This is a genomic window from Mesorhizobium sp. M1403, assembly GCF_040317695.1.
In the GTDB taxonomy this organism is placed as follows: domain Bacteria; phylum Pseudomonadota; class Alphaproteobacteria; order Rhizobiales; family Rhizobiaceae; genus Mesorhizobium.
The window spans coordinates 279,815-335,450 of sequence record NZ_JAMYKY010000004.1 but is presented as its reverse complement, the minus strand read 5'-3'; the positions used below and the strand labels follow the sequence as shown (position 1 = coordinate 335,450).

Annotated in this window: 55 protein-coding genes, 1 pseudogene and 1 riboswitch (1 of these 57 only partly in view); of the genes and pseudogenes, 24 read left to right on the top strand and 32 right to left on the bottom strand. The window is 63.1% G+C overall.

The window, feature by feature from the left end:
• Nucleotides 1-41 precede the first annotated feature (41 nt).
• The 3 genes from thiQ to thiB all read right to left on the bottom strand — a co-directional run bounded on the left by thiQ (nt 42) and on the right by thiB (nt 3,693).
• A complete protein-coding gene (gene thiQ / locus NKH01_RS11185) occupies nt 42-833 on the bottom strand; it encodes a thiamine ABC transporter ATP-binding protein (RefSeq protein WP_023721024.1) in 792 nt (263 codons plus the stop codon).
• A complete protein-coding gene (thiP, locus tag NKH01_RS11180; protein ID WP_353020196.1) occupies nt 830-2,446 on the bottom strand; it encodes a thiamine/thiamine pyrophosphate ABC transporter permease in 1,617 nt (538 codons plus the stop codon). Before thiP ends, thiQ begins: the two co-directional genes overlap by 4 nt.
• Before the next feature lie 233 nt (nt 2,447-2,679).
• Entirely contained in the window at nt 2,680-3,693 is a 1,014-nt protein-coding gene (thiB, locus tag NKH01_RS11175; protein ID WP_352847126.1) for a thiamine ABC transporter substrate binding subunit, read from the bottom strand.
• A 43-nt stretch (nt 3,694-3,736) separates the two neighbouring features.
• Nucleotides 3,737-3,851: riboswitch (TPP riboswitch) on the bottom strand.
• A gap of 127 nt (nt 3,852-3,978) precedes the next feature.
• On the opposite strand from thiB, the gene NKH01_RS11170 reads away from it, so the two are divergent.
• The 4 genes from NKH01_RS11170 to NKH01_RS11155 are packed head-to-tail and all read left to right on the top strand — an operon-like array spanning nt 3,979 to nt 7,044.
• Nucleotides 3,979-4,623, top strand: a complete 645-nt coding sequence (locus tag NKH01_RS11170; protein WP_353020194.1) for a thiamine diphosphokinase — start codon at nt 3,979-3,981, stop codon at nt 4,621-4,623.
• Nucleotide 4,624: 1 nt separating this feature from the next.
• The gene (locus NKH01_RS11165; RefSeq protein ID WP_353020193.1) at nt 4,625-6,445 is read left to right on the top strand and encodes an ABC-F family ATP-binding cassette domain-containing protein; all 1,821 of its coding nucleotides are present in this window, start codon (nt 4,625-4,627) and stop codon (nt 6,443-6,445) included.
• A gap of 57 nt (nt 6,446-6,502) precedes the next feature.
• Complete coding sequence (locus tag NKH01_RS11160; RefSeq protein WP_352861264.1) at nt 6,503-6,745, top strand: type II toxin-antitoxin system CcdA family antitoxin; 243 nt, start codon at nt 6,503-6,505, stop codon at nt 6,743-6,745.
• A complete protein-coding gene (locus tag NKH01_RS11155) occupies nt 6,745-7,044 on the top strand; it encodes a CcdB family protein (protein ID WP_353020191.1) in 300 nt (99 codons plus the stop codon). The genes NKH01_RS11160 and NKH01_RS11155 overlap by 1 nt, the downstream gene beginning before the upstream one ends.
• A gap of 31 nt (nt 7,045-7,075) precedes the next feature.
• On the opposite strand, the gene NKH01_RS11150 is transcribed toward NKH01_RS11155, so the two are convergent.
• Together NKH01_RS11150 and NKH01_RS11145 are read right to left on the bottom strand one after the other, a co-directional pair.
• Nucleotides 7,076-8,782 (bottom strand): hypothetical protein, encoded by a 1,707-nt coding sequence (locus NKH01_RS11150; RefSeq protein WP_353020189.1) that lies wholly within the window; start codon nt 8,780-8,782, stop codon nt 7,076-7,078.
• Between the two features lie 74 nt (nt 8,783-8,856).
• Nucleotides 8,857-10,155 carry an adenylosuccinate synthase gene (locus tag NKH01_RS11145; protein WP_023680654.1) on the bottom strand — a complete coding sequence of 433 codons (1,299 nt, stop codon included), beginning with the start codon at nt 10,153-10,155 and terminating at the stop codon, nt 8,857-8,859.
• A gap of 216 nt (nt 10,156-10,371) precedes the next feature.
• Between NKH01_RS11145 and NKH01_RS11140 the strand changes: the two genes are divergently transcribed.
• Nucleotides 10,372-11,274 carry a DMT family transporter gene (locus tag NKH01_RS11140; RefSeq protein WP_352547151.1) on the top strand — a complete coding sequence of 301 codons (903 nt, stop codon included), beginning with the start codon at nt 10,372-10,374 and terminating at the stop codon, nt 11,272-11,274.
• Between the two features lie 84 nt (nt 11,275-11,358).
• Here NKH01_RS11140 and serA read toward each other — a convergent pair whose 3' ends face one another.
• The 5 genes from serA to glmM all read right to left on the bottom strand — a co-directional run bounded on the left by serA (nt 11,359) and on the right by glmM (nt 17,888).
• Nucleotides 11,359-12,957 carry a phosphoglycerate dehydrogenase gene (gene serA / locus NKH01_RS11135; RefSeq protein WP_023719597.1) on the bottom strand — a complete coding sequence of 533 codons (1,599 nt, stop codon included), beginning with the start codon at nt 12,955-12,957 and terminating at the stop codon, nt 11,359-11,361.
• A 177-nt stretch (nt 12,958-13,134) separates the two neighbouring features.
• Nucleotides 13,135-14,310, bottom strand: coding sequence for a phosphoserine transaminase (locus NKH01_RS11130; protein WP_023719598.1), 1,176 nt, complete (start codon nt 14,308-14,310; stop codon nt 13,135-13,137).
• Nucleotides 14,311-14,499: 189 nt separating this feature from the next.
• A complete protein-coding gene (locus tag NKH01_RS11125; RefSeq protein WP_352494165.1) occupies nt 14,500-15,249 on the bottom strand; it encodes an outer membrane beta-barrel protein in 750 nt (249 codons plus the stop codon).
• 234 nt (nt 15,250-15,483) lie between these two features.
• Nucleotides 15,484-16,311: an outer membrane protein gene (locus tag NKH01_RS11120; protein WP_353020186.1), complete on the bottom strand. Its 828-nt coding sequence runs from the start codon at nt 16,309-16,311 to the stop codon at nt 15,484-15,486.
• Between the two features lie 224 nt (nt 16,312-16,535).
• Nucleotides 16,536-17,888, bottom strand: a complete 1,353-nt coding sequence (gene glmM / locus NKH01_RS11115; protein ID WP_352494163.1) for a phosphoglucosamine mutase — start codon at nt 17,886-17,888, stop codon at nt 16,536-16,538.
• An 874-nt stretch (nt 17,889-18,762) separates the two neighbouring features.
• On the opposite strand from glmM, the gene NKH01_RS11110 reads away from it, so the two are divergent.
• Complete coding sequence (locus NKH01_RS11110; protein ID WP_502896311.1) at nt 18,763-19,428, top strand: hypothetical protein; 666 nt, start codon at nt 18,763-18,765, stop codon at nt 19,426-19,428.
• A 597-nt stretch (nt 19,429-20,025) separates the two neighbouring features.
• Here the strand turns inward: NKH01_RS11110 and ftsH are convergent.
• From ftsH to ruvB, 10 genes are all read right to left on the bottom strand, one after another.
• Nucleotides 20,026-21,951 (bottom strand): ATP-dependent zinc metalloprotease FtsH, encoded by a 1,926-nt coding sequence (ftsH, locus tag NKH01_RS11105; RefSeq protein WP_023677989.1) that lies wholly within the window; start codon nt 21,949-21,951, stop codon nt 20,026-20,028.
• 106 nt (nt 21,952-22,057) lie between these two features.
• The gene (tilS, locus tag NKH01_RS11100; protein WP_352480914.1) at nt 22,058-23,479 is read right to left on the bottom strand and encodes a tRNA lysidine(34) synthetase TilS; all 1,422 of its coding nucleotides are present in this window, start codon (nt 23,477-23,479) and stop codon (nt 22,058-22,060) included.
• A 54-nt stretch (nt 23,480-23,533) separates the two neighbouring features.
• Nucleotides 23,534-24,643 carry a tol-pal system protein YbgF gene (ybgF, locus tag NKH01_RS11095; protein ID WP_353020183.1) on the bottom strand — a complete coding sequence of 370 codons (1,110 nt, stop codon included), beginning with the start codon at nt 24,641-24,643 and terminating at the stop codon, nt 23,534-23,536.
• A gap of 187 nt (nt 24,644-24,830) precedes the next feature.
• The gene (gene pal, locus NKH01_RS11090) at nt 24,831-25,337 is read right to left on the bottom strand and encodes a peptidoglycan-associated lipoprotein Pal (RefSeq protein WP_353020181.1); all 507 of its coding nucleotides are present in this window, start codon (nt 25,335-25,337) and stop codon (nt 24,831-24,833) included.
• Nucleotides 25,338-25,632: 295 nt separating this feature from the next.
• Nucleotides 25,633-26,916, bottom strand: coding sequence for a Tol-Pal system beta propeller repeat protein TolB (gene tolB / locus NKH01_RS11085; protein WP_502895839.1), 1,284 nt, complete (start codon nt 26,914-26,916; stop codon nt 25,633-25,635).
• A gap of 67 nt (nt 26,917-26,983) precedes the next feature.
• Nucleotides 26,984-28,141: a cell envelope integrity protein TolA gene (gene tolA, locus NKH01_RS11080; protein ID WP_353020179.1), complete on the bottom strand. Its 1,158-nt coding sequence runs from the start codon at nt 28,139-28,141 to the stop codon at nt 26,984-26,986.
• 8 nt (nt 28,142-28,149) lie between these two features.
• Entirely contained in the window at nt 28,150-28,608 is a 459-nt protein-coding gene (locus NKH01_RS11075) for an ExbD/TolR family protein (RefSeq protein WP_352494160.1), read from the bottom strand.
• A 9-nt stretch (nt 28,609-28,617) separates the two neighbouring features.
• Nucleotides 28,618-29,328, bottom strand: coding sequence for a protein TolQ (tolQ, locus tag NKH01_RS11070; protein WP_023719609.1), 711 nt, complete (start codon nt 29,326-29,328; stop codon nt 28,618-28,620).
• 295 nt (nt 29,329-29,623) lie between these two features.
• Complete coding sequence (gene ybgC / locus NKH01_RS11065) at nt 29,624-30,094, bottom strand: tol-pal system-associated acyl-CoA thioesterase (RefSeq protein ID WP_023719610.1); 471 nt, start codon at nt 30,092-30,094, stop codon at nt 29,624-29,626.
• Nucleotides 30,095-30,219: 125 nt separating this feature from the next.
• The gene (ruvB, locus tag NKH01_RS11060) at nt 30,220-31,260 is read right to left on the bottom strand and encodes a Holliday junction branch migration DNA helicase RuvB (RefSeq protein ID WP_023719611.1); all 1,041 of its coding nucleotides are present in this window, start codon (nt 31,258-31,260) and stop codon (nt 30,220-30,222) included.
• Between ruvB and NKH01_RS35300 the strand changes: the two genes are divergently transcribed.
• The gene (locus tag NKH01_RS35300; RefSeq protein WP_348633225.1) at nt 31,259-31,513 is read left to right on the top strand and encodes a hypothetical protein; all 255 of its coding nucleotides are present in this window, start codon (nt 31,259-31,261) and stop codon (nt 31,511-31,513) included. The two genes, ruvB and NKH01_RS35300, sit on opposite strands and share 2 nt — an antisense overlap.
• 3 nt (nt 31,514-31,516) lie before the next feature.
• Here NKH01_RS35300 and NKH01_RS35295 read toward each other — a convergent pair.
• The 6 genes and pseudogenes from NKH01_RS35295 to rcdA all read right to left on the bottom strand — a co-directional run.
• Nucleotides 31,517-31,591: pseudogene (locus tag NKH01_RS35295) on the bottom strand (AbrB/MazE/SpoVT family DNA-binding domain-containing protein); the annotation flags it as partial.
• Between the two features lie 40 nt (nt 31,592-31,631).
• The gene (gene ruvA, locus NKH01_RS11050; RefSeq protein WP_353020177.1) at nt 31,632-32,252 is read right to left on the bottom strand and encodes a Holliday junction branch migration protein RuvA; all 621 of its coding nucleotides are present in this window, start codon (nt 32,250-32,252) and stop codon (nt 31,632-31,634) included.
• A 13-nt stretch (nt 32,253-32,265) separates the two neighbouring features.
• Nucleotides 32,266-32,688 (bottom strand): type II toxin-antitoxin system VapC family toxin, encoded by a 423-nt coding sequence (locus NKH01_RS11045; protein WP_353020175.1) that lies wholly within the window; start codon nt 32,686-32,688, stop codon nt 32,266-32,268.
• Nucleotides 32,666-32,935, bottom strand: coding sequence for an AbrB/MazE/SpoVT family DNA-binding domain-containing protein (locus tag NKH01_RS11040; protein WP_023719615.1), 270 nt, complete (start codon nt 32,933-32,935; stop codon nt 32,666-32,668). Before NKH01_RS11040 ends, NKH01_RS11045 begins: the two co-directional genes overlap by 23 nt.
• A gap of 56 nt (nt 32,936-32,991) precedes the next feature.
• Nucleotides 32,992-33,504, bottom strand: a complete 513-nt coding sequence (gene ruvC / locus NKH01_RS11035; RefSeq protein WP_352480921.1) for a crossover junction endodeoxyribonuclease RuvC — start codon at nt 33,502-33,504, stop codon at nt 32,992-32,994.
• A 305-nt stretch (nt 33,505-33,809) separates the two neighbouring features.
• Nucleotides 33,810-34,337, bottom strand: a complete 528-nt coding sequence (gene rcdA / locus NKH01_RS11030) for a protease adaptor protein RcdA (protein ID WP_023719617.1) — start codon at nt 34,335-34,337, stop codon at nt 33,810-33,812.
• Nucleotides 34,338-34,915: 578 nt separating this feature from the next.
• On the opposite strand from rcdA, the gene NKH01_RS11025 reads away from it, so the two are divergent.
• Complete coding sequence (locus tag NKH01_RS11025) at nt 34,916-35,467, top strand: DUF2269 family protein (protein WP_023719618.1); 552 nt, start codon at nt 34,916-34,918, stop codon at nt 35,465-35,467.
• Nucleotides 35,468-35,507: 40 nt separating this feature from the next.
• On the opposite strand, the gene NKH01_RS11020 is transcribed toward NKH01_RS11025, so the two are convergent.
• Together NKH01_RS11020 and NKH01_RS11015 are read right to left on the bottom strand one after the other, a co-directional pair.
• Nucleotides 35,508-36,278 carry a sulfite exporter TauE/SafE family protein gene (locus NKH01_RS11020; RefSeq protein WP_023719619.1) on the bottom strand — a complete coding sequence of 257 codons (771 nt, stop codon included), beginning with the start codon at nt 36,276-36,278 and terminating at the stop codon, nt 35,508-35,510.
• A 95-nt stretch (nt 36,279-36,373) separates the two neighbouring features.
• Nucleotides 36,374-36,823, bottom strand: a complete 450-nt coding sequence (locus NKH01_RS11015) for an Lrp/AsnC family transcriptional regulator (protein WP_023719620.1) — start codon at nt 36,821-36,823, stop codon at nt 36,374-36,376.
• A gap of 132 nt (nt 36,824-36,955) precedes the next feature.
• Here NKH01_RS11015 and NKH01_RS11010 point away from each other — a divergent pair, with 132 nt between their 5' ends.
• The 3 genes from NKH01_RS11010 (at nt 36,956) to NKH01_RS11000 (ending at nt 39,697) form a co-directional block, all read left to right on the top strand.
• Entirely contained in the window at nt 36,956-37,840 is an 885-nt protein-coding gene (locus tag NKH01_RS11010) for a DMT family transporter (protein WP_352588241.1), read from the top strand.
• 176 nt (nt 37,841-38,016) lie between these two features.
• Nucleotides 38,017-38,664 carry a thiamine phosphate synthase gene (locus NKH01_RS11005; protein WP_353020171.1) on the top strand — a complete coding sequence of 216 codons (648 nt, stop codon included), beginning with the start codon at nt 38,017-38,019 and terminating at the stop codon, nt 38,662-38,664.
• Nucleotide 38,665: 1 nt separating this feature from the next.
• Nucleotides 38,666-39,697 carry a tetratricopeptide repeat protein gene (locus NKH01_RS11000; RefSeq protein ID WP_353020169.1) on the top strand — a complete coding sequence of 344 codons (1,032 nt, stop codon included), beginning with the start codon at nt 38,666-38,668 and terminating at the stop codon, nt 39,695-39,697.
• A 45-nt stretch (nt 39,698-39,742) separates the two neighbouring features.
• Here NKH01_RS11000 and NKH01_RS10995 read toward each other — a convergent pair whose 3' ends face one another.
• Nucleotides 39,743-40,759 (bottom strand): zinc-dependent alcohol dehydrogenase family protein, encoded by a 1,017-nt coding sequence (locus tag NKH01_RS10995; protein ID WP_352494151.1) that lies wholly within the window; start codon nt 40,757-40,759, stop codon nt 39,743-39,745.
• 95 nt (nt 40,760-40,854) lie between these two features.
• Here NKH01_RS10995 and NKH01_RS10990 point away from each other — a divergent pair, with 95 nt between their 5' ends.
• The 8 genes from NKH01_RS10990 (at nt 40,855) to NKH01_RS10955 (ending at nt 46,956) form a co-directional block, all read left to right on the top strand.
• Nucleotides 40,855-41,727 carry a LysR family transcriptional regulator gene (locus NKH01_RS10990; protein ID WP_352480922.1) on the top strand — a complete coding sequence of 291 codons (873 nt, stop codon included), beginning with the start codon at nt 40,855-40,857 and terminating at the stop codon, nt 41,725-41,727.
• A gap of 138 nt (nt 41,728-41,865) precedes the next feature.
• Nucleotides 41,866-42,432 (top strand): elongation factor P, encoded by a 567-nt coding sequence (gene efp, locus NKH01_RS10985; RefSeq protein ID WP_023678016.1) that lies wholly within the window; start codon nt 41,866-41,868, stop codon nt 42,430-42,432.
• A gap of 81 nt (nt 42,433-42,513) precedes the next feature.
• The gene (locus NKH01_RS10980) at nt 42,514-43,314 is read left to right on the top strand and encodes an inositol monophosphatase family protein (protein ID WP_023719626.1); all 801 of its coding nucleotides are present in this window, start codon (nt 42,514-42,516) and stop codon (nt 43,312-43,314) included.
• A 99-nt stretch (nt 43,315-43,413) separates the two neighbouring features.
• Nucleotides 43,414-44,121, top strand: coding sequence for a PAQR family membrane homeostasis protein TrhA (gene trhA / locus NKH01_RS10975; protein WP_023719627.1), 708 nt, complete (start codon nt 43,414-43,416; stop codon nt 44,119-44,121).
• 115 nt (nt 44,122-44,236) lie between these two features.
• Entirely contained in the window at nt 44,237-45,262 is a 1,026-nt protein-coding gene (locus NKH01_RS10970) for a MotA/TolQ/ExbB proton channel family protein (RefSeq protein ID WP_023719628.1), read from the top strand.
• Between the two features lies 1 nt (nt 45,263).
• Complete coding sequence (locus NKH01_RS10965) at nt 45,264-46,295, top strand: peptidoglycan -binding protein (RefSeq protein ID WP_352480924.1); 1,032 nt, start codon at nt 45,264-45,266, stop codon at nt 46,293-46,295.
• 261 nt (nt 46,296-46,556) lie between these two features.
• Complete coding sequence (locus NKH01_RS10960; RefSeq protein WP_353020166.1) at nt 46,557-46,742, top strand: hypothetical protein; 186 nt, start codon at nt 46,557-46,559, stop codon at nt 46,740-46,742.
• 1 nt (nt 46,743) lies between these two features.
• Complete coding sequence (locus NKH01_RS10955) at nt 46,744-46,956, top strand: hypothetical protein (protein ID WP_353020164.1); 213 nt, start codon at nt 46,744-46,746, stop codon at nt 46,954-46,956.
• Between the two features lie 79 nt (nt 46,957-47,035).
• Here the strand turns inward: NKH01_RS10955 and NKH01_RS10950 are convergent, their stop codons facing one another.
• Nucleotides 47,036-47,386 carry a DUF1304 domain-containing protein gene (locus tag NKH01_RS10950; protein ID WP_353020162.1) on the bottom strand — a complete coding sequence of 117 codons (351 nt, stop codon included), beginning with the start codon at nt 47,384-47,386 and terminating at the stop codon, nt 47,036-47,038.
• Nucleotides 47,387-47,569: 183 nt separating this feature from the next.
• Here NKH01_RS10950 and NKH01_RS10945 point away from each other — a divergent pair, with 183 nt between their 5' ends.
• Nucleotides 47,570-49,054, top strand: a complete 1,485-nt coding sequence (locus NKH01_RS10945; RefSeq protein WP_353020160.1) for a carboxypeptidase M32 — start codon at nt 47,570-47,572, stop codon at nt 49,052-49,054.
• Between the two features lie 206 nt (nt 49,055-49,260).
• Entirely contained in the window at nt 49,261-51,288 is a 2,028-nt protein-coding gene (locus tag NKH01_RS10940; protein ID WP_353020158.1) for a DUF3857 domain-containing protein, read from the top strand.
• Nucleotides 51,289-51,313: 25 nt separating this feature from the next.
• Here the strand turns inward: NKH01_RS10940 and NKH01_RS10935 are convergent, their stop codons facing one another.
• On the bottom strand, nt 51,314-53,116 hold the full coding sequence (locus NKH01_RS10935) for an ABC transporter transmembrane domain-containing protein (protein ID WP_353020155.1): 1,803 nt from the start codon (nt 53,114-53,116) through the stop codon (nt 51,314-51,316).
• Nucleotides 53,117-53,319: 203 nt separating this feature from the next.
• On the opposite strand from NKH01_RS10935, the gene rpmE reads away from it, so the two are divergent.
• On the top strand, nt 53,320-53,541 hold the full coding sequence (gene rpmE, locus NKH01_RS10930; RefSeq protein WP_006327661.1) for a 50S ribosomal protein L31: 222 nt from the start codon (nt 53,320-53,322) through the stop codon (nt 53,539-53,541).
• 96 nt (nt 53,542-53,637) lie between these two features.
• Nucleotides 53,638-54,138, top strand: coding sequence for a hypothetical protein (locus tag NKH01_RS10925; protein ID WP_353020154.1), 501 nt, complete (start codon nt 53,638-53,640; stop codon nt 54,136-54,138).
• Between the two features lie 9 nt (nt 54,139-54,147).
• On the opposite strand, the gene NKH01_RS10920 is transcribed toward NKH01_RS10925, so the two are convergent.
• Nucleotides 54,148-54,780, bottom strand: coding sequence for a TetR/AcrR family transcriptional regulator (locus NKH01_RS10920; protein WP_353020152.1), 633 nt, complete (start codon nt 54,778-54,780; stop codon nt 54,148-54,150).
• Nucleotides 54,781-54,892: 112 nt separating this feature from the next.
• Here NKH01_RS10920 and NKH01_RS10915 point away from each other — a divergent pair, with 112 nt between their 5' ends.
• Nucleotides 54,893-55,636, top strand: partial view of a Rossmann-fold NAD(P)-binding domain-containing protein gene (locus NKH01_RS10915; RefSeq protein ID WP_353020150.1) — the 5' portion only. Its footprint extends 90 nt past the window's final position; the window shows 744 of its 834 coding nt (coding positions 1-744); its start codon is at nt 54,893-54,895; its stop codon lies beyond the right edge, outside the window.

The following is a 55,636-nucleotide window of genomic DNA, read 5'->3' as shown; positions in this document are numbered from 1 at the left end:
CAAGCAAGCGCCGCTTCGCCTTCCGCCGGTTTGACCATAAATTATGTCCGCTTCCGGGCAACATCTCGTGATCCAGCCGCAAACGGACCCGAGCCGATATAGCGTCGGAATGCCTCCGGTCCAGCCCCGACGAAAAAATCGGCCGCAGTGCCCGTCGCGGCAACCGTGCCACCATCCAGGAAAACCATGTTTTGCCCGATACGGCGCGCATCGTCCGGCTGGTGCGTGACGAATAGCACCGTCATGCGCTGCTCCGAATGGACGTCGGCGACCAGGTCGAGCATGTCGTCGCGCAGTGCCGGTCCGAGCGAAGCGAACGGCTCGTCGAGCAACAACACCGGCCGGTCGCGCACCAGGACCCGAGCGAGCGCGACGCGCTGCCGCTCACCGCCGGAGAGTTCGCGCGGCAGCCGGCTTTCCTTGCCGGCAAGGCCGACGCGCTTCAGCGCTGCGGCGATTGCGGCGCGGTCAGCCTCGCTCAGCATGAGCGAAGGCGAGCGGCCGAGCCCGACATTCTGCTCGAGGGACAGATGGGCAAACAGGTTGTTTTCCTGGAACACCATCGATACCGGCCGCGCTGATGGCGGCGCAGTGCTGACGTCGGCGCCGCCGATGAGCACGCGGCCTGACCGCGGCGCTTCGAAACCGGCCACCAGATTGAGCAGCGTCGACTTTCCCGAACCGCTCGGCCCCATGATGGCGGTGATTTCCGACGCCGGGAAATCGACATCGAATATAAGCGGCGTTTCACCATAGCTGAACGAGACATTATCGAGCCGCACGGCCGCGCCTTTTTCGACCGAAATCGACCGTTCCGGGCTGATCGGCATCATGATTTCTCCCTCCTTCCCAGCCAGTCCGCGGTCAGCACAAGCGCCAGGCAGACAAGGCCGAGCAGCAGCGCCAGGCCGGCCGCATCCTCGGTGCGGTAGCTGCCCATGCGCGCCAGCAACAGATAGGGCAATGTCTGCACGGAATCGCTGCCGAACAGCGCAATGACGCCGAGATCACCGAGCGACAGCGCCATGGCGAAGGCGAAGCCGGTGGCGAGCGGCCGCCGCGACGGCCAGTCGACCAGACGCAACCGGTTCCAGCCCGAGATGCCAAGCTGTGCACAGAGCCGTTCGTGGCGTTCGCTCGCCGCGTCATAGGCGGGGCGGATGGCGCGGATGGCGAACGGCATCGCCATCACCGCATTGACCACAACCACCATGACAGGGGCGATCGCAAAGACATCGCTGACGCTGCGCAGGAGCAGGAACCAGCCGGCACCGATGACGATGGGCGGCACCACCAGGACGAACCCCGCACCGGTGTCGGCCAGGTGTTCGAGCAGCGTCCGCCTGCCGGTCCGCCGGGTGAGCGCCAGCGCCCGGCGCGCCATAACCAGCGACAGCGACAACGCCAAGGAGAGCAGCGCGGATAGGAGGGAGAGCACGGCACTGGTCGCCGTCGCTTGCCGCACCGCGCTCTCGCCGGCCAGGCGGCCGAGATCGGCGCCAAGCCCGGCCGACAGCGTAGCCGCCATCGGTCCGGCGACAAACAGCAGTGCCAGCCCGATCACCAGTGCGTTCAGCACGGTCTCGGCCGCACCGGCTGAAAAATACCGGCGCGGGGCTACCGGCAGATTGGCGTCGCCGGTCATATTGGCGCCAAGCCGCGTTAGTGCCAGCACGACGACGAAGGTCAGGGCAATCTGCAACAAGGTCAGCGTCACCGCCCGCGCCGGGTCGAAGTCGAAACGCAGCGCCTGGTATATGGCAACCTCCAGCGTCGTCGCGCGCGGCCCGCCGCCGAGCGTAAGCACGATGGTGAAGGAGGTGATGCACAGCATGAAAACGAGCCCGGCAACGCCCGGCAGGGCCGCACGCAACGCCGGCCATTCGATCAGCCGGAAGGCGGGCGCAGCACCCATGCCAAGCTGGCTCGCCAGCCGCCATTGGTTAGCCGGCACCGTCTGCAACGCTTCCAGGAACAGTCGCGTTGCCAGCGGCAGGTTGAAAAAGACGTGGGCGACGAGAATACCCGATAGGCCATAGATGCCGGGCCAGTTCTGGCCGCCAATCGCACCGAGCAAGCCGGCGAAATACCCGGCGCGGCCATAGAGTGCCAAGACACCGAGTGCGGCAACAATGGCCGGCAGCGCCAGCGGCACGGCGAAAAGCTGCAGGACAAAGCCTCGCCCGAAAAACTGTGGATGCCGCGACAGCGCGCGCGCGACGAACAGCGCCGGTGCGACGGAGAGCAGGGTCGACAACAGAGCCTGCCAGAGCGTGAAGCGGGCAACACGGAGGAGATAGGAATCAAAGGCGGAGGCGGCGCCCGACAGGTCGCGCATGGCTTCGACGACGAGCCCGGCGAATGCCCCGCCGATCAGCAGCGCGATGGCGGCGAGCGCGACGATGCCGGCAGCGACGCGGGTATCCGATGATGGCGCGCGTTGCACGCTAGACCACCAGATTCGAGATTCTTAGCGAGGATTGCGTTCCTTCGCGCGCCCCTCTGTCCTGCCGGACATCTCCCCCACATGGGGAGAGATTGGCAGGTTCAGCGCTCCGCTCATTCCGGCAATGTCGGAGATTGGCGAAAGCCGGCATGACGGCCAATCTCCCTCCTTGTGGGGGAGATGTCCGGCAGGACAGAGGGGGGCGCCGTAGGGCGATCATCTTTCTATCCGAGCTACTTGCTCATCACCGCCAGCCACTCGTCGACCCAGGCCTTGCGATTTGCGGCGACCTCTTCCGAGCTGAACAGCAAGGTTTTGGTCGGTTTGACGAGCTTGTCGAACGCCGGATTGAGCGGCTTGTCGGTTTTGCCGGCCGGGAACATCCAGTTGGTTTCGGGAATGACGTCCTGGAATTTCGGCCCGGTCATAAAGGCGATGAACTTTTCCGCCAGCGGGTTCTTCGCGCCCTTGGTGGTGATCCCAGCGACCTCGATCTGCAGATATTCGCCTTCCTCGAAGGACGCCGCCTGGTAGCGCGAGGTGTTTTCGGCAACCATGTGGTAGGCTGGCGAAGTGGTATAGGACAGCACCATCGGCGCCTCACCCTTGGTGAACAGGCCGTAGGCCTCGCTCCAGCCCGGCGTCACCGTCAGCACCTTTGCCTTGAGTTTGGCCCAGGCTTCCGGCGCCTTGTCGCCATAGACCGACTTGACCCACAACAGCAGGCCAAGGCCCGGCGTCGAGGTGCGTGGATCCTGGATGACGATTTTGTCGCCGGCATCGCCCTCGACCAATTCCCTGAGGCTCTTCGGCGGGCTCTTCAGTTTTTCGCTATCGTAGACGATAGCGAAATAGCCATAGTCGAACGGCACGAAGATATCGTCGCTCCAGCCACCCGGCACACTGACGTCCGTCACGGCGCCATGCGGCGAAAACAGGCCGGTTGCCTTGGCGTCCGCCGTCAAATTGGTATCGAGGCCAAGCACGATATCGGCCTTGGTCGCGGCCCCTTCCAGCTTCACACGGTTGAGCAGTGCCACGCCGTCGGCGACCGAGACGAATTCGACGACGCAGGTGCACTCGGCCTCGAAGGCCTTCTTCACCGCCGGTCCCGGACCCCAATCGGCGGTGAAGCTTTCATAGGTATAGACGGTCAGCTTATCCTGTGCCGATGCCTGCCCCGGTAGGGCAAGCGCGGATGCCGCAAGCAGGATAATCGAGGCAAGAGAGTGGAAAAAACTGCGCATCGGCGCCTCCTTCGTTCGCGTTGAAAGGAATTGAGGCGTCGGGCTGTCCGAAACGTCTAATCCCTCCGCCGGTACAAACCGGATCAGGTTCAGCGGGTTGGCAGTCTTGCCTCTCAGCCGGTCCGCGAAGATCGCGTCCGGCACCCCGTTAGAGCGATGCGACACATAGGCCCGGCCGAAGTGCTGCGCAAGCGGAAGTTTGCCGGGCATCCAAAGCCCAGCCTTCCGTTTCGTCTGCCGTTTCATCTTCCGTTTCCGGGGCAGGGCTGGTAAGGGCCACGAGATATGAGCACATTCACCATCCTGCTTGGCGGCGATCTTATCCGCACGCCGCTGCTCGACCGCCAGGTCGAAGGCTCCCGCGTCATCGCTGCCGATGCCGGTATCGGCCATGCCCGTATGCTGGGCCTGATGCCGGAACTCTGGGTCGGCGATTTCGATTCCGTGCCTGCCGATTTGCCGGAGGATCTGGCCGCCGTGCCACGGCAGGTGTTTCCCGCCGAAAAGGACAAGACCGACGGTGAACTCGCTATCGCCGCCGCGCTCGAACGCGGTGCGACCAGACTTGTGCTGGCAGGCGCCTTCGGCGGCAAACGCACCGACCACATCTTCCTGCATCTGGCGCTGAGCGTCCGGCTGGCGGAAGGCGGAACGGAAGTGCTTTTGACCAGCGGCGCACAGGAAGGCATTCCTTTGCTGCCTGGAAAGACTGGCTTCGATTATGTCGACGGTACGCTGTTTTCGGTGCTCGGCTTTTCGGATCTCGCCGGCCTGACAGTCACCGGCGCCAAATGGCCGCTCGCCCATGTCGAGGTTGCCTTCGGCTCGTCGCTGACCATTTCCAACGAGGTCAAGGGCCGGCTGGAAATCGCGCTGGCCAGCGGCCGCGCGCTGCTGCTCGCGCATCCTTTTCCCCTACCTGAAAGCTGACATGGCGCCGCCACTTCTCAATCTCGACGGGATAAAGCTGACCTTTGGCGGCGCGCCGCTGCTCGACGGTGCCGCCCTGACGGCGTCAGCTGGCGACAAGATCGCCCTGGTCGGCCGCAACGGCTCTGGCAAGTCGACGCTCCTCAAGATCGCTGCCGGGCTGATCGAACCGCAGGACGGCGAAGTCTTCCGCCAGCCCTCGGCGACCGTGCGCTATTTGCCGCAAATGCCCGACATGGACGGTTTTGCGACCGTTCGCGCCTATGTCGAGGCAGGCCTCGGGCCCGCCGACGATCCCTACCGCGCGACCTATCTGATGGAGCATCTCGGCCTATCCGGCGAAGAACGGCCGAACGACCTCTCCGGCGGCGAAGCGCGGCGCGCGGCACTCGCCCGCGTCATGGCGCCCGAGCCCGACATTCTTCTCCTCGATGAGCCGACCAATCATCTTGACCTTTCGGTTATCGAATGGCTGGAGGAGGAGCTTGCCCGCACCTCCTCGGCCCTGGTCGTCATCTCGCATGACCGCCGTTTTCTCGAACGCGTGTCACGCGCCACAATTTGGCTCGACCGCGGCCAGACCCGCCGTCTCGATAAGGGCTTTGCCTATTTCGAGGAATGGCGCGACACGGTGTTGGAGGAGGAAGAGCGCGAGCAGCACAAGCTCGGCCGCCAGATCGTGCGCGAGGAGCACTGGCTGCGCTATGGCGTGACGGCAAGGCGCAAGCGCAACATGCGCCGGCTCGGTGAGTTGCAGACCATGCGCCAGCGCTTTCGCGGTCATCGTGGCGCCGAGGGTGCGGCGACGATGACAGCCAGCGACGCCGCCGAATCCGGCAAGCTGGTGATTGAGGCCAAGAACATCGAGAAGAGCTTTGGCGATCTGACCGTGGTCAAGGGATTCTCGACACGCATCCAGCGCGGCGATCGCGTCGGTCTGGTCGGGCCGAACGGCGCCGGCAAGACGACGCTATTGAAGATGCTGACCGGCGAATTGAAGCCGGACGCAGGCACGGTGCGGCTCGGCACCAACCTGGAGATCGCCACGCTCGACCAGAAGCGCGAGGCCGTCGATCCGCAGGAGACACTGGCGCAGTATCTCACCGACGGACGCGGCGAGAACCTTGTCATCAATGGCGAGCAGCGCCACGTCGTGTCCTACATGAAGGACTTCCTGTTCAAGCCGGAACAGGCGCGCACGCCGGTGCGCGAGCTTTCGGGCGGCGAGCGGGCACGGCTGATCCTCGCCCGCGTTTTGGCGCGGCCGGCAAACCTGCTTGTGCTCGACGAGCCGACCAACGATCTCGACATGGAGACGCTGGAGCTGCTGCAGGAACTGGTCGCCGGCTTTGCCGGCACGGTGATCCTGGTCAGCCACGATCGCGATTTCCTCGACCGCACGGTGACCAGCATCATCGCGCCGGATGGCGACGGCCGCTGGATCGAATATGCCGGCGGCTATTCCGATATGCTGGCGCAGCGCGGCGGCACCAGGCTGGACGACCGCAAGGCGCGGCCGAAGGCAGAGACCGGCGAGGCGACGGCGGCAAACAGGAGCGAAGCGGCCGCTCCCAAGGGCCCGGCCAAGAAACTGTCGTTCAAGCAGAAATTCGCGCTGGAAACCTTGCCAAAAAAGATCGAGGCGGTGTCGGCCTCGATCTCGCGGCTGGAGAACAACATCGCCGATCCGGCCTATTACGAGCGCGACCCGGCCTCGTTCCAGAAGACGATTGCCGCGCTCGACAAGGAGCGCGTCACGCTGGCAGCGCTCGAGGAGGAATGGCTGGAACTCGAGATGCTGCGGGAAGAGATGGAGGGGTGAGAGGTTGCATGCACGCTCATATGCGCCTACATTATGCGCATAAATGGGAGCGGCTCCATGCTTCGATCGAATCCAAAAACCCAAAGAAAGTCGGTTAATACATCGATCGACTCCGGATTGATCGAGGACGCCAAGGCGTTGGGCATCAATATATCCCGCGCTGCAGAAGAGGGTATCGCCAAGGCGATTTCGGCCGAAAAAACCCGGCGATGGCAGGAGGAAAACAAGGAAGCGATCGAAAGTTCCAATGACTATGTCAGGCGCAACGGCTTGCCTCTGGCCAAGCACCGGCTGTTTTGATGGCGCGTTATGATTTCTACCAGAGTGCCGAAGGCGACGGTTATCTTCTCGATCTCCAGTCCGACCTTCTGGGACGGCTCGACACCAAGGTAGTCGTCCCGCTGATGCCAGCCAATAAGGCTCCGGTGCCGGGCCGCCGGCTAAATCCTATCTTCACCATCAACGGTAAGGACCATGTCATGGTCACTCAATTCATGTCAGCCTTGATGACATCTGAATTGCCCATTGCCGAAGGAAATCTTTCTCGCCATCACGACGACATCGTGAGCGCAATCGACATGTTGTTCCAAGGCTTCTGAGCCAAGGAGGGGTTGGGCTGGTGAGCCGGCCTCAACCCGCCGTCTTGGTTTGCCAGGCCTTCAGCGCCTCATCGAACACCTTCTCGCCCGGAATGCCCTTTTCCATCGTGAGCAGCGCCCGCCGCCCGGTCTTGTAGACGACCGGCACGTCGATCCAGTCCTGGCCCCTGAGCAAGGTCAGATTGGCGTCTTCATCCGCCTTGGTATCGTTGAGCGCAACCAGGAAGAAACCGTCGGCGATCTTAGCCGGGATACCGATCAGCGGACTGCCGGCATCCTGCTCGGAGCCCTTCATGGCGACTCGCAGGATGTTGTCGACACCGCCGCCCTCGAAGCCGTCAGGCGTCAGGAAGATCATCTCGATGATATGGCTGGCCGGCAGCGTCTGGTCGGTGTTGCGGCGGATCGTCATGCGCAACTGGATATCCTTGCCTGGAATGGTCGCCTCGGCGCGGATCGCCGGCTCGGGCGGCAGGTCGCCGCCGGGCGATTCCTGCACCAGCGACCAGACGATATTGCCGGGCTCGGCCGAGCCTTGAGCGGTGCTGGTGCGCTCCTCGTAGAAGATCGCTTTCTGGCCGACGGCCAGCGCGGCTTCCGGCGGAACTACCGTCGGTGCCGCTGCCGTCACGGGCGGTGGGGCGGCCGCTGCAGGCGCTGGCGGGGCAGCTGCAGCATCGGCCGGCGCTACCGCTCCGTTGGCGGGCGGCGTTGCGGGAGTTGGTGCACCGGACTCGTCGACTGCTGGAGCATTGGCCGTGGCTTGCGCGTCTGCGGGCGCGGCCGGTGCCGGCGCGGCGGGTACCGGGCTGGTCGGCGTATGTGCAGCCGACGGCGGCGTGGTCAGCGCGGCGACGGATTCGCCTTCGCCGATGCCCGCCTGCCCGGCCGCGGGGCCGGGATCGACCTCGTGGCCTTCGGGCGTCAGGCGCTGCGTGAACTTCGCGCCTTCGCCGGCCTCCGTCGGAGGCGCGGCGGCCGGTACGGCCGCATCGGCCACCGGCTTGGCCGGGGCTGGTTTTACCAGCGGTTCGGTGGTGACGGTTTTGGTCCCGTCGAGGCCGAGCATGCTGCCGAACGCATCCTTGTTCAGCCACATGCCGTAACCGCCACCGGCAATGACCAGCAAGGCGACGGCAGCGGCAATCACACCGCCATAGCTGCGCCTGCGCTCGGCAGGATGGAGCCGCTGGAACCTGTCCTCCGCGGGGTCGCCGTCGTTGGAAAAGTCATCGCCCCGAAAAACCCCGTCTTGGTCATCGGCTGTCGGAAGATCCATGTCGGACGGCGGCGGACCAGCGCGCTCCTGAGAAAGAGCGACGGGCTGCGGCTTTTGCCAGTTCGGCGCCGCCTTGGCGGGCGTGGGCTGCCATGCCGGCCCAGTCTGTGCCGGCCCGGTCTTTGCCGGCTCGGTCTTGGCCGGCTCGGTTTTGGCCGGCTGGCGGACATGGCTGGGCTGGTTCTTGTTGCGGTCGATGGAGGAGAAGATGTCCTCCAGCTCCGCCAGCGGATCGGATGCCGGCGCCGGTTTGCCATACTCTCGCTCAATGCTTGCGATGGCATCTTCGAGTGCACGCTTCTGCCTGGCGACGTCCGACGGCGCAAGCGGTGGATCGCGTTCGGCAATCTTCTTCGCAATCGTCGAACGGGCCTTGTCGTAGACCCTGGCGCGCACCTCCGCCGACGGCTCGCCGAGATTGTCGAGCGTCTTTTTCAGAACAGAAACAAAATCTACCATGCTTCAGTCGACCTGCATTTTGTTTCTGGGCCGGCCCCCGCAAATCAGCCGCAATGCCCGGAAAGGCTGAGAAACTAGTCTTGAAACGGATCGGTCACAAGTATCGTGTCGTCCCGTTCAGGGCTGGTGGAAAGGAGTGCGACCGGCGCGCCGATCAGCTCCTCGATGTAGCGGACGTACTTCACCGCCTGGGCCGGCAGGTCGTTCCAGCTGCGCGCGCCGGCGGTGGTGCCTTTCCACCCCTCCAGCGTCTCGTAGACCGGTTCGACGCGCGCCTGCGCGCCCTGGCTGGCCGGCAGGTAATCGATCGCCTCGCCGTCGAGGCGGTAGCCGGTGCAGACCTTGATCTCGTCCAGCCCATCGAGCACATCGAGCTTGGTCAGCGCAATGCCCTTGATGCCGTTGACGGCGACAGCCTGGCGGACCAGCACGGCATCGAACCAGCCGCAGCGGCGCTTGCGGCCGGTGACGACGCCGAATTCATGGCCGCGCGTGCCCAGGAACTCGCCGATCTCGTTCTTCTGTTCGGTCGGAAACGGGCCTTCGCCAACGCGCGTCGTATAGGCCTTGGTGATGCCGAGCACATAGCCGATGGCGCCCGGGCCGACACCGGATCCAGCAGCGGCCTGGCCGGCAACCGTATTGGAGGAGGTGACGAACGGATAGGTGCCATGGTCGATATCGAGCAGCGTGCCTTGCGCGCCCTCGAACAGGATGCGCTCGCCGGCGCGGCGCTTGTCGTCGAGGATTTTCCAGACCCGGTCCATATAGGGCAGAATCTCGTCGGCGACCGAGATCAGCTCGCTCATGATCGCCTCATGCGTGACCTCGGCATGGCCGAGCCCACGGCGCAGCGCATTGTGGTGCGTCAGCAGCCTGTCGACCTTCAAGGGCAGCGTTTCCAAATCCGCCAAATCCATCACCCTGACCGCGCGTCGGCCCACCTTGTCTTCGTAGGCCGGACCGATGCCGCGACGGGTCGTGCCAATCTTCGTTCCGGAATTGGAAGCGGCGTCCTCGCGAAATCCGTCCAGCTCCCGGTGCAGCGACAGGATAAGCGCGGTGTTTTCGGCTATTTTCAGGCGGTCCGGCGTCACCTCGACGCCCTGTGCCTTCAATTTCGCCACCTCCGCGACGAAAGCGTGCGGATCGAAGACGACGCCATTGCCGATGATCGACAGCTTGCCTTGCCGCACCACGCCGGACGGCAGCAGCGACAGCTTGTAGACCTTGCCATCGACGACCAGCGTATGGCCGGCATTGTGGCCGCCCTGGAAGCGCACGACAACGTCGGCGCGCTCGGACAACCAGTCGACGATCTTGCCTTTGCCCTCATCGCCCCATTGCGAGCCGACGACCACCACATTGGCCATGCTTCTTTTCCCTTGAGATGCCGCGCCAGGCAGCTTGAAACGGTTCGAAACGACAGGCCTCTATAGCGTCAAGACCGGGCGAGCGCGACCATTCTTTGCCGCCCAAAACGCTCCGAGGCACAACAATTTTCGCCTTTGACATCATTTACTTGCGCGAGCTGCCGCAATAGGCCCGCAACGACCGCGCATTTCTCTCCGCCTGGCCGGGACTTCACGATGCATCGAGCCGCCTATCTGTTCCTGCTGTTCACCACCTTGCTGTGGGGCGGCAACTCCGTGGCGGGGAAGCTGGCGGTCGGTCATATCTCGCCGATGACGCTGGTCTTCCTGCGTTGGCTGCTGGCGGTTCTGATCTTGCTGCCGATCGGCTGGGCAACGCTGCGCCAAGATTGGCCGGTGGTGCGCAGGCACTGGTTGCTGCTTGGCGGGCTCGGCGCTTGCGGCTTCGCCTTCTTCAACACGATCTTCTACACGGCGCTCAACTACACCACGGCGATCAACGTCTCGATCGAGCAGGCGGCGATCCCGATCGTCATCATCATCGCCAATTTTGTGCTCTTTCGCCTGCGCGTCAATGGCGTGCAGGTCATCGGCGTCGTGCTGACCATCGCCGGTGTCGCGGTGACGGCGAGCCATGGCGATCCACGCCAGCTTCTCAGGCTGGATCTCAACTTCGGCGACGCCATCATGCTGGTCGCCGTGCTTTGCTACTCGTTCTATTCGGTGGGGTTGCGGCTGAAGCCAGTCATCCGCTGGCAGAGCCTGATGCTGGCGCTGTCGGTTGCCGCACTCATCACATCGCTGCCTTTCTTCCTGTGGGAGATTGCCGCCGGCAAGGTCATCGTCCCCGATGCACGCGGCTGGGCGGTCGCGTTCTATACCGCCATCGGTGCCTCGGTCATTTCGCAGATCTTCTATATCAGGGGCAACGAGCTGATCGGCGCCAACCGGGCCGGCCTGTTCATCAACCTGGTGCCGATCTTCGGTACGCTGCTGTCGGTGCTGATCGTCGGCGAGACATTCCAGCTCTATCAGGCGCTGGCGCTCGCGCTGGTGCTCGGCGGCATCGGCCTCGCCGAATACAGCGGACGGAAGACGGCGATATCCGCCGCTGAATGAAGTCGCTTGCCGCGACGTTTCACTGCGGTCCATCAACGACCGTGGAAGCGCCCCGCGTGCTGCTGCACACGGGGCGACCGAATTTCAGGCCGCGCCGACGTCGAAGTGCAGCCGCTTGGCGGAGTCGATCGACTTGTGCGAGCGCACCTGCGCCAACACCTTTTCCGGGAACGGCGCATCGAGATAGAGCAATGCGATGGCATCGCCGCCCGGCCGGTTGCGGCCGAGCTGGAAATTGGCGATGTTGACGCCGTTCTCGCCGCAGACCGTGCCGAGCAGGCCGATGATCCCAGGCGCATCGGCATTCGTCGTGTAGAGCATGTGCTGGCCGACCTCGGCGTCGAGATTGATGCCCTTGATCTGGATGAAGCGCGGTTTGCCATCCGAGAAGCAGGTGCCGGCGATCGAGCGTGTCCTATGCTCGGTCTTGACCGTGAGCTTGATATAGCCGTCGAACACGCCGGATTTGTCGCGCTTGACCTCGGCGACGATGATGCCGCGCTCCTTCACCATGATCGGCGCCGACACCATGTTGACGTCGGAGACCTGCGGCCGGATCAGCCCGGCAAGGGTGGCGCTGATCAGCGCGCGCGTGTTCATCGTCGCGGTCGAGCCGTCGAACAGTATCTCGACCTCCTTGATTGGATCCTCGGTGACCTGGCCGACAAAGGCGCCGAGCACTTCGGCAAGCTTGACGAAAGGTTTCAGCCGCGGCGCCTCTTCGGCGGTGATCGACGGCATGTTGATGGCGTTGGAAACGGCGCCCTTGATCAGATAGTCGGACATCTGCTCGGCGACATGAAGGGCGACATTCTCCTGCGCTTCGGTGGTCGACGCGCCGAGATGCGGCGTCGCCACGACATTCTCCATGCCGAACAGTTCATTATACTCCGCCGGTTCGACCTCGAACACGTCGATGCCGGCGCCTGCCACCTTGCCGCTTTTCAGTGCCGCGATCAGGTCGGCCTCGACGACCAGCCCGCCACGCGCGCAATTGATGATGCGCACACCGGTCTTCATTTTGGCGATCGCCGCGGCATCGATGATGTTGCGCGTCTTGTCGGTGAGCGGTGTGTGCAGCGTGATGAAGTCGGCGCGGGCGAACAGCTCGTCGAGTTCGACCTTTTCGACGCCGAGCTCCTCGGCGCGGCTGTCCGACAGGAACGGATCGAAGGCGATGACATGCATCTTCAGGCCGACGCCGCGCGTAGCGACGATCGAGCCAATATTGCCGCAGCCGATGATGCCCAGCGTCTTGCCGGTGATCTCGACACCCATGAAGCGGTTCTTTTCCCATTTGCCGGCATGGGTCGAGGCGTTGGCCTCCGGTATCTGGCGGGCCAGCGCGAAGACCATGGCGATCGCATGCTCGGCAGTGGTGATCGAATTGCCGAAGGGCGTGTTCATCACGATGATGCCCTTGCGGCTCGCCGCCGGGATGTCGACATTGTCGACGCCGATGCCGGCGCGGCCCACGACCTTCAGCCTGGTCGCGGCGTTGATCAGCTTCTCCGTGACCTTTGTCGCCGAGCGGATGGCCAGCCCATCATACTGGTCGATCACCTCGAGCAGTTTTTCCTTATCCTTGCCGAGATCCGGCAAATAGTCGACGTCAATGCCGCGATCCCTGAAGATCTGCACGGCGGTGGTGGAAAGTTTATCCGAGACGAGAACGCGAGGCATTGGCTTGGTCCTTTGCGATTGGCGTCCCTCCTTGAGGGGAGGGTCGGCGCGAAGCGCCGGGGTGGGGTCGGTGCGGCCGGATCTTTCTGGATGGTGGATCGTTGAGCTCGTGTCGTTGAGCGGGTGGAGGCGACCCCACCCGGCCCTTCGGGCCACCCTCCCCTCGAGGGGAAGGGATCAGGCCGCCGCTTTGAGCGACGCCTTTTGCGCGGCAAAGGCCCAGTCCAGCCAAGGCAGCAGCGCCTCGAGGTCGGAGGCCTCGACCGTCGCGCCGCACCAGATGCGCAGGCCGGGCGGGGCGTCGCGATAGGCGCCGATGTCATAGGCGACGCCTTCCTTGTCGAGCACCGAGACAATTGCCTTGGCGAACGCGGCCTGTCCGTCGGCGTCGAGTGCCGCGACATCCGGATCGGTGAAGGAAAGGCATACCGATGTGTTCGAGCGCGTCGCCGGGTCGGCTGCAAGATGGCCGAGCCAGGAAGATTTCCGGACAAAGCCATCGAGCACGGCGGCATTGGCGTCGGCACGGGCGATCAGCGCATCGAGGCCGCCGATCGACTTCGCCCAATGCAGCGCATCGAGATAGTCCTCGACGCACAGCATCGACGGCGTGTTGATAGTCTCGCCCTTGAAGATGCCCTCGATCAGCTTACCGCCGGAAGTGAGGCGGAAGATCTTCGGCAGTGGCCAGGCCGGCTTGTAGCTTTCCAGGCGTTCGACGGCGCGCGGGCTGAGGATCAGCATGCCATGCGCGCCCTCACCGCCCAGCACCTTCTGCCAGGAGAAGGTGACGACGTCGAGTTTCTGAAAATCGAGCTTTTGCGCAAAGGCCGCCGAAGTGGCGTCGCAAATGGTCAGGCCCTTGCGGGTGGCCGGGATGAAATCGCCGTTCGGCACGCGCACGCCCGACGTCGTGCCGTTCCAGGTGAAGACCACGTCGCGGTCGAAGTCTATTTTGGTCAGGTCGGGCAGTGCCCCGTAGTCGGCCTCTAACCTGCGCACATCGGCAAGCCTCAGCTGCTTGACCACATCGGTGACCCAGCCGGAGCCGAAGCTCTCCCAGGCGACCATGTCGACGCCGCGTTCGCCGAGCAGCGACCACAGCGCCATTTCGACCGCGCCGGTGTCCGAGGCCGGCACGATGCCGATGCGATAGTCTGCCGGAACCTGGAGGATTTCCCGCGTCAGCTCGATCGCTTGTTCGAGCTTGGTCTTGCCGATCTTGGCACGGTGCGAGCGCCCGAGCGCGGCATTTTTGAGCGCCTCGACCGACCAGCCGGGGCGTTTTGCACAGGGACCTGAGGAAAAATTGGGATTTGCCGGACGGAATCCGGGCTTCGTATGCGTCGTCATCGTGGTCTATCCTTCCAGATAGTGGCCCCTCGTTGGGGAGGGGTGGCCCACGAACGGCGATATGCGTTCAGGCTTTCGGCGTCAAGGGGAAAGTTTTTGTCGCTGTCAGGATATTGCCAGCGCCCGGGGCAAAAATGCGAACGGCGGGCCTACGACCCGCCATTGTTAACGCCTCGGCTTCGATCGAGCCTACCAGAGGTCGTAGCGTAGTCCGACTTTGACTTGATGATTGTTGATTCCTTTGCGGATCGGAAAAGAAGTCAGGCTCTCCGCAGTCACATATTCGGCGTCTGGCGCGGAAAAATACTGATAGCCCAGATCGACTGAGACGTTCTTGGACACTTGGTACGCAAGGCCGGCATTCAGCGTGTAGGCGAAGGAGTATTGGGTCTTGTTGTCACGCAGGACGAAATCGTCGGCGGGGTTGGCGTTGTCCGTGAAGTAGCTCGCCGAGAGGCGACGCTTGCTCTGGACGACACCGATACCAGCGCCGAGATAAGGTGTGATTCCGACATAGGTGCCAAGGTCGACATAGCCATTGAGTATGCCTGAGAAGGCATAGTTCTTCAGGGTCGCCGATGCCACCGTCGTTCCGTCGTTATAGCCGACGTCGATCTTGTTGCCGGGAAGATAGCCGACATTGAGATCGGCCCGCAGATAGTCGTTGAAATGGTAGCCGAAGCCTATGCTGGCGAAGATGGGATCTTCCTTTTCGTCGAAGCTCGCGGGCGTGAAGGCGAAATCCTCATCCTTGAAGCTCTTCTGCACCAGATAGGAGACATCGCCGCGCAGATACCATCCCGAGCCAACCTCGACCGGTACATAGTCGGGCGCCTGGTCGACATAGACCGGCGGATCGTAATCGGCGCCAAGCGCCGGCGTGAGCGGCATCAGGACGACTGCTGCAAGCGCCAGCACTACAGGCGATTTGAATGTCATTGTCCTCGGCTCCCGAACTTGGCGCATTCGCGATCGCGCGCGCCGTTTCAGGGAGCATTGTTAACCATAGTGGTTAAGTGCGGGTTAAGGATAATAAGGCGTTAGCAATTGATTTAATCCGTTTGCACCCCTCGAGCTGGACGGTGTCACAGAGCGTCGCAGCATCTTCAGGTAGCCAAACGAAACCGCCCGGCATCAGCCGGGCGGTCGAAAAATTCCTCGATTTCGAAGTGACTACTTGGTGTAGACGGGCTCGGGTTCCGGAACATAAGGTTCCGGTTCAACGCAGTCCGATCTGCCGAACTGATAGCGCAGGCCGCCGCGCACCTCATGAACATTGATGCCGTCGTCATAGCCGGGGCCGACGCCGCTGCCGAAGTCGAACATCTTCCCACCGTTTATATGGCTGTAGCGGTAGCCGACGTCGAGCTTGACGCGATCGGTCAAACAGTAGGATGCGCCAACCATGGCAGCATAGGCAAAACGCCAGCCCTTGCCGCCGCGGTGGAAGAATTCACCGTCTTCATCGCTGTTGTGGAGTGTATCCCACTTAACCCAGGCACCGCCGATGCCGGCACCGACATAGGGCGTGATACCGTGCCATGTGCCGATATCGACATAGGCGTTGGCGAGCAGCAGCAGCGCCGTATAGGACGAGGTATCGACGGAAGTACAGGGATCTCCATCGAGGCAGATGCCGCTGGTCGAGCCGCGGAAGGTGGATTTGCTCATCCAGTCCGCGGTCAAGTCGGTGCGGAAGTGCCGGTCGATTTGATAGCCGATGCCGGCACCGGCCGAGAAGGCACTCTTCAGCTTGCCGCTGTCAAAAGTGCCGGTTCCGGGAGGCGGTCCATAGGTGATATAGTCGCCGCCACGAAACTTCGACCAGTGATAGTCGATATCGCCGCGGATATACCAGCCGCCATACTCGGCCGGCGGCTCGTAGGCGATCGGTGGCGGCGCCTCCTCGACCACGGGCGGCTCGACGAAATCGGCGGCGAATGCCGGCCCGACGCCGGCAAACAGCGCGGCCAGGAGAGCCATTCTTGCTGTGTTGAACATTCTTATCACCCCTGAGAACCCTCGAACGGCGAACGCGCCCGAAATGTGATTGACCTCAGTTGTGGATAATGAATCGGAAAGGTTAAAAGGCGTTTAACCGTATCGATTAACCAAGAATCTCTAAAATTCGAGGATTCTGGCGACCGTTGCTGTTGCAGGACTGACAGGCGATCCAACAAAAAGCCCGCCGGCAAGGCGGGCTTTTGAACTGATGTTGGAGGAGATCAGGCGGCGCTGCGCGTTTCCGAAATGACCTCGACTATGTCGTTGACCACGGACTCGACAAGCTGCGGGTCGTCGCCCTCCGCCATGACACGGATGAGCGGCTCCGTTCCGGATGGCCGGATGACCAAGCGCCCGGCCTTGCCGAGGCGATGGCGCGCATCTTCGATCGCCGCCTTGACCGGCGCCTCCTCCAGCGGCTTGCCGCCGGAAATATGCACGTTCTTCAACAGCTGCGGCACCGGCTCGAACTTCTTCGACAATTCGCTGACCGGCCGGTTCTGCCGCTTGATGCAGGCGAGCACCTGGAGCGCCGAGACGAGGCCGTCGCCGGTAGTCGAGAAATCGGACAGCACGATGTGGCCCGACTGTTCGCCACCGACATTGAGCCCATGGGCACGCATGTGCTCGACGACATAGCGGTCGCCGACCTTGGTGCGATGCAACTGCAGGTTCATGTCGCCGAGGAAGCGTTCGAGGCCGAGATTGGACATCACCGTCGAGACGACCCCGCCGCCGGCCAGCCGCCCGCTCTGGTGCCAGGATTCGGCGATCAGCGCCATGATCTGGTCGCCATCGACGATCGCGCCGTTCTCGTCGACAATGACGACGCGGTCGGCATCGCCGTCGAGCGCTATGCCGATATCGGCGCGCACCTCGTGCACCTTCTTTTGCAGGCCGGCCGGATGGGTCGAGCCGCATTCCTTGTTGATGTTGAAGCCGTTGGGCTCGACATTGATGGCAACGACCTCGGCGCCGAGTTCCCACAGCGCGTCGGGCGCCACCTTGTAGGCGGCGCCATTGGCGCAATCGACGACGATGCGCAGGCCCGACAGCGACATCGAGCGCGGCAGCGTGCGCTTGGCGAATTCGATATAGCGGTCATGCACGCCGTCGACGCGTTTGGCGCGGCCGAGCCCATCGGAATCGGCAAGCGCCAGTTCGATATCCTTGTCGAGCATCCCCTCGATACGCTCCTCGATCTCATCGGACAGCTTGTAGCCATCGGGGCCGAACAGCTTGATGCCATTGTCGTAATAGGGGTTGTGCGAGGCAGAGATCATCACCCCTATATCGGCGCGCAGCGAGCGCACCAGCATTGCAACCGCCGGCGTCGGGATCGGGCCGAGCAGGAAGACATCCATGCCGGCGGCGCACAGGCCGGACACCATCGCGTTCTCGATCATGTAGCCGGAAAGCCTGGTATCCTTGCCGAGCACGACGCGGTGGCGGTGGCTGCCGCGCTGGAACGAGAGGCCGGCGGCCATGCCGACCCTCATGGCGACCTCCGCCGTCATTGGAAATTTGTTGGCGCGCCCACGAATGCCGTCCGTACCGAAATAATGTCCTGCCATGCTAGCCAGCTTCCCGATGGTTCTTTCCGAGCATCTCATGCCATAAAATCGGCCGAGCTCTGTCATCACATTGTATGATTATGGACGACCAATCCTTAGAAAATTGTTGTCTTGTGTGTTTTGCGTCACGCTAATGTGTTGATTTTCAAGTTTCGAGCCCTTGTTGCGGCAGCAGCATCAGAAACGTCAACCTCAAACCTCATCTGGATCCTTTGGTTTGTGACAGTGTGGCCTTGAACCCGAATCCGCATCGCGCTGCTTCAGACAGAGATAGGCTCAGGTCCGTCGCACCCGCCGATTTGACTGGCTGTCATGCGACGCAGTGTACTCGCTGGGAACGAGCCATATGCGCGCTCTCCGTGCAATGCACCCGGACGAACTTGGCTGGGAAACAGTCCCGGCAACGAATTCATCACCTTAAAGAAAAGAATGCACTTCTAAATTGTCTCTACGCTACTTAGCATCTGGCGCAACCAGCCGTTGAGCGCTATTGCTGCACTGGGACATATCATGAACCGCCATAGGGAGAAAACGCATGCTCATCCATCGACTTGCCACTTTGACGGGCCTTGCCGTCGCGACCTTATTCCTGGCGGCGCCTGCCAATGCGCTGACCATGGCCGAGTGCAGCACCAAGTATAACGCGGCCAAGGATGCGGGAACGCTTGGCGGGCAGAACTGGAACCAGTTCCGCAAGGCCCAATGCGGCACCGATGCCACCGCCGCTACGACCGATCCCGCCCCAGCCAAAGCCACGGCCAAGGCCGCCGACACCACCAAGGCAGCCGCCGGCGACGATGCGGCGCCTGGGCTGACGGCGAAGGAGTGCAGCACCAAGTACCAGGCGGCAAAAGCCGCCGGCACGCTGAACGGCATGAAGTGGAACGATTTCCGCAAGACCCAGTGCGCCGCCGACGCGACGGCAGCCGCACAACCCGCCGCCACGACCAAGGCTGCGGCAGCCACCGCCGACGACGCTGCGCCGGGCCTGACGGCCAAGGAATGCAGCACCAAATACCAGGCCGCCAAGGCTGCCGGCACGCTCAACGGCATGAAATGGAACGATTTCCGCAAGAGTGAATGCGCCGCCGGCGCAACTGCAGCGGCACAACCTGCCGCGGCACCTGCCAAGGCGACGACAGCTGCCGCGACCGATACCGGCAAAGGCCTCAGCATGGCTGATTGCAGCGCCAAATATCAGGCCGCCAAGTCCGGCAATACTTTGAACGGCATGAAGTGGAACGACTTCCGCAAGAGCCAATGCGGCGCCGGCGCAGCCGACGACGACGACACCCTGCCGGCTCCCGATGCGAAGTACACCGGCGATCCGCAAGCGCCGACCATCACCGCCCCCCAGGGCGTGAAATTCCCGACGGCGATCTCCAAGAAATACGCTACCGAGACCCCGGCCAAGGGCCGCATGCACACCTGCCTCGACCTGTATTACGCCAACAAGGACGCCAACACGCTGGGCGGCCTCAGGTGGATCCAGAAGGGCGGCGGCTTCTACAGCCTCTGCAACGCCAAGCTGAAGAGCTGACCAGCGCCATCATCCGACGACATGAGCCCGCGAGCCGCAAGGTTCGCGGGCTTTTTTGTTGCTGCATGCTGCCGCGCGTTCCGAAGAGGCGGCATCCGCGCGCAGTCGGCCGCCGCTCTAGCGATCTCCCCCCTCGTGGGGGGAGATGTCCGGCAGGACCCGGCAGGACAGAGAGGGGCGCTGTCCCGCCGACATCGATGGTCGGCAGCACGCGCCACGTTTGGTCGAAGGAGCCTGAAACAAAAAACCCGCCTCGGCGGGCGGGTCGTCGGAGCCAATTGGCACCATACGCGAGTTAGTAGCATAGCTGCCGGCACAAAGCAAGAACAAAATGTGGCGCCGTCGGCAAAAAACTGCGAATTTCCTTCACCGGCGCGCCTTGTCGATCTTCCCGAAGTCGTCAACGAGGACGATAGAAGGCCGCGTTCCTTCGCGCCCCTCTCTGTCCTGCCGGACATCTCCCCCGCGAGGGGGGAGATTGGCCGTCATCGTCACTTTCGCCAATTTCCAGCGATGCAGGGAGGGTCGCATTCCCCAAAGAAAAACGCCGCGGTCAGAGCCGCGGCGTTTCGAAGTCGATCTCTCCTGGGCCGGAGCCTAGCTTGACGGCTGGGGTTCCATACCGCCTTCGGGCTCGGGGCCCTTCTTGCGGCGGCCGGACTTCGGCACGGCCGAGCCGCGGCTCGGCGGTGTGTCGTCGCCGAGGTCGCGTGCGGGCTTATTGCCGGCGATCAGCTGCTTGATCTCCTCGCCGGACAGCGTCTCGTATTCGAGCAGGCCTTGCGCCAGCGCGATCCATTCCTTCTTCTTCTTGGTCAGGATGGACCTTGCCGTCGAATAGGCCTCGTCGATCAGCCGGCGCACTTCGGCGTCGATGATCTGCGCCGTCTCTTCCGAGATATTCTGCGTGCGCGCCACCGAATGGCCGAGGAACACCTCCTCCTGGTTGTCGCCATAGGCGACATGGCCGAGCTTGTCGGAGAAGCCCCAGCGCGTCACCATGGCGCGCGCCAGCTTGGTCGCCTGCTCGATATCGGAGGAGGCGCCTGAGGTGATGTTCTCCTTGCCGAACTTGAACTCCTCGGCGACACGGCCGCCCATCATGATGGCGAGGCGCGAGATCATGTATTTGTAGCTCATCGAATAGCGGTCGCCTTCCGGCAGCTGCATGACCATGCCGAGTGCCCGGCCGCGCGGGATGATGGTCGCCTTGTGCAGCGGATCGGCCGACGGCACATTGAGCGCCAGGATGGCGTGGCCGGCCTCGTGATAGGCTGTCAGCTCCTTCTCAGCCTGCGTCATCGCCGACGAGCGGCGCTCGGCGCCCATCATGATCTTGTCCTTGGCGTCCTCGAATTCGGCCATGGTGACGAGGCGTTTGTTGCGCCGCGCCGCCATCAGGGCGGACTCGTTGACCAGGTTCATCAGGTCGGCGCCGGAAAAGCCCGGCGTGCCGCGTGCGATCACCTTGAGGTCGACATTGGGCGCCAGCGGCACGTTGCGCACATGCACCTTCAGGATCTTCTCGCGGCCGACGATGTCGGGATTCGGCACCACCACCTGGCGATCGAAGCGGCCCGGCCTGAGCAGCGCCGGATCGAGCACGTCGGGCCGGTTGGTGGCGGCGATCAGGATGATGCTTTCGTTGGATTCGAAGCCATCCATCTCGACCAGCAGCTGGTTCAGCGTCTGCTCGCGCTCGTCATTGCCGCCGCCGAGGCCGGCACCGCGATGGCGGCCGACGGCGTCGATTTCGTCGATGAAGATGATGCAAGGGGCGTTCTTCTTGGCCTGGTCGAACATGTCGCGGACGCGGCTTGCGCCGACGCCGACGAACATCTCGACGAAGTCCGAGCCGGAAATGGTGAAGAACGGCACGTTGGCTTCACCGGCGACCGAGCGGGCGAGCAGCGTCTTGCCGGTTCCGGGAGGACCGACGAGCAGCACGCCGCGCGGGATCTTGCCGCCGAGCCGCTGGAATTTCTGCGGGTCGCGCAGGAACTCGACGATCTCTTCCAGATCTTCCTTGGCTTCGTCGACCCCGGCGACGTCCTGGAAGGTGACGCGGCCATGCGCTTCGGTCAACAGCTTCGCCTTCGACTTGCCGAAGCCCATGGCGCGGCCGGAACCGGACTGCATCTGGCGCATGAAGAATATCCAGACGCCGAGGATGAGGATCATCGGCAGCCAGGAGATCAGGGTGCCGAACAGCGAATTGGAGCCGTCGGATTCAGGACGCGCATTAATGGTGACGTTCTTGTCCTGCAACCGCGAAACCAGCGACGGGTCCCCAGGCGAATAGGTCTGGAAGCCGTTGGAGCTGTCCGTGTAGTTGCCGGAGATACGGGCGCCGGCGATGGTCACCGACTTGATCCGTCCCGCCGCGACCTCCTGTAGGAACTGCGAATAGGGGACATCGCTCGAGGCTCCACGCGTCTGCGGCGTCTGGAAAAGATTGAAGAGAGCGATGAGCAGGACCGCTATGATCGCCCAGAGCGCGAGGTTGCGATAATTTGGATTCATCAATTGTCCCGTTGGCGCCCGCTGGGCGGACGCACGTCGTGAGAGGAAACTTGGCCCTAACATAGGGAGAGCGTCTCCCCTTGCCAAGCATAACAGCAGGTCTCGGTTAAGCTTTCGCCCGTGGTAGGCCGGCACTGTGGCCGCCGAATGGCGCGGCTGGAACCGGCGCCGCGCCAAGCAACGCGGCGACGGCATCGGCCGGCGCCAGATCGAAGGACGGCAGGAAACGGGCGAAGGGCGCGACTGCCGGATATGCGGCGACCGCCGCCGGCATCGGGCTTTCCTCAGGCAAACCCGGGCCTTGCCCAGGCAGACCAAGGCATTCGCCATCCCGCCATAGCGCTGGTTCGGCAGCCAAGGCGGCACGCACAAGGCTTGCCGGCGTGCCATGCCCGGCAATTGCCCGCTTTGCGGCAAGAGCCACCCCGAGCGGGGCAACCAACAGCGGCGCGATCAACAATGCACCTGAACTGTCGCTCAATGTGATCCGTCTGCGGCCGTCCCAAAGGGCATTGTCGGAAACCGCAACAGCGGGCGGCAGATCGCGCAACTCACGATGCAGAAAGATGCCGGTACGCCGGGCATCGACCACGCTCCGCGACAATGTGGCACAAAGCGGCCCGGCCCGGAGCCGGCCGAAAAGGGCTTCGCCGCGGGCCTGGTCGGGAAGGAAGGTGGTACCGCCGGTCGCCGCCAGCAGGATGCGCAGCGCATAAATAGCCGCCCGGCGGTCGGCGACCGTCGCAAAATCCTGATCGAGGCGGACGAGGCCGGCGGCCGGCCTGGAGGCCAAGCCGCGGATCAGCATGGCCGCGCGCTGTCCTAACTGCTCACGCTCGACCGCCGCCTTTCTGGCCAGCGCCATCGTTTCAGCCATGCGAAGCGCATCGTTGCCTTCAACAAGTGCCGCGCGGACGCGCGGCCGCTCGAAAGCAGTGTCGGCATTGGTCGGATCTTCGATCCAGGCGACCTGTTCGCGCCGGAGGAATTTGCGCAGCTCCGCACGCCGCACGCCGAGCAGTGGCCGCACGATCCAGTACCGCCAGTCGTAGAGGGTTGCCGGCGCCATGCCGGCAAGGCCCCGCGGCCTCTCCTCACTTGGCACCTCGTCACGCGCTTGCCGCATCAGCACGGTCTCGGCCTGGTCGTCGGCGGTGTGGCCGGTCAGGATCAGCCCGACGCCTGCCGCTTCGGCGGCCTCGGCGAGCAGCCGGTATCGGGCTTCGCGCGCGGCGGCGGGCAGGCCGGTCGCTGGTTTGTGCCCCGACCAGACGACGATGCGATGGGCAATGCCGCGCGCCGCGCACAGCCTGGCCACGGCTTGCGCTTCCGCTGCCGCTTGCGGCCGCAATTGGTGATCGATCGTCACCGCCAGCAATTTCGTTGCCGGTGCGGTACGGTCGAGATGGGCTTTGAGGAGGAGGAGAAGGGCGGTCGAGTCGCTGCCGCCGGACACGGCCACAACAGCGCCGTTGGAAAAGTCGATCCGCGAAAAATCCGAAAGATCAGGCTCGGTGTCGAGCGTCATGCATGTCGCCCAAAAGTGGGCCCGGTTTTGGGGCAACGACGTGCAACAGAAAAACTAGCACGCCGCGAGTGCCCTTTCCTGCTTGACCCGCTCCTTGAGCGCGCCGGAAATATCGGGGTAGCGCTTGCCGATCTCGCTGAAGGTGGCACAGGCCACGTCGCGCTGCTTCAGCCCGACCAGTGAAACGCCGAGCTTCAGCAGCATGTCTGGCGCTTTCTTGGCCTTGGGATAGTCCTTGCTGGCTGCGAGGAAAGTCTCGGCCGCATCGCGGTATTTCTGCTGGCCGAGCAGCGATTCACCGAGCCAGTAATGCGCGTCCGCCGCTTTGGCGTCCCGGGGAAACCGAGCGATATGGTCGCGGAAGCCCTGTTCGGCGGTGCTGTAGTCGCCCGACAGGATGAACTGGTAAGAGTTGCGGTAAAGCTCCTCCGGGTCGTTGGTCGAGGGGAGTGCCGCGACCACCGTATCGTCGGATTTGCCGGCCTTGTTGCGGGCTGCGTTGGCGCCGTTGGCTGGGGCCGTATTCTGCTCCGGCGCGTTCGCCTGCGCATTGCCGTCGGCTTCGACGACATTGCCGTTTTTGTCGACGGTGATGGTGCCGAACGTCTTGGGCGGCGCGCCGGGGATCAGCTTGCCGGGATCGCCGTTGGGCGATTCGACGATGACGTCCTCGACGCTCTTGTCGCCGGCTGGCGGCGTGTCGGCAGCGGCCGGAGCCTGCGTTGCAGGCGCCTCCGCCACGTTACTGTCGCCGTTGGGGTTGTCGCTGTTGGGCGCCGCCTCGGACTTCTTCTGCTCGGCCGGCTGCTGCGCGCCTTGCGGACCGCCTTCCAACTGCTGGAAGCGGAATTCGTTGTCTTCCTGCTGCTTGCGGATCTGCTCCTGCATCTGCAGGACCTGGAAGTTGAGTTCCTCGATCTTGCCGTTCATCTGCCGGAGCTGTTCCTCCAGCGCCGGAGTGCCGGTGCCATCCTGTTGCGCGAGTTGAACCTGATCCGGCTTTTTCTTTTCACCGAAAATGCCGGGCAGTTTGATCGTCGGCAGATGGAAGGAAAAGCCGCTTTCCGATGACTGCTCGGTGCCGCTTGCCCCGTCAGCAAGTGCCGCGATACTTGATACGAGCAGCAGCGCAAGCGTGCCGCTCAAGACCGATCTGAAATGCATGTGCCTCTCGCCGTGAAACCGTTGTTGCGCGCCTCTCACTCGAAGTAGACCAGCCAACTGGGACTAGCCAGACGCTCTCGGCTCTTAACAGGACGTGAGACTTCGGCCAAATTTTGTTTGGAGCGGGCAGATATGAAAAAGGCGGCCCTTTGGCCGCCTTTCGCACCAAGTGTTGCATTTATGCCGATCAGGAGCCGGCGCCGCCCAGCGTGGTGACGGCGCGGCGGTTCTGCGACCAGCAGGAGATGTCGTCGCAAACCGCGACCGGACGCTCCTTGCCGTAGGAAATGGTCTTCAGGCGCTGCGCCGAAACGCCCTTGGCGACCAGGAAGTCGCGGGTGGCGGCAGCACGGCGGGCGCCGAGCGCCAGATTGTATTCGCGCGTGCCGCGCTCGTCGGCATGGCCTTCGATGACGATCGCATACTGCTTGTACTGGTTCAGCCATTGCGCCTGGCGCGCCAGCGTCGTCTGCGCGTCAGCGCGGATCGAGGACGAATCGGTATCGAAGAAGATGCGGTCGCCGACGTTGACGGTAAAGTCCTGGGCCGACCCGGGCGTTGCCGCGCCAGCGCCGTTGAGGCCGAGATCGGCGGCGTTGTTCGGCGTCTTCTTCGAGGCGCAACCGGTGATCGCGAGCATCGCGACCAGCGCGATCATGACCGGGTTTGTGGTAAGTGCTGCGATACGGCCCATGCCGCCTCTCCTTCGCAATTCGAGTGATTTCATTGATCGTCCAGTAACCACGTTTGGGTTAACCGGCGCTCAAGAAACACGGTTAAAATTTGGTTTCGGCTGCCGTCCGCAGCCCTATGCAGGGGATACCCTGAGGAGCCACCCTATGAGCCACAATGAGCGCGGACCGTAGGCGGAAATGCGGCCAAAACGCGACCATCGGGTGAAAACAAGGCCGGAAACGGCGCTTTTCGGCGACCGTTGCCGGCGTGCAACTGGGAGCAAAGGACGCTCGAGTTGAACATCCTCTTCCAGCCTATTCCAGCAGCGGCGACCAGGCCGGATCCGAGGCGAAGTTCGCTGTCGGGATCGACTGTTCATTGCGGCCGGTGAGGTCGACCGAAACAAGTTTTGGTCCGCCATTGGAATCGCGGAAGAACATCAGCACCCGGCCGTTGGGTGCCCAGGTCGGCCCTTCCTGCTGAAAGCCGGTGGACAGGATGCGCTCACCCGAACCGTCGGTGCGCATGACGCCGATCTGGAATTCGCCGCCGGTCTGCTTGGTGAAGGCGATGAGATCGCCGCGCGGCGACCACACCGGCGTCGAATAGACGCCGTCGCCGAACGAGATGCGGGTCTGGCCCGAGCCGTCGGCGCCCATCACATAGATCTGCGCGCGGCCGCCGCGGTCCGAGGTGAACACCACCTTGCTGCCGTCGGGCGAGTAGGATGGCGACGTATCGATGGCGGTCGAGTTGGTAAGCCTGGTCGTCGAGCGGCTTCTCAGGTCCATGGCGAAGATGTTGGAATTTCCGTCGTCGCGCAGAAGGCTCATGATTACTTTCTGGCCGTCCGGCGAAAAGCGCGGCGCAAACGTCATGCCGGGGAAATTGCCGACCAGCTCGCGCTGCCCCGTCTCGATCTGCAGCAGGTACACCCGCGGCTGACCGCTCTCGTAGGACATATAGGTGATTTCCTGCCGGTTCGGCGAGAAGCGCGGCGTCAGCACGATCGACTTGCCGTTCGAGAGATAGCGGACGTTGGCGCCGTCCTGGTCCATGATGGCAAGCCGCTTCTTGCGCGCATTCTTGGCACCGGACTCGTCGATGAAGACGACGCGCGTGTCGAAATAGCCCTTCTCGCCGGTCAGCCGTTCGTAGATGGCGTCGGCGATGATGTGGGCGACGCGCCTGGTATTGGCGTCGTTGGCGAAGAACTGTTCGCCCGACATCTGCTGGCCGGCAAAGGTGTCCCACAGCCGGTACTGGGCGCGGACACGGCCGTCAGCCTCCTTGCCGACACTGCCGGTGACCAGCGCCTGCGCATTGATCACCTTCCAGTCCTCGAAGCGCGGCGTGGCATCCGGGTTCGAGATCTTTTCGATGAAAGCGCTTTTGTCGATCGGCGCGAACAGGCCGGAGCGTTTCAGGTCGGCACTGACGATGCCGGAAATCTCGGCGCCGAGTGCATCGCCACCCTGGAAATCGGTAATGGCGATCGGCAACGGCTCGACATTACCCTTGTTGACGTTGAGCTCAACGAGCGCCCGCGCCGGCAAGGTGGCGGCGGCAGTCATGCCCAGCGCCATCGCTACGATCATCAGGAGCGGCTTGAGGATGGATTTCATGTCTTCTCGCTTTTCTTCGCTGACTCTGTGGGCGCCGGGCCTAAAGGCCGAGCATCTCCCTGGGGTCGAAAGTGACCCGAACGTCGGACCAGATGTCTTGCTTGCCCGCGGGAACTTGCAAGCCGGCCACATCGCATTTCTGAACCGCGCGCACTGCACTTTCGTCAAACGGGCGGTTTCCGCTCGACTTTTCAACGCTCGGCCGGCCATCCAACTTGCCGGAGGCGTCCAGATTAAACCGGACCACGACGACGAAATTTTCCGAGCCCTCGAGCCCTGCCGGAAGCGTCCAGCAACCACCAAGCTGGGCTTCCAATGCCCCCTGCTCCGATTTCGAAAGCTTCTGGCCCTGATCCTTGTCGCCGCCGAGCGAAGACTGTTGGGTCGAGCGCTTGGCGCCGCCACCGGCCGGCTTCCGCTTGTCGAGCAGAGCCGAAATCTCGTCGGCGTTGAACTGCTTGTCGTCCGATTTCGGCTTGGACGAGGCTTCCTTGACCGGCTTGTCGGCGTCCTTGCGCTCCGGCGCCTTGGCGCTTTCGGCCTGGGCCGGCTGCGGCTTCGGCCGAGCCTCGGGTGCTGGCGCCGAGTCCGGAAGCTGCGCCTCCTCGGTTGGCGGTTGCTTGGCAATCGCCTCGGCGACGGCATCCGGCTTGACCTCGGGCTGCGGATCGATCGCGGCAGTCTTGTCCTGCGGCGGGGTGGGCGTCGGCTCTTTGGCGGGCGTCGGCTTGGGCTCGGTCTGCTTGACCGGTTCGGGCTTGACCTCCTCCTTCGGCTGCGGCACGGGCGCTACCTCCGTAGCGGGAATAGGCTTCGGCTGCTCCTTTGGCTTCGGCACGTCCTCAGGCTTGGGCTTTTCGACTGGCGTCGGCGCGGGTGGCGGAGCCGCCGTCATATCGACTGGCTGGGGCTTGGGCTCAGGTGTCGGCGGCTTGTCGGTGTCGACGCTGTTATCGCCGATTTTCTGGGCATCGGGAACGATGTCGGGACGCTGCGTCGGCAGCGGGGCCGGCTTGTCGTGCATCACAGCCTTCTTGTCGCCTTGCAGGATCTGCGCCGTCGCTTCCATCGGCACGATCTCGACCGACACCGATTCCGCATCAGACGCGGGCATCGCGGGCGGCGAGGACAACGTGAACAGGCCGAAGGCCAGCGCCACCGTATGCAAGATCACCGATGTGGTGAGGCCGGTCCGCATGTTCTTGTCTACTGATCCTGTTCCTGCAGTGACAGGAGACTCATGTTCTTGTAGCCAGCGGCTTGGACATAGCCCATGACCTTCAGAGCCGCTCCATAATTGGTTGCCTTGTCGGCGCGAACGAAAATGCGCTCGTCATAGCCGGTCTTCGAAATCGCCTGCAGCTTTGCCACCAGTTCCTCGATCGGGATCTCGGTTTCCTGAATGAAAATCTGGCCGGCGGCATTGATTGATAGGGTAATCGGTTGCGTGTCGGCCGCAATCGGCTTGGCCTGAGTTTCCGGCAGATCGACCGGAACGCCGACCGTCAGCAACGGCGCCGCGACCATGAAGATGATCAGCAGCACCAGCATCACGTCGACCATCGGCGTGACGTTGATCTCCGATATCAGGGCGTGATGGCGGCCGCGCCGCCTGTGGCCGCGCCCGCCGCGTCCTCCGCCACCTGCGCTTACGGACATTCCCATGATCGTTCCTCAGGCCTTCTGCACGACTTTTTCATCGATTTGGCGCGAGAGTATGGCGGAGAACTCATCCGCGAACCCTTCCATGCGCACCGCGATCTTGCTCGCGTCGGACGACAGCTTGTTGTAGGCGATGACGGCAGGGATGGCGGCGAGCAGGCCGATGGCCGTCGCCAGCAGCGCCTCGGCGATGCCGGGCGCGACCACCGACAGGCTGGTGTTCTTCGACGCGGCGATCGCCTGGAACGAGGTCATGATGCCGATAACCGTGCCGAACAGGCCGATAAAGGGCGCCGCCGAGCCGGTGGTGGCGAGAAAGCCGAGCCGCCCTTCCAGCTTTTCCATCTCGCGGGTCAGCGCCAGATCCATGGCCTTGTCGATGCGGGTCTGCAGGCCGAGCGGCGATTTCGCGCCCTTCTCGAAGCTCTTCTTCCATTCGCGCATGGCGGCGACGAAGATCGCGCTCATGCCGGTCGTCTTGCGGTCGGCGAGCGTGCGGTAAAGTTCTTCCAGCGACTGTCCCGACCAGAACACCTGTTCGAAGCGGTTGAGCGCCAGCCGCATGCGGGCATAGGCGACGAGCTTGTCGACGATGATCGCCCAGGTCCAGATCGAGGCGCAGAGCAAGCCGATCATGACCAGCTTGACCACCCAACCGGCCTGCATGAACAAGGCCCAAATCGATAAATGCGCGCCCGGTTCGGCGAGAGCGATGTTTTCCATGTTACGTCCTTAAAGATTTTCCGGGCGTGGCTGGCGGCTGGCCCATGGGCATCCCTTGTGGTCCGTTCGCGTTAGGCTGGCGGAATAACCCCAAATGCACCGTTGGCGGCCTTTTCGGGGCAAATATTGGTGAAAGGAAGGCGCTTGGATTCTTCCAATCTTAACCAATCCCTTCATGGACCGTTATGGTTAAGGATGGGTTAGGACGTACAGCGCGGCGCATTGCCGCGCCCTGATAGGTCGCCCGGCGATTCTGGCGTGGACCGGAAGTTCCGGGATCGTCCGCTCTGAATCATTATTTGCGCGTTCTTGGCATGAAAGCTGCGATCCAGTCCTTGGGAAAGCGCCGCGGCCGTCCGTTGTCGCCGACGATCGCCGCTTCGACCCGCGCCTCGACCAGCACTTCGCTGCCGCGCTTCAATTGCTGCGCCATGACGATCCGCGCACCGGAAATCTCGTCGGTGCGCGTATCGATGGTCAGGATGTCGTCCATGCGGGCCGAACCGCGGAAATCGATTTCCATGCGCCGCACCACCCAGACTATTTTCTCGCCATGTTTGCCCTCGGCAAGCTCGGTGTGGTGGACGCCGGCCAAGCGCAGATAATCGGAACGGCCGCGCTCGAAGAACTCGAGATAGCGCGCGTGGTAGACGACGCCGGAAAAATCGGTGTCTGCATAATAGACCCGCGCCATCAATCGATGGCCGAATTCCGTCAGCGCGCCGGAAAGCCCGGCGGACAATGCCGATTCACGGTGATCGTCCATTGCTGTCCTTTTGGCCCGACGGGCCCTGTTTTAAGCAACACCTGTTTTGCGCATAGACCGGCGATGATCAAGACCTGGAGGGCGGGGCCGGGAACTGCCAGCACCGAAGCCATAAGCAGCGGAACTTACGGCTCTTCCTGGAATAGGCTGATCTGCTGCTGCGCCAGGTCCTTCGGCGCGTCGAGGCCGAGATGCCGCCAGGCATTGGCCGCCAGCACGCGGCCGCGCGGCGTGCGCATGATAAAGCCTTGCTGGATCAGAAACGGTTCGATGATGTCCTCGATGGCATCGCGCGGCTCGGAAAGCCCAGCGGCGATGGTTTCGATGCCGACTGGCCCGCCGCCGAAATTCCGGGCGATCATCGACAGATAACGGCGGTCGAGCGCGTCGAGGCCGAGCCCGTCGACCTCCAGCCGCGTCAGCGCCTCGTCGGCGATCTTGCGGTCGACATGGCCGTCGCCGGCAACGCTGGCGAAGTCGCGCACCCGGCGCAACAGCCGGCCCGCGATGCGCGGCGTGCCGCGCGCCCGCCGGGCGATCTCCAAAGCACCGTCGTCACCGAGCGGCATGGCAAGGATGCGGGCGCCGCGCCGCACGATCTGCTCGAGTTCCTCGACGGAATAGAAATTGAGCCTGACCGGGATGCCGAAGCGGTCGCGCAGCGGGTTGGTCAACAGGCCGAGCCGGGTGGTGGCGGCGACGAGGGTGAAGCGGGCCAGGTCGATCTTGACCGAGCGCGCCGCCGGCCCCTCGCCGATGATCAGGTCGAGCTGGAAATCCTCCATCGCCGGATAGAGGATTTCCTCGACCGCCGGGTTGAGCCGGTGGATCTCGTCGATGAACAGCACGTCGCGGTCTTCGAGGTTGGTGAGCAGCGCCGCGAGATCGCCGGCCTTGGCGATGACCGGACCGGAGGTCGAGCGGAAATTGACGCCGAGCTCGCGCGCCATGATCTGCGCCAGCGTCGTCTTGCCGAGGCCGGGCGGGCCGACGAACAGCACATGATCGAGCGCTTCGCTGCGGCCCTTGGCGGCCTCGATGAAGACTTTGAGATTGGCCCGCACCGCCGCCTGGCCGACGAAGTCGCCGAGCGTCTGCGGCCGCAAGGTCTGCTCGGCATCCTCGCCGCGTTTGTCGGGAGCAATGAGGCGTGGCGAAAGGCTCATGCGCATACCGCTCGAAGGAAAAAGTTCGTATCGACACGGATTAACGTCACCCGGCACCCTCTCGTTCGGCGTCTTGCTGCTCGCCAACAACCTGGCGGCCCACTGCATCCCTTACCACCGCGTCGATCTGTTCCAGCGTAGCGGGCCCGTTAGGTGGATCACCCAGAAATCCAGCGAGGTCGGCAAATTCGAGATTGCGCGGCGTTCCTATCAGGAGACCATCCACGACCGTCCAGGCAACAGTATCGCCTGACTTGAGCGACAACTCGTTCCGGACTTTCTTTGGAATCGTAAGCTGCCCCCTGGAGGTCAAGCCCGCATATCCGACCATGCTCTTGTTCCTAGTCGGAATTTATTTGTCGGGCAACATCTCACCGTGCCAGCTCCTTCAGCCCGAAGCGGATCAGCTTCGATGCGTCCGCTTCCTCGCCTGCCGTCTTCAGCGCCGCCGCCACCGCATTGGCGGCAGTGTCGCGCGAATAGCCGAGATTGACCAGCGCCGAGACGGCGTCTGTAATCGGCGCCGAAGCAACGCCCTCGCCGAGCTCCTGCCTCAGGCCGATGGTGCCGGAGGCAGTGCCCGTATAGGCCGGCGCCTTGTTCTTCAACTCGGTGACGATGCGCTCCGCCACCTTCTTGCCGACACCCGGCGCGCGGCTGACCATGGCGATATCGCGCAACGCAATCGCATTGGCGAGGTCGGCCGGCGCCAGCGTCGACAGGATTGCCAGCGCCACCTTGGCGCCGACGCCCTGCACATTGTTCATCAACAACCGGAACCATTCGCGCTCCAGCACCGACTGGAACCCATAGAGCCGCAGCATATCCTCGCGCACATAGGTCTCGATGAACAATATCACCGCCTCGCCGGGCGGCGGCAATGCGGCAAGCGTGCGCGCCGAGCAATAGGCGACATAGCCGACGCCATGCACGTCGACGATGCAGAAATCCTCGTCGATCTCGTCCAACGTGCCTTTTAGCTTGCCGATCATTTGAGCGTGCCGATCATGCCGGGTGGGTTTCCGGAGAGATGATATCGAGGTCCGGGAAATAGCTGCGATAGCGCGCGGCATCGCGCGTCAGCAGGCGATGCGCAGCGACAACCGCATGGGCTCCAATAAAGAAATCCGGCAGCGCTCGTTCGCGGAGGCCGCCGGCGCGGCGATAGCGGGAGTGCGTGACACCAGCGAGGAAGGCCGCTTCCCACGGCAGGAGTTCACGCTCGATCTTGAGCATGTCGGCTGCTTGGCGAAGGGCCTGCTCCGTTGCAATCAGCGGCGCGAGTTCGGACCAGACGATTGTGTTGATGACAAGCGCGCCGTCGCGCCGGCATGCGGTGATCGCCGACGCCGACCATTTCCTCTCCTGTCCGGCAGGACCCCAAACGTCGATCAGGACATTTGTGTCAATCAATGTCGAGGTCTTCACGCGGGCCCCTCAGCCATTCCACATATTCGTCCGCCGTCATGCCCCCCAGATCCAGCGTACCAGCCATACGGCCGAGCATCTGGCTGAATCTGCGCGAGGCTTCCTCCTTCGACATGTTTTCGTCGACCGCAATGACACGAGCACCGTCCTCGGTGGGGACGAACTCCACCTCCGAGCCCGGGCCGATACCCAGATGATCCCGTATTTCCTTCGGGATGGTCACTTGGCCCTTGGTGGTAACGCGCATGGTAATACCTCGTTGGTATTACTTATTGTTCACTGGAGAACAAGTCAAGAACAAACTTATTCGGCCAGCATCGCCATCCTGTAGGCGATGCTCTGCCTGTGATGCGCGTGACAGATGGCGATGGCCAGCGCATCGGCGGCGTCGTCGGTGTCGAAAGTCGCCTTCGGCATCAGCACCTTGACCATCATATGGATCTGCTTCTTGTCGCCATGGCCGACGCCGATCACCGCCTTCTTGACGGCGTTGGGCGCATATTCGGCAACGGCAAGGCCGGCGCGCGCCGGCACCAGCATGGCGATGCCGCGTGCCTGGCCGAGTTTCAGCGTCGCCGCGGCATCCTTGTTGACGAAGGTCTGCTCGACCGCCGCCTCGTGCGGCATCGTGGCATGCAGGATCTCGGCAAGCCCGTCATGCAATTGGCAAAGACGCACCGCCAGCGCCGCCTTGTCGTCGGACCGTACTGTGCCGGAAGCGACGAAGCGCAGCGAATTGCCAAGGCTTTCGACGATGCCCCAGCCGGTGCGCCTAAGCCCCGGATCGATGCCGATGATGCGAATCGCTTCCCCCATCCGCCAAGTCTACCTTCGGCGGGCAGCGATGCCAGCGAAATGTGAACAAACCAGAAACGGGGCTCGTGATGTCCACAAAGCCTCTGAGACCGTTTCGAAAGTCGCTCCGGGGAGTCATATGGTGGTGGTTTCGAGAACCGGAGCGCAGCGGACATTTGGTCCGTGAGCCCACGCGTGATCCCGAGGGGATCATGCGCGATCAAAGTGCTGCAGTGTCCTTTGCGCGTCCAAAAGGACGCGGCGCTGCAGGTAAGCGGAGAAAACGCCGCCAGATGGCCGCTGGAGTAGAGTTTCCAAACGGTCTCTCAGCCGCGGGCGAAAGCCGTGTTGAGCAACGTGATCTGGTCGGAGACCGGATTGAGGCGACGGCTCGACTGAGGCACCTCGGCGAGGCCGCCATAGATCTCCTCGTCCATGCGGCGCACCAGCGCCTGCAGGCGCAGCGAGCGGTTGACGAGGTCGACGAAATCCGTCGGCAGCTCGGCCCAGCCGGGCGCCTCGTCATGCGCGGAGGCGGTGTCGAGACGCACCTTGGATTTTTCGGAAGCCACCTGATCGCGGGTCATCTCGCCGGAATTCGCCGCCCGCTGCAAAAGCAGCCACGAGGCGACCTGCATCAGCCTGGTGGTCAGCCGCATCGACTCGGCCGCATAAAGCGTCGCCGCCAGCCTCGACAGCTTCTTGGCCTCGGCGCGGCCCTTGCCGTCGAGATATTCGGCCGCCTGCTCGACCAAGCCCATGCCTTCCTGATAGAGCGGCTTGAAGGATTGGGAGAAAACCCGGCGCTCCGCCAGCTTGATGGTGTTCGCGCTCGCCTTCGAAGGCTCGTTCATCGCTGCGCCCCTGCACTTGCCTGACAGCCGGCCGATTCGGCTCTTGGCCGCCATATCCGGCAGCCTAAACGACTGAAGCTTGAAAATGCGCTTCGCTGCCGGCGAAGGCAAGCACATGTTTAACAAACGGTTAACGGCCGCATTTGGCCCAAGGGGCTCCATGCCGGCGAACAAAAAAAGAGCCGCGGATAAGGCGGCTCTCAGGAGTTTAACAGGGAGGCGTCAAACAAAGTGGCTCCAACCACTCGGTAAGAATCCAGATCACTGGATGGACATAGTAAACGCCTGTAAAGCTTAACAAAGCCTTAACGCAGGGCATATTTTTCGATCAAGCGCCCAGCATCTGTGCCGTAACAGCACAGATGGCCGGCTAAGCCGCCGCTCTCACCACCGGCTGGAAAGTGGGGGCGACGCGCTTGCGCCACGGTTCCTCCAGATCGTGACCGACATACCGAAACAGATCCGCTCGCCGCGCGACATCGTTCCGAAACAGGCGCCGCGCTAAACGCCCGCTCCTCGCAACGAGGCGGAGCAAAATTGCGCTCCGGCAATCATGAAAATTTCTCAAGGAGCGAACAATGGACTGGTACTCGGCCGTTAAATTTCTGCACATCGTCTCGGCGATCCTTTGGGTCGGCGGCGGCTTCACCCTGATGCTGCTTGCGGTACGCGCCGACCGCGCTGGAAACGTCGAAGGCATGTTGCAGGCGATGCGCGCCACTGGCGAGCTCGGTAACCGGTTCTTCGCGCCGATGTCGATGTTGACATTGCTCTTCGGCCTCATCATGTGCGGCTTCTGGGTCGGCTTTTCCGATTTGTGGGTGCTGATCGGCCTTGCCGGTTATGCGACGACCTTCTGCATCGGCATGTTCGTCTTCAAGCCGACTGCCGACCGCATGGCAGGCATGATCGCCAAGGATGGCGTGACGCCGGCGGTGCTTGCCCAGGGCCAGCGCGTCCTCAATGCCGCGCGCTTCGACTATTCGGTGATGCTGATGATCATCGCGGACATGGTGCTGAAGCCGACACTGCACGACATCACCATTCTTGGCTGCATGGCGTTCGTGCTGGCAACCGGCGCTGCTCTCGCGCTTGGCAGGACGCGGCCGCTGCTGCCGAGTGCCGCCTGAGGTTTAAGGAATCCGGCGGCGGCCGCCTGGGGCCGCCGTCTTACAGAAGGCCGGCGATGCCGTCCCACAGAAGCTTGACCGCGACGACCGCCACGGTCGCATAGGTGAAGGGATAGAACAGCTCCGGCCGCATCCGCCGCACCAGCCAGGCGCCGGCGATTGTCGACAGCGGCGCCAGCGGCATCAGCACCGCCGACGCGGTCAAATTGGTGGTGTCGAACTGGCCGAGCGCGAAATAGGGGATGAGCTTCAGTGCATTGGTGACGGCGAAGAAGATCGCCGCGGTGCCGGACAGCACCTTCGGATCCAGCCTGATCGGCAACGCATAGACCTGAAAAGGCGGGCCGCCGACATGGGCGACGAAGCTGGTGAACCCGGCAACGGTACCCCAGAAGCCGGCGGCAACGCGGTTGGGCTCCGCCGCGTGGCCGGCACCGTGGCGGAGTTGCAAATAGAGCCAGCGCAGCACGAAGATCAGGGCGACCGCGCCGACGATCAGCCGGACCATCTCTTCGGTTACAAGTGCCGCCGTCAGCCAGCCAAGGGCAATGCCGATCACGGCACCCGGCATCATGTCGGCCAGCATCTTGCGGTCGAAGATACCCCACCATGTCCACACCGAGACAATGTCCATCAGGCACAGAATTGGCAGAAGAATTGCGGCAGCCTGAACCGGCGGCATGGTCAGCGCCATCAATGGCACGCCGACAAAGCCGACGGCGCCGCCGAAGCCGCCTTTCGACAGGCCGACGAGGATGACGGCCGGCATGGCCGCGGCATAGAACCAGGGATCGATGAGCAGGCCTGACATGGGGAAAGGAGGCTGGAGGGAAAGTTGAACTCTGGAATAGACCAGAAATGGCCAGACCGCGACCGCAAATACGTGGGCCACGCCACCGGAGCCCGTCACATGTTTGGCATGTCGAGCGGCGGCGGGCGTCTCCGGATCGGCTGCGCCTTGATGATGGCGGTGCTGGTTTCGGCCTTGTCGGCGATGCGGTCGAGAATCCCGTCGAGCTCGCCGATCGAGCGGACGAACAGCCGGGCAACGAAGCAGTCATCGCCCGTCACCTTGTCGCATTCGCCGAATTCCGGGATTTCCTCGATCAGCTTCTGGACGATGTGCAGCTTACCGGGCAACGGCCGGATGCGAACGATCGCCTGCAAGGCGTAGCCGAGCGCCTGCGGATCGATGTCGATGGTGAACGCGCGAATGACGCCGCGATCCTCAAGCCGCCGAAGCCGCTCCGAAACGCTTGGTGACGACAACCCGACCTGCAGCGCCAGTTCCTTCAGCGAGGTCCGTGAATCCCTGACCAGGATATCGAGGAGCTTTCTATCGAGCTCGTCCAGCATTTTACAATTCCAAGAAAAAGCCGATGTTTACCTAATTAAATTAGGTTCGTTCTGCATATCACCAGCTACAAGTCATGGAAAGGCCCGATCCGCCGTGGGATTATAAAATCTCAACGGGTTTCAGGAGCATCCATGGACAACACGGTACGCGGCACGATCGAAATGACTGCGGCGATGGCGATCCTCGGCACGATCGGCTGGTTCGTCGTCCTGTCCGGCCAACCCATCATGGACGTGGTGTTCTGGCGCTGCGCCTTCGGTGCGGTAACGCTGCTGGTTATCTGCACGGCGCTGGGACTGCTGCGCGGCAGGCTGTCGCTTCGCATTGTCGCGATCGCGGCTCTCGGCGGTGCTGCCATCGTTATCAACTGGCTGCTGCTGTTCAGCGCGTTTTCCCGCGCGTCGATCTCGATCGCCACGGCTGTCTACAATACGCAGCCCTTCATGCTGGTCGGTTTTGGCGCGCTCTTCTTCTCCGAACGGCTGACGGTGACCAAGCTGACCTGGCTCGGCATCGCCTTCGCCGGCATGCTGCTGATCGTGCAGGCCGCGCCCGATGCAGGCGATCATGGTACGGATTACTTTACCGGCATTGCGATGGCGCTGGCCGCGGCTTTCTTCTGGGCCGTTGCGGCTATCGTCACCAAGAAGCTCAAAGGCACGCCACCACACCTGATCGCCCTGATCCAGGTCTGCGTCGGCGTTCTCATGCTGGCACCCTTCGCCAATCTCACGCACCTTCCCGTCGATGCGCGGAGCTGGGTCATGCTGGCGACGCTCGGCATCGTCCACACCGGCCTGATGTACATCCTCATGTACGGCGCCATCCAGAAGCTGCCGACGCATCTGCAGGGATCGCTCTCCTTCATCTATCCAGTCGTCGCCATCCTCGTCGACGTCGTCGCCTTCGGCCACCGGCTGCATCCGGCGCAGATCGCCGGCGCCGCCGCCATCCTGGTCGCCGCCGCCGGCATGAACCTCGGCTGGTCGCTGTGGAAATCGAAGGTGCCTGCGTAGGGCCGCAAGCGACCAGGCGAGGAGAATTTCGGCCAACGGCAGCCATGCTGCCGAGCCCGATAGAATCTTGACGGCAATCGTGATCCCGCTGCCGCCTGTTCAATCCCCGCACTTTGCTCTATGCCGCAATGCAACCATCTTCGCCCGGCATAGGCGATAACCGGGACCGAACACCAATGAATGACGCAACGCCCCCCAACCGCTGCCGTATCGTGCTGATCGCGCCGCCGAACGTGCCGGCCGAGCGCATCGCCGCAGCCTTCGACGGCGGTGACGTCGCCTCGCTGATCCTGCCGGAAAACGGCATGGACGAGGCCGCCTTCCAGGCCTTTGCCGAGCAGATCGTGCCGGTGGCGCAAGCGGCCGGCATTGCCGTCATCATTGCTGGCGACACCCGCATCGCCGGCCGCGTCCAGGCCGACGGCATCCATGTCGAGGTCGGCAAGGACGAGCTCGCCGAAGCGATCGAACACTTCCAGGCCAGGATGATGGTCGGCACCGGCGGCGCCAAGACCCGCGACGACGCGCTGGAACTTGGCGAGGTCAGGCCCGATTATATTTTCTTCGGTCGCTTCGGCTACGACAACAAGCCGGAGCCGCATCCCCGCAACCTGTCGCTCGGGCAATGGTGGGCGGACGTGATCCAGATCCCTTGCATCGTCATGGCCGGATCCGATCTTGCCTCGGTGGAAGCTGTCGCCGCCACCGGTGCCGAATTCGTGGCGCTTTCCAGCGCGGTTTTCGCCGGCGACGTCGATCCGAAGACGGCGGTTGCCACCGCCAACGCGCTGCTCGACGAAACCGCACCGCGCTTCGAGGACTGACGTGCTCTCTCGGACGATCCTTTTCAGCGCTTTTCTCGCAACGGCCGTAACCCAGGCGATAGCGGCGGAACCCGTTCCGCTGCCGCAGCCGAGGCCGGATTCCAGCGAGCCTGCCGACAAGCCGTTTCTCCCACCATTGCCGCAGCCCGCCACCACGGCCCCTTTGCCGTCGGCCGATGCCATCAACCCCGACCGCTTCGGCGCAAAACCGTCCGACGCCGCCTACGGCGCCTTTCAGCGCGGCCTCTACAAGACGGCCTACAACCTTGCGATTTCCCGTGCTCAAAACGGCGATCCGGCGGCACAGACGCTGGTGGCCGAGATATTGTCGCGCGGCCTCGGCGTGCCGGTCGACGCGGCAGGGGCGGCGAAGTGGTATGCGCTTGCCGCCGAGCAGGGCATCCCGGAATCGCAATTCCAGTATGCGCTGATGCTGCTCGATGGCCGCTACGTCAAAAAGGACGAGAAGGAGGCCTATGCGCTGATGCAGGCCGCCGCCGAAGCCGGCAACCGCCTGGCGCAGTTTAATTTTGCCCAGCTGATGGTCGAACAGGAGCCCGGCGATGCCGGTATTGCCAAAGCCGTATCCTATTACGAGCGCGCCGCCGCGACCGGGCTTGCCGACGCACAATATGCGATGGCACAGGTCTACGCCAATGGCGCCGGCGGCAAGCCGCGCGACGATGTCCGCGCCCGCGGCCTGCTGGCACAGGCTGCGCGGCAGAACTACGACACGGCGCAGATCGATCTCGCCACCTGGATGATCGAGGGGCGCGGCGGCGCCCGCGACCTGAAATCGGGCTTTAACTGGATGAAGCAGGCCGCAGAAGGCGGCAACGTCGCCGCCCAGAACCGTCTCGCCAAGCTCTACATGAACGGCATCGGCACCGATCCGGATCTGATCCTCGCCGGCGCCTGGTATGTTGTCGCCCGCCGCGCTGGGCTCATCGACCAAGAGATGGACGATTTCCTGCAGGGCCTGACCGACGAGCAGACGCAGCAGGCGCTGCAACGGGCCAATCGCCTGCCCTGACTGTGATCTCGCGACTCATTGCACCCGGACTCGCAAGCGCGAGGCTCATTGCGTATGATCGAGCACGACCTTGCCGAAGGGCGAGCCGTGTTCAAGGTACCGAAAGGCTTCGGCGGCCTGGGTCCACGGTACGACCCGGTCGATCACCGGTCTCAATCGGTTGACGACAATGGCGCGGTTCATCGCCTCGAAGGATTCGCGTGAGCCCACCGGTATGCCTCGCGCCCTGACCTGCCGGCGGAAGATGTCGAGCGGGTTGATGGCGCCGTCACTGCCGCCGAGATAGCCGATGACGTTGATCTGGGCGCCGCGCGCCGCTGCCCTCAGCGATTGTGTAAAACTCTGCGGTCCGCCAACCTCGATGATATGGTCGGCGCCGCGCCCATCCGTCAATCCCAACACGGCCGATGCCCAGTCGGGGACGCTGCGATAGTTCACGCCATCATGCGCGCCCAGTTGCTTTGCCCGTGCAAGTTTCTCGTCGCTGCTCGACGTCACGATGACGCGCGCCCCGGCAGCGGCGGCGAATTGCATCGCAAACAAGGAAACGCCGCCGGTGCCGAGACAAAGTACGGTGTCGCCGGGCTTGACGCTGCCCTCTGTAAACAGCGCGTGCCATGCCGTCACGCCGGCGCAGGGCAGCGTCGCCGCCTCGAAGTCGCTCAGATTGGCCGGCGCCAGCACCGCCGCCTGTTCATCGAGCCGAGCAAATTCGCTGAGCAGCCCGTCGATCGGGCCGCCACGTTGATAGGAGGGCTCGGCCATCGCGAAACTGCCGCCGACCCAGCGCTGCCAGAACGTGCCGCAGACCCGGTCGCCGATCTGGAACCTGCTGACCTCGGCGCCGACGGCTACGACTTCGCCGACGCCGTCCGACAGCGGCACCAGCGGCAATGCAAACTTCGTGTGATAGCTGCCGCGGACGATCTCGGCATCGCGGTAGTTCAGCGCCGTCGCCTTCACCTTCACAATCATCTCTTGGCGCCCTGGTTCAGGCATCGGCCGCTCGACCATTCTGAGATTCTCGAGGCCGCCCGGGCTCTGCAATTCGATCGCTTTCATCGTGTTCCTTCTCTGCTGGTCCTGCCGGAGGAAAATCGCTTGCCATCCATCGGATTTCAAATTCATAATGTTCAGCATAATTATGCCTCTCTGACATGTTCAGGTGTCTCGTGCTCGAAGAACTGAAAACACTGGCCCTCTTTGCCGAGGAGGGTTCGATTCAGAAGGTGGCTCGACGCCTGCCGTTGACGCAGCCGGCCGTCACCCGCCAGATCCAGCGGCTGGAGGAGATGCTCGGCACGGAATTGCTCGACCGCCGGCTAAAGCCGTCGCGACTGACCCCGGCCGGCGTAGAGGTGCTGGCACGCGGCAAGGACATTCTCGCCGCCGTCGACGCGCTGCGATCATTCGCCAGGGGCAACGAGCCGGAGGGTCTGCTGCGGCTCGGCCTCGCCCATGGACTTTGCGACAAAGCCGTGGCCGCCGCCATTGCTGATGCCGTGGCGCGGTTTCCGAAGGTTTCGCTGCGTCTGAAGAGCGGTTGGAGCCTTGAGCTGGCCGACCAGCACAAGCGCGGACAGCTCGACCTCGCCTTCATCCTGGACGGCGGCAATTCCAAAACTGGCGACGGCGTTGTCGGAACCGAGCCCCTCGCCATCATCGCCGCCGAAAACACCGGCCGGCAAGCCGACGTCAAGACCATGCCCTGGGTTCTCAGTCCTGAACCTTGCGACGCGCGCCGACGGCTGGCGGCTGCCCTTGCCGAGGGCGGCCACAGGTTGATGGTCGGCGCCGAGATTCAGGACAGCGCGCTGCAGATCGACTGGGTTCGTCGAGGCCAAGGCCTTGGCCTGCTGCCCAAGCGGCTGCTGCAGGAAAAGCTGCCGGAGGGCATTGCCCTGGTCGACGCTCCCGGCCTCGAGCTGTCGCTGCGAATTGTCGTCTTGCGTTCGCCGCACCTGCATCTTTTAACAGAGGTAGCCGACGCCATGAGCGCGGCCGTAACCGCCATCGTCAGGACGGACTGAGGCTGCCGCGCCGCGCTGCCGGGCGAGCTTCGTTCCCGCTTCATCGGAAGGCGCTCCTTGCCTCTGCTAGCGATTTGTGGTCTTGGAGGCGCCAAATTGCCCTTTGCGGCGATCATCTCATTTCCGGATCACCTCACCATGGCCAAGATCAATGGCAACGAAATCCGTCCCGGCAACGTCATCGAGCATGATGGCGGCCTTTGGGTGGCGGTCAGGACCAACACCGTCAAGCCCGGCAAGGGCGGCGCCTACAACCAGGTCGAACTCAAGAACCTGATCAACGGCACCAAGCTCAACGAGCGCTTCCGTTCGGCCGAGACGGTCGAGCAGATCCGGCTCGATCTGAAGGATTTTTCCTTCCTCTACGAGCAGGGCGACGCGCTGGTGTTCATGGACACCGAAAGCTACGAGCAGCTCGAATTGCAAAAGGAGTTCGTCGGCGATCGCGCCGCCTTCCTGCAGGACGGCATGATGGTGACGGTCCAGCTCTATGACGAAAGGCCGATCGGCATTTCGCTGCCCGACCAGGTGACGCTGACCATCACCGAGGCCGACCCGGTGGTGAGGGGCCAGACGGCAGCCTCGTCCTACAAGCCGGCGATACTCGAAAACGGCATCCGTGTGCTGGTGCCGCCGTTCATCGGCTCGGGCGAGCGTATCATCGTCGATACCAACGAAATCACTTACGTACGCCGCGCCGACTAAGGCGTGATCCCGAAAAGTGGCAGACTTTTTGGATAGGATCACGCGTCAAAGCAGATAGGCGCAGCGACAGGAAGAAGAGCAATGGCGCGTTCCGCGATCCTCAATGTCATGGTCCAGGCCGCAATGAAGGCCGGCCGCTCGCTGTCGCGCGACTTCGGCGAAGTGCAGAACCTGCAGGTCTCGATGAAGGGGCCGGGCGACTATGTCAGCCAGGCCGACCGCAAGGCCGAAGACATCGTCTTTGCCGAACTGTCCAAGGCGCGGCCCGGCTACGCCTTCCTGATGGAGGAACGCGGCGTGATCGAGGGCGACGACGGCCAGCACCGCTGGATCGTCGATCCGCTCGACGGCACCACCAATTTCCTGCACGGCATCCCGCTGTTCGCGATCTCGATCGCGCTGGAGCGCCAAGGCCAGATCGTCGCCGGCGTCATCTACAATCCGGCGATGGACGAGCTCTACACCGCCGAGCGTGGCGGCGGCGCCTTCATGAACGATCGACGGTTGCGCGTCGCCGGCCGCACCAAGCTGGTCGATGCGGTGATCGGCTGCGGCGTGCCGCATCTCGGGCGTGGCCAGCACGGCAATTTCCTTGTCGAGTTGCGCAATGTCATGGCCGAGGTCTCGGGCGTGCGCAGCCTCGGCTCCGCCTCGCTCGATCTCGCCTACGTCGCCGCCGGCCGCATGGACGGTTTTTGGGAAATCGGCCTGTCGGCCTGGGATATTGCCGCCGGCATGTTGCTGATCCGCGAGGCGGGCGGCTTCGTCTCCGATTTTGCCGGCGGCCAGGACATGCTGACCGCCGGTTCGGTCGTTGCCGGCAACGAACTCATGCAACGCGCGCTGTTGAAGACGGTGAAGAAGCCGCTCCCAGCGCGCTGATGTAGTCGCGCCGCGCTGAAGCGCCGCAGTCGCAAAACCGCAACCAAAGCTTGAAATACTGTCCCGCGGCCGCCCAGATAAGGCGACGCAGGATCATCGATGACGAACAGCCGGCCCACATCCCAGAGCGAATTATCCCAGCTCGACATCCCCTTCATGGGGCGCTGGCATTACTCGCGCGCCGAGATCATCGCCGACGGTATCGTCCACGCCGTGGGCATCGTGCTGGCGATCGCTGCCGGCTCGACGTTGCTGGCACTGGCCGCCTATCGGACCGGCCCCGGCGAATATGTCGCCGCCGCCTTCTATGTGGTCTCGCTGCTCACGGTGCTGTCGGTTTCGCTGGCCTATAATCTGTGGCCGGTATCGTCGCCGGCGAAATGGATATTGCGGCGCTTCGACCATGCGGCGATCTACCTGCTGATCGCTGCGACCTACACGCCGTTCCTTGCCCAGCTCGGCGGCTCGCCGCTGGCTGTTTCGATGATCGTCCTGGTCTGGATCGCCGCGACGGTCGGCATCGCCATCAAGGTCTTTCTCCCCGGCCGTTTCGACCGGCTGGCAATCGTGTTCTATCTCGCCATCGGCTGGAGCGGCATCGTTCTGGTGGAGCCGCTCCTACGGACGCTGCCGGCGACATCGATCGCCCTCATCGTTGCCGGCGGCATCGTCTATTCCTGTGGCGTGATCTTCTTCGCCTGGAAAGGCCTGCGCTTCCACAATGCGCTGTGGCACGGCTTTGTCGTCACCGGCGCCGGCCTGCATCTGGCCGCCATGGTCGACTGCCTGGTCATCAACCGGCTTTGACCTCCGGTCGCGGACAGTGGCAATATTGCCAAGCGCCATTCAATTTCGTCACAATTCCGTTTAGAGTCGCAAACACAATGTGATCGGCGGCGATGGCATCGGAAACGGGGCACGGATGACTTTACTCAGATCCTTCGGCATGGGCAGGCGCTCCGACGTTCTGATCTACGACCCGCACAAATTGTCGAGCCCGCAGGTCTTTCTGCTGACCATGGTGATCTTTCTGTTCATCGTGGCCTTTATCGCCGCCATCCTGACCCGCCAGATCTCGACCGCCTTCGTCACCAATCCCGGCCTCAACGGCCTGATCATCGGCGTGCTGGCGGTCGGCATCCTGCTGGCCTTCGTCCAGGTCGGCCGGTTGTTCCGCGAGGTGCGCTGGGTCAATTCGTTCCGCGCCGGTTCCGAAACCACCGAACCCGTGCTGCTGGCGCCGATGAAGGCGATGATCGGCCGCTCCTCGACGATTGCCTTCTCGACCAGTTCGATGCGCACCATGCTGGATTCGATCGCCACCCGCCTCGACGAAAGCCGCGACACCTCGCGCTACCTTGTCGGGCTGCTGGTGTTCCTCGGCCTGCTCGGCACCTTCTGGGGCCTGCTCAACACGATCGGCTCGATCCGCGAAACCATCGAGTCGCTCGATCCCGGCACTGGCGACGCAGCGGCCGTGCTCGAATCCCTGAAGCAGGGGCTTTCCGCCCCTTTGGCCGGCATGGGCACCGCTTTCTCGTCGTCTCTGTTCGGCCTGTCCGGCTCGCTGGTGCTCGGCTTCCTCGACCTGCAGGCCGGCCGCGCCCAGACGCGCTTCTATACCGAGCTCGAGAACTGGCTGTCCTCGGTCACCGACCTGTCCTCCGACATCGTCGTTGCCGACGCGGCCAAGAGCGAACCCTCCGATGAAATCCGTCTGTTGTCGGAAAAGCTGCGCACCCTGCAGGAGAATGGCGGCGGCTCCAATCCGCGCGTCGCCACCGCCATGGCCAATCTCGCCGACGGCATTTCTGGCCTGGTCAAGAACATGCGCTCGGAACAGCAGATCATGCGCGACTGGGTCGAGGCCCAGTCCGACGAGCAGAAGGCGATGCGCAACACCCTGGAGAAGATCGCCGACGCCTTGAAGAAACCTGGAGTGCATTGACGTGGCGTTGGCACGAGGCCGGCGCTCCGACCGCCGCATCGATTACTGGCCGGGCTTCGTCGATGCGCTGTCGACGCTGCTGTTGGCGATCATGTTCCTGCTCACGGTTTTCGTGCTGGCGCAGTTCCTGCTCGGCCGCGAGATCTCCGGCAAGGACACGGTGCTCAACCGCCTCAACTCCCAGATCAATGAGTTGACCCAGCTCCTGGCGCTGGAGCGCTCGACGACGCAGGACAAGGAGGACACCCTTGCCAATTTGCAGGCCTCGCTGTCTGCATCGGAGGCGGAAAAGAGCCGGCTCGAACAATTGCTGGCGCAAGGCGCTGGCGCCGGCGACGCCGCCAACCAGCGCGCAACGGCACTTTCCGGCGAGCTCGACAGCCAGCGCCAGATCAGTCAACAGGCACTGAGCCAGGTTGAAATCCTCAACCAGCAGATCGCGGCGCTACGCAGGCAGATCGGAGCGCTCGAAGAAGCGCTCAACGTGTCCGAAACGCGCGATCGCGAGTCCAACACCAAGATTGCCGATCTCGGCCGCCGCCTCAACGTCGCGCTGGCGCAACGCGTGCAGGAACTGAACCGCTACCGCTCCGATTTCTTCGGCCGCTTACGTGAAATTCTCGCCGACCGCGAGAACATCCGCATCGTCGGCGACCGCTTCGTCTTCCAGTCGGAAGTGCTTTTCCCGACCGGCTCCGAAGTGATCAACGATGCCGGCAAGGTCGAAATGAAGAAGCTCGCCGATGCCATCATCGAATTGCAGAAGGAGATCCCGCCGGAGATCAACTGGGTGCTGCGCGTCGACGGCCACACCGACAACAAGCCGCTCTCCGGCACCGGCCGCTACCGCGACAATTGGGAATTGTCGACGGCGCGCTCGACATCGGTGGTCAAGTTCCTGATCGAGAACGGCGTCCCGGCCAACCGGCTGGTCGCCGCCGGCTTCGGCGAATTCCAGCCGCTCGACCCCGCCGATACCGAAGAGGCGCGCAACAAGAACCGCCGCATCGAGCTGAAGCTGACCGAGCGGTGATCTGCAGCCTCTGGCTCGTTACATGCACCGGATCGAGCCGGCTCAAGTCGGCGGCATCTAGGGCACTGGTGCGGCAGCCGCAAGAGCTGAAAAAATTACCTTTTTTTAATTACACTTTGCCGCCACCGCCTTTTAGCCTTGGTCTGGGCCGAGAACCGCCGGCGGTGGAACCGCTCATCGCGACGCGACGGAACCTGACGGCCCGCGGCCGGAAGGCAGGAAAACCCAACCATCGCCTTCCCCAGTAAAGGAGACGCAACCATGCGCTTCTTCGCTCCCAGGAACCTCAGGACTGCTACGCTCGCCACACTTCTCCTCGCCGTTCCGTTTGCTGGCGCTTACGCCGGCCCGCGTGAGACGGCCTTGATCAATCAGATCCAGAGCGTGGAGACGGGTATCCAGGGCGCCATCCGGGCGAACAAGCTCGAGCCGGGGCGAGGCGCGTGACTTGCGCACGCAGGTCGCTCAACTCGACCGGGCCGCCCAGAGGGCCGCGCGCGATGCAACGATGCCGAGCACGCAATATCAGCAGTTGCTGGCGCAGCTCGACGATGTCAGCCAAAAGCTACGCGCTGATACCGGCAGTGCCTTCCTCATCGGCAACGGCGGCGATGGCGGATACTATCCTAACGGCTACGGCCCAAACTATCCAGGCGGCTGAGATCGGCCGCAGCGCCCGGCGCTGTGGCAATTGATTTTGCGTATGATCCTTTTCCAGTTTTCGGTTCAGGGATCATGCGCTAGCCCAACGCCAGCCCAATCAGCGCCAGCATTGCCGGCACTGTCTGGATGAACAGGATTTTACGGCCCGCCGTCGCTGCGCCGTAAAGGCCGGCGATGGCGACGGCGAGCAGGAAGAAGACTTTGAACTGGAAACCGGCTTCGCCGAGGTAAAGCCCCCAGATCAGTCCGGCTGCGAGAAAGCCGTTGTAAAGCCCCTGATTGGCCGCGAGCACTTTCGAGGCACTGGCGAATTCCGGCGTCAGCTTGAATACCATGTGGCCGCGCGGCGTGTCCCACAGCACCATCTCCAGATAGACGATGCAGAGGTGGATCACGGCCACCAGCCCGACCAGCACATTGGCGATCATATCTCGTCTCCCCCATTGCGGTCTGCCGCCGCCGACGACATTGATCACGCACGCCACGCTTCCGCAAGATGCCGTTCGGCCGTTGCGGCCGGCAGTCAATGCATCGGTCGCAGACGGTCTTCAGGGGTTGCCAACACTTTTGCATTGGTATCTTTTCCCGCCGTCAAATCAGCGGAACCCACCATGTCCTTTCAAAAACTCGACGACCTCGGCCACAAGCTCGAAGCGCTGGAACATGCCCTCGCCATTCTCGGCGCCGACGAGGCGACCCATATGGCGGTCGGCGGCGGCGAGAAGCGCGCCGAGGCGATGTCGGCGCTTGCCGGCATGCACCACACCCAGGCGACTGCGCCGGAGATTGCCGACTGGATCGCGGCGGCCGAGCAGGAGGCGTTGAACGAAGAGCAGCAGGCCGCGGTCAGGGAATTCCGCCGGCAGTACACCAACCTGACCTGCCTGCCGGTCGAGTTCGTCGAGCGCCAGACGACTGTACGCATGCGCTCCGAGCAGCTCTGGCGCGACCTGCGCCCCAAGAACGACTGGGCCGGCTTCCTGCCGGCACTCGAAGGCGTCGTGGCGCTGGTCCGCGAGGAGGCGACACTTCGCGCCGAGGTGCTCGGGCTCGAGCCTTACGACGCGCTGATGGAGCAATATGACCCGGGCAATCGCACCGCCGACATCACGCCGGTGTTTGCCGAGTTGAAGGCCTTCCTGAAAGGCTTCGTACCGGAGGCACTGGCCGTGCAGGAAGAGCGGCTGGCGAAGCATCCGCTGAAGCCGCTTTCCGGCAGCTACCCCTTGGACAAGCAGCGCGAACTCGGTCTCGCCATGATGGCGGCAGTCGGCTTCGACCTCACCCACGGCTCGCTGTCGGTTTCGCACCATCCCTTCTGCGGCGGCGTGCCGAGCGACGTGCGCATCACCACCCGCTACAAGACCTCGGATTTCCTGTCGGCGTTGATGGGCGTGCTGCACGAGACCGGCCATGCGCTGTACGAGCAGAACCTGCCGAAGGCGTGGGCACACTGGCCGCTCGGCAGAGCGCGCGGCATGGCGGTGCATGAAAGCCAGAGCCTGTTCGTCGAAAAGCAGATCGGCCGCAATCCAGAATTCTGGCGCTGGGCGCTGCCGGTGGTCGAAAGGCACCTCGGCGAGAGCTGGACGATCGACGACATCCTGCCGCATGTGCACCGGGTCGAGCGCGGCCTGATCCGCGTCGATGCCGACGAGGTCACCTATCCGCTGCACGTCATCCTGCGCTACGAGCTGGAGCAGGAGCTTGTCTCGGGGCGGCTTGAGGCAGCCGACCTGCCCGAGGCCTGGGATGCCAAGATGCGCGATTATCTCGGCCTGCCGACATCAGACAATCCGGCTGATGGTCCGATGCAGGACGTCCACTGGCCGGGTGCCGCCTTCGGCTATTTCCCCTCCTACACGCTGGGCGCCATGATGGCGGCGCAGCAATGGGCGGCGCTGACCAGAGATCATCCTTCAGCCGACGAAGACCTCGCCAAGGGAGATTTCGCCGCGATCAACGACTGGCGCCGCAAAAGGATCTGGTCGCAAGGCTCGCGCTGGTCGACGCCGGAACTGCTCGAACGCGCCACCGGCGAAAAGCTCAATGCCGTGCATTTCACCGATCACCTGAAGAAGCGGTACGGTAACTGAGTCGCTTCGTCTGTTCCTGGTTCTTGCTGCGGTGACCGCAGAAATCCGCGAAACTGGCCTTTACTTTGGTGGGAAAGCCTCTGAAAAAGGAGTTCTTCCAAGTTGGGCGAGCGTAGATGTCTGCCTGTTACAGTTTTCATGGGATGAAGTCTTTCTGGCCCCGCTTGGTATTTTTCATCTTGTTGATCGGCCTGAGTTCTCCGGCCATGACCGACGACATGGTTCTCAAGGGCCCCGCGGAAAGCTGGGTAACGCAGGTTGATATTCCGGCTGCCGATCCCACCCGCTCGGATCAAATCAAGAATGGCGTTTCATGGCTGCTCTCGGACGACCAGATCAAGCATCGCGCCGGCGGCTATGTCGAGTACTCGCGCACAGTCTATAGAATCGTTGACCGTCCCGGGCTGGATCGGGGCGCGAGTATCGATCTGCAATTCGATCCGTCCCGGCACAAGGTCACGCTCAACCATCTTCACATCATCCGCGACGGCGCCGTTTTGGACCGGCTGGAAGACGTCGAATTCGACATCTTCCGCAGGGAAAGAGATGCCGAGAAAGGCGTCTTCGACGGCTGGCTGACAGCACATGTCAACATCGATGACGTGCGCGCCGGCGACATCATTGATTACGGATCGACCTATGAGATAACGCCGCTCGTCGGCAAGGATCTCTTCTTCAAGAATTTCTCCACCGAATGGGAAGAGCCGGTAGCGCTTATCCGCACGAGCATCATTTGGCCTTCGGGCCAGCCGCTCGAGACCAAGACAAGGGGGACCCAACTCAAGCCTTCGATCTCGTCGACAGGGCCGGACACGACCTATCTGTGGGAAATTCCAAACCCGAAACCGGTCAATGTCGAGGACAACCTGCCCGTGACATATCCAGGCTGGGGCTCTATCGATGTCGCATCGACCGCGAATTGGCAAAGTGTGGTCGATGCTGTTGCGCCCTATTACAAGCCAGCGACCGTTTTTCCCTCGGCTTTTGCCGCAAAGCTCGACGACATCGCACTGCGGCATCCCGTTCCCGAAGACCGGATGGTCGAGGCAATGCGGTTGGTGCAGGACCAGATCCGCTATGTAAGCCTGTCGATGGGTGCCGGTTCCTACATTCCGCGTGATCCCGCGACCGTCATCCTGAGCGGGTTTGGTGACTGCAAGGACAAGGCACTGCTGCTGGTTTCTTCGCTTGTGCGGCTTGGCATTGCTGCCGAGGTTGCCCTGGCCGATCTCGACGAAGGGCGGGCCCTGGACCAGCATCTGCCGGCGCTTCGCGATTTCGACCATGCCATCGTCAAGGCGAGGATCGGAACAAAGACATATTGGCTGGATGCTACCGACTATCTTCAGGGCGGCAAGGCGCCCAATCTCGCACAGTCGGACTACGGCTTCGCGCTGCCGCTTTCCAGCACCGGCGGATTGGAGAAGATGCCGAGTCCTGTGCTTACCAGCCCATCGATCCAGATCGCCGAGGACTTCGATTTTCCGCGGAAACCGGGTGATCCCCTCGCGCTGACGGTCTTCTCGACATATCAGGACGCCGATGCCGATTGGATGCGCGGCAATTTGGCCAGCCGGTCGCTGAGCGAGGTGTCGGACGCCTACCTGAAATACTACAACAAGCAATATCCGGGCATCCAAACCGTCGCCAAGCCGGAAATCGTGGATCGCCGCGACGACAACATAGTGAGCGTGAAGGAAAGTTATCGCTTGCCGGCAGAGGCGCTGGCGGCCAACGATCTGGCAAAGAATTTCCCGATCCGCGCGGCCGATCTCGGCAACAACTCTCTTCCAACCCCGACAATCGTCGACCGAACCGGGCCCGTCTCCATCGGCCCCCAGTTCTACCGGCGTCACAAGATAACGGTGCGCAACCTCAAGGCGAGGTTTTCCGGCGAGTCGATGAAAAACGTCGTGACGCCCTATCTGTCTCTCAAGGCGTCCTGGTCCAACACGCCCACCGAATTTCAAGTCGAATGGAACTTTCAGAGCCTGGCAACTGAAGTGCCGGCCAAGGCGATTGCCGACTATCTGAAAACCGTCGATGACGTCGCGGACGAAATCCGGTGGCAGTACGATTTTACCTATGAAGAGCCGCCTGCCGATGTGCAGCTCAGCGATCCGGCAAAGGAGCAGCGACAGACCGTCGCCAACATGCTTTTGTTGTCGTTGCTTGTCGGCGTTCCCCTGTTCATCGCCTATCGACGCGGCAAACGCCGAGCTTTCGGTAGCTGAAGAATCCCAGCGGTCGCTGGGGGACCTACTCGGCCGCGCCCCTGAAGGCATTCGCCCCGGTTTCGAACTGCAGCTTGGCCAGCCGCGCATAGATGCCGCCCTTGGCGACCAGGCTCTGATGCGTGCCTTCCTCGACGATGCGGCCGCCATCCATGACCAGGATGCGATCGGCCTTCAGCACGGTTGCCAGCCGATGGGCGATGACGATCGTGGTACGCCCCTGCATCAGCCGGTCGAGCGCCGTCTGCACCAGCGTCTCGCTTTCGGCATCGAGTGCCGAGGTCGCCTCGTCGAGCAGAAGGATCGGCGCATCGCGCAAAATGGCGCGGGCGATCGCCACGCGCTGGCGCTGGCCGCCCGACAGCGTCACCCCGCGCTCGCCGACCTGGCTGTCATAGCCCTTTTCGAGTTTCAGGATGAACTCGTCGGCAAGCGCGTCTTTCGCCGCCGCCTCGATCTCGGCCTGGCTGGCGCCAGGCCGGCCAAAGCCGATATTGTCGCGCGCGCTTGCGGCAAAGATGGTGACATCCTGCGGCACGATGGCTATGCGCGCGCGGATCGCGGCCGGATCGGCCTCGCGCAGATCGACTCCGTCGATGACGATCCTGCCGGCTTCCGGATCGTAGAAGCGCAGAAGCAGCGAAAACACCGTGCTCTTGCCGGCGCCGGATGGTCCGACGATCGCCACCGTCTCGCCGGGTTTGACCTGAAAGCTGAGGCCATGGACGGCGGCGCGGTCGGGCCGGGCCGGATAGGAGAAGGAGACATCGTCGAAGCTGATCGCGCCTCTCGCCTTTGCCGGCAGCGGCTTCGGATCGGCGGGCGCCTGGATCGCGGGTTTCTCGGCCAGGATCTCGGTCAGCCGTTCGGCAGCGCCTGCTGCCTGGGACAGTTCGCCCCAGACCTCCGACAAGGCGCCGAGCGCGCCAGCAGCGAACACCGAATAGAGCAGGAATTGGCCAAGCGTACCTGGCGACAGCGTGCCGTCGAGCACATCGCGCGAACCGAACCACAGCACCGCCACCACCGAGGAAAAGATCATGAAGATGGCGAAGAAGGTGAGAAAGGAGCGGGCAAAGATCGAGGCCCGCGCCGCTTCGAACGCTACTTCCACGGCGGATGAAAAATACCCGGTGACAAGCTTCTCGTTGGTGAAGGCCTGCAGGGTGCGGACCGCGCCGATCTGCTCGCTGGCATAGGCGGTGGCATTGGCCAGAGTATCCTGCGCCAGCCGTGACTTGCGCCGCACCGAGCGGCCGAAGGCGACCAGCGGCAGCACGATTAACGGAATGGCCGCGATGACCAGGCCGGACAGTTTTGGGCTGGTGAAGACCATCATCGCCAGGGCTCCAAGGCCGAGGATGACGTTGCGCAAAGCCACCGAGGCGGTAGCACCCACGGCCGATTTGACCTGTGTCGTGTCGGCGGCGAGCCGCGAGACGATCTCGCCCGACTGGGCCGTGTCGAAGAAGGAGGGCGACAGCGTCGTGACGTGGGCAAAGACATCGCGGCGGATATCGGCAACGACGCGCTCGCCCAGCGTGATGACGAAATAGTAGCGGCTGGCAGACGCCGCCGCCAGCACGGCGGCCATCACCACCAGCATGGCGAAATATTCGGCAATGAAGCTGGAATCGGAAGCGGAAAAGCCGTGGTCGATCATCCGCCGCACGGCCAGCGGCAGCGCCAGCGTCGTCGCCGCGGCGACGGCCAGCGAGACGATCGCGCCGATGACCATTTTGCGGTAATGGGTGATGTAGGGAAACAGGCGCTGCAGCGGCCTCAGCGAGCGCCTGCGCTCGTCTGCATCGCCGCTGATGTTCGCCATGACCGTGTCCTTTGGCCTTTTGAGGTTTGCGCCATCAATATGCGCTTGCCGCGGCCTTGTGATTCAATTCCGGCTGATGTATAGGCTCGCCGACCGTTTTAGAAGCCGTGGCTCCTCAATAGCTGCGGCTTCGAGTTTTAAAAAGGGGCGCATCGACGCAGGCTTCAGCCCGTCGGCAGCACCCGGCAGCCAGGAACAGAACCATGAAGACCGACATCCATCCCGACTACCACACCATCAAGGTCGTCATGACCGACGGCACCGAATACATGACCCGTTCGACCTGGGGCAAGGAAGGCGATACGATGAACCTCGATATCGACCCGACCACCCATCCGGCCTGGACTGGCGGCCAGCAGACCCTGCTCGACCGCGGTGGCCGCCTGTCGAAGTTCAAGAAGCGCTTCGAAGGTTTCGGCCTGTAAGCCCCAGGCCTTTCGCATCAGAAAAAACCCGCCCTTGAGGCGGGTTTTTTCTTGACCTTAAATGCGTTGCGGAACGCATCCGCTAGGGAGGACGACATGTCTATTCTCGAAGATAAGCGATGTTCTAACCTCATAGGCGGATACAAGACCATTTATGATCCGCGACCGGCCTTGCGAGCGCTCGCCCTTCAGTACGGCAACAAGTCTATCTGGGATGAACTCTGGAATGAATTGCATCACCAGGGAGATGTCGGAGACGCATCTTACGCAGCAGTTGTTGAAATCGCTCACATCTCCGAAGGCCACGCCCCCGCCTATTGGGGAGCCTACGGTCTGGCTGCCACCATCGAAGAGGCTCGATTGGTCGACGGTCGAAACCCGCCAATCCCGGATTGGATCGAACCGCACTACAAAATTGCCTGGCAGACTCTTTTCCAGTTGGCTTTGCGGGATCTGGCAGTTTCGGCGGATGACGAGACCATTAACTGCGCATTGGCTGTTGTCGCCCTTCATCGAGGCCGGTTCAACCTCGGCCGAATGGCGATGTGCACGGAGGATGAACGCGCGGAAATGCTGCGGGATTACTTCGGCCGCTAGCGTACAGCTTTACCCGCCGATCAGCTCTCTCAGAGCCATCCGCTTGTAGGCCGCAACCAGCCTGTCGCCTTCCTGCCGCCCGACCGAGATCGCCAGCCGCATTGCGGCCTCGCCCATCTGCCAGACGAGAAATGCCGTCGTTTCCAGCGCTTCCGGATCGGCGGACGGCCGCAACCGCTTCAGCACCGTGGTGAGGAATTCGGCGTTGGCCCGGCTGTCGGCAAGCTCAAGCTCGCGCAATGCTTTGTCGGCCTGTGTCCCCGACCAGATGTCGCGCATCACCGGCTCGGCCAGGAATAACCGGTAGTAGATATCCACCAGCTCCGAAAACGCCTGGCGCAAGCCGTCGGCGTCACTGACGTCGGCAAGTGCCGCCGCGATGCAGGCCTGGCTTTCGGCGGTGTAGCGTTCGGCCAGCGCCCAAATGATTGCCCGCTTGTCCGGGAAGAACTGGTAGAGCGAGCCGATCGACACGCCAGCCCTCTCGGCCACCTCGCCCATGCGCATCGCATCGCTGCCTTGCTCGGCGATCAGCGCCGACGCTGCGGCCAACATGCGCTCGACGCGCTCGCGGCTGCGCTGCTGGCTCGGCGCTCGGCGCGGCGATGCGATCTGGCCATCCTGTGAATCCGAGCCTTCCATCACTGTCTCCAGGCGAACAATCAACAAATTGGCTTGACTCGCAAAATACGAGGGTTTATCACGTTTTGCAAATGTGAGGATCACTCACATTTGCGAACTGAGGAAAATCGACATGAACCCTACTGTAACGAAACCAACTTTGATCCTCGGCGGCACCGGCAAGACCGGCCGCCGTCTCGCTGAGCGGCTGACGGCGCGGGGCCTGCCGGTGCAGATCGGCTCGCGCTCGGGTACGCCGCCCTTCGACTGGGAAAATAGCACGACCTGGGAACCCGCGCTTGATGGTGTCGGCGCCGTCTACGTCAGCTACTATCCTGATCTTGCGGTGCCCGGCGCGGCCGACACGGTCGGCGCCTTCTCTCGTCTTGCCGTGGAGTGTGGTGTGCGTCGGCTGGTACTGCTGTCGGGGCGCGGCGAAACGGAAGCACAGCGCGCCGAAGAGATGCTCAAAGGTTCAGGCGCCGATTGGACGATCCTGCGCTGCGCCTGGTTTTCCCAGAACTTCAGTGAAGGCTTCCTCGTCGAATCTTTGCAGGAGGGCGAGGTGGCGTTGCCGGTCGGCAGTGTGGGCGAACCATTTGTGGATGCCGACGATATCGCGGAGGCCGCCTTTACCGTACTAACCCGGCAAGGACATGTCGGAGAGCTCTATGAGCTGACCGGGCCGCGGCTGCTGAGCTTTGCCGACGCGGTCGCCGAGATCGGCAGGGCCGCCGGCCGCGACATTCGTTTCAAACGGGTTTCCCATGCCGAGTTCACCGCGGCCATCGCCGAGCACGAGTTGCCGGCCGAATTCGCCTGGCTGCTCAACGAGCTGTTCACCGAAGTGCTCGACGGCCGCAACGAGTCGCTGACC

Excerpts from the sequence above, each read along its gene's own strand:
- thiQ (WP_023721024.1), bottom strand. The coding sequence starts at position 833 with ATGATGCCGATCAGCCCGGAACGGTCGATTTCGGTCGAAAAAGGCGCG.
- thiB (WP_352847126.1), bottom strand. The coding sequence starts at position 3,693 with ATGCGCAGTTTTTTCCACTCTCTTGCCTCGATTATCCTGCTTGCGGCA.
- NKH01_RS11170 (WP_353020194.1), top strand. The coding sequence starts at position 3,979 with ATGAGCACATTCACCATCCTGCTTGGCGGCGATCTTATCCGCACGCCG.
- NKH01_RS11165 (WP_353020193.1), top strand. The coding sequence starts at position 4,625 with ATGGCGCCGCCACTTCTCAATCTCGACGGGATAAAGCTGACCTTTGGC.
- NKH01_RS11160 (WP_352861264.1), top strand. The coding sequence starts at position 6,503 with ATGCTTCGATCGAATCCAAAAACCCAAAGAAAGTCGGTTAATACATCG.
- NKH01_RS11155 (WP_353020191.1), top strand. The coding sequence starts at position 6,745 with ATGGCGCGTTATGATTTCTACCAGAGTGCCGAAGGCGACGGTTATCTT.
- NKH01_RS11150 (WP_353020189.1), bottom strand. The coding sequence starts at position 8,782 with ATGGTAGATTTTGTTTCTGTTCTGAAAAAGACGCTCGACAATCTCGGC.
- NKH01_RS11145 (WP_023680654.1), bottom strand. The coding sequence starts at position 10,155 with ATGGCCAATGTGGTGGTCGTCGGCTCGCAATGGGGCGATGAGGGCAAA.
- NKH01_RS11140 (WP_352547151.1), top strand. The coding sequence starts at position 10,372 with ATGCATCGAGCCGCCTATCTGTTCCTGCTGTTCACCACCTTGCTGTGG.
- serA (WP_023719597.1), bottom strand. The coding sequence starts at position 12,957 with ATGCCTCGCGTTCTCGTCTCGGATAAACTTTCCACCACCGCCGTGCAG.
- NKH01_RS11130 (WP_023719598.1), bottom strand. The coding sequence starts at position 14,310 with ATGACGACGCATACGAAGCCCGGATTCCGTCCGGCAAATCCCAATTTT.
- NKH01_RS11125 (WP_352494165.1), bottom strand. The coding sequence starts at position 15,249 with ATGACATTCAAATCGCCTGTAGTGCTGGCGCTTGCAGCAGTCGTCCTG.
- NKH01_RS11120 (WP_353020186.1), bottom strand. The coding sequence starts at position 16,311 with ATGTTCAACACAGCAAGAATGGCTCTCCTGGCCGCGCTGTTTGCCGGC.
- glmM (WP_352494163.1), bottom strand. The coding sequence starts at position 17,888 with ATGGCAGGACATTATTTCGGTACGGACGGCATTCGTGGGCGCGCCAAC.
- NKH01_RS11110 (WP_502896311.1), top strand. The coding sequence starts at position 18,763 with ATGAAGTGGAACGATTTCCGCAAGACCCAGTGCGCCGCCGACGCGACG.
- ftsH (WP_023677989.1), bottom strand. The coding sequence starts at position 21,951 with ATGAATCCAAATTATCGCAACCTCGCGCTCTGGGCGATCATAGCGGTC.
- tilS (WP_352480914.1), bottom strand. The coding sequence starts at position 23,479 with ATGACGCTCGACACCGAGCCTGATCTTTCGGATTTTTCGCGGATCGAC.
- ybgF (WP_353020183.1), bottom strand. The coding sequence starts at position 24,643 with ATGCATTTCAGATCGGTCTTGAGCGGCACGCTTGCGCTGCTGCTCGTA.
- pal (WP_353020181.1), bottom strand. The coding sequence starts at position 25,337 with ATGGGCCGTATCGCAGCACTTACCACAAACCCGGTCATGATCGCGCTG.
- tolB (WP_502895839.1), bottom strand. The coding sequence starts at position 26,916 with ATGATCGTAGCGATGGCGCTGGGCATGACTGCCGCCGCCACCTTGCCG.
- tolA (WP_353020179.1), bottom strand. The coding sequence starts at position 28,141 with ATGCGGACCGGCCTCACCACATCGGTGATCTTGCATACGGTGGCGCTG.
- NKH01_RS11075 (WP_352494160.1), bottom strand. The coding sequence starts at position 28,608 with ATGGGAATGTCCGTAAGCGCAGGTGGCGGAGGACGCGGCGGGCGCGGC.
- tolQ (WP_023719609.1), bottom strand. The coding sequence starts at position 29,328 with ATGGAAAACATCGCTCTCGCCGAACCGGGCGCGCATTTATCGATTTGG.
- ybgC (WP_023719610.1), bottom strand. The coding sequence starts at position 30,094 with ATGGACGATCACCGTGAATCGGCATTGTCCGCCGGGCTTTCCGGCGCG.
- NKH01_RS35300 (WP_348633225.1), top strand. The coding sequence starts at position 31,259 with ATGCGCATACCGCTCGAAGGAAAAAGTTCGTATCGACACGGATTAACG.
- ruvB (WP_023719611.1), bottom strand. The coding sequence starts at position 31,260 with ATGAGCCTTTCGCCACGCCTCATTGCTCCCGACAAACGCGGCGAGGAT.
- ruvA (WP_353020177.1), bottom strand. The coding sequence starts at position 32,252 with ATGATCGGCAAGCTAAAAGGCACGTTGGACGAGATCGACGAGGATTTC.
- NKH01_RS11040 (WP_023719615.1), bottom strand. The coding sequence starts at position 32,935 with ATGCGCGTTACCACCAAGGGCCAAGTGACCATCCCGAAGGAAATACGG.
- ruvC (WP_352480921.1), bottom strand. The coding sequence starts at position 33,504 with ATGGGGGAAGCGATTCGCATCATCGGCATCGATCCGGGGCTTAGGCGC.
- rcdA (WP_023719617.1), bottom strand. The coding sequence starts at position 34,337 with ATGAACGAGCCTTCGAAGGCGAGCGCGAACACCATCAAGCTGGCGGAG.
- NKH01_RS11025 (WP_023719618.1), top strand. The coding sequence starts at position 34,916 with ATGGACTGGTACTCGGCCGTTAAATTTCTGCACATCGTCTCGGCGATC.
- NKH01_RS11020 (WP_023719619.1), bottom strand. The coding sequence starts at position 36,278 with ATGTCAGGCCTGCTCATCGATCCCTGGTTCTATGCCGCGGCCATGCCG.
- NKH01_RS11015 (WP_023719620.1), bottom strand. The coding sequence starts at position 36,823 with ATGCTGGACGAGCTCGATAGAAAGCTCCTCGATATCCTGGTCAGGGAT.
- NKH01_RS11010 (WP_352588241.1), top strand. The coding sequence starts at position 36,956 with ATGGACAACACGGTACGCGGCACGATCGAAATGACTGCGGCGATGGCG.
- NKH01_RS11005 (WP_353020171.1), top strand. The coding sequence starts at position 38,017 with ATGAATGACGCAACGCCCCCCAACCGCTGCCGTATCGTGCTGATCGCG.
- NKH01_RS10995 (WP_352494151.1), bottom strand. The coding sequence starts at position 40,759 with ATGAAAGCGATCGAATTGCAGAGCCCGGGCGGCCTCGAGAATCTCAGA.
- NKH01_RS10990 (WP_352480922.1), top strand. The coding sequence starts at position 40,855 with ATGTTCAGGTGTCTCGTGCTCGAAGAACTGAAAACACTGGCCCTCTTT.
- efp (WP_023678016.1), top strand. The coding sequence starts at position 41,866 with ATGGCCAAGATCAATGGCAACGAAATCCGTCCCGGCAACGTCATCGAG.
- NKH01_RS10980 (WP_023719626.1), top strand. The coding sequence starts at position 42,514 with ATGGCGCGTTCCGCGATCCTCAATGTCATGGTCCAGGCCGCAATGAAG.
- trhA (WP_023719627.1), top strand. The coding sequence starts at position 43,414 with ATGACGAACAGCCGGCCCACATCCCAGAGCGAATTATCCCAGCTCGAC.
- NKH01_RS10970 (WP_023719628.1), top strand. The coding sequence starts at position 44,237 with ATGACTTTACTCAGATCCTTCGGCATGGGCAGGCGCTCCGACGTTCTG.
- NKH01_RS10960 (WP_353020166.1), top strand. The coding sequence starts at position 46,557 with ATGCGCTTCTTCGCTCCCAGGAACCTCAGGACTGCTACGCTCGCCACA.
- NKH01_RS10950 (WP_353020162.1), bottom strand. The coding sequence starts at position 47,386 with ATGATCGCCAATGTGCTGGTCGGGCTGGTGGCCGTGATCCACCTCTGC.
- NKH01_RS10945 (WP_353020160.1), top strand. The coding sequence starts at position 47,570 with ATGTCCTTTCAAAAACTCGACGACCTCGGCCACAAGCTCGAAGCGCTG.
- NKH01_RS10940 (WP_353020158.1), top strand. The coding sequence starts at position 49,261 with ATGACCGACGACATGGTTCTCAAGGGCCCCGCGGAAAGCTGGGTAACG.
- NKH01_RS10935 (WP_353020155.1), bottom strand. The coding sequence starts at position 53,116 with ATGGCGAACATCAGCGGCGATGCAGACGAGCGCAGGCGCTCGCTGAGG.
- rpmE (WP_006327661.1), top strand. The coding sequence starts at position 53,320 with ATGAAGACCGACATCCATCCCGACTACCACACCATCAAGGTCGTCATG.
- NKH01_RS10925 (WP_353020154.1), top strand. The coding sequence starts at position 53,638 with ATGTCTATTCTCGAAGATAAGCGATGTTCTAACCTCATAGGCGGATAC.
- NKH01_RS10920 (WP_353020152.1), bottom strand. The coding sequence starts at position 54,780 with ATGGAAGGCTCGGATTCACAGGATGGCCAGATCGCATCGCCGCGCCGA.